Genomic DNA, 57,671 nt, shown 5'->3' with positions numbered 1-57,671 from the left:
TGCAGCTATCAGTATCCTGTCGGGTACGACCCTGACCGATGTGGACAGCTCCACGCTTGCCTCCGTGGTTGTCAAGGTCGATGGCTACATCGGTTCGCAAGATGTCCTTGACTATTTGACGGCTGGCACCAGTGTGAATGCCAGTGTTTCCGTGAGTGGATCCACTTGGGAGATCACCCTGACCAATGGGGCGGATATCAACGAATACCAGTCCGTTCTGAACTCTCTGACCTACGCGAATACGTCGGACAACCCGAGCGCGTCTACACGGGCCATCACCGTCACTGCTTACGATGAAACCTATAACAACCTGTTTAGCAGTGACTCTGGCAACCTCAGCGTTCTGCCTGTCAATGACGCACCGAATGTATTTGATAACAACGGCTTCTATGTTGCCGATTCATTGGACAACGGCCTAAATATCACCATACCGACCGATCCTGATACGGATGACGCTGACCTGATCATCACAGTCACCGGTGTACCCGCAACTCTGGGGACGGTCACCCTCGCCGACGGGACACTGGTCGCTATCGGCGACACCCTTACGCAGACCGAACTGGCTGCGCTGCAATTCGATGCGGACAGCACCGATGGCAAGGAATCATTTACCTACTCTGTCTTCGACGGTGTTCTGACCACAACTGGTAGCACAGTGATCAGTGTGGGTTCGACCGATCCAGATTCCGGCACCGTATACGAAAGCGCTCTGGCTGATGGGACCGGTACAGACAATGGATTGGCAACTGTCAGCGGTAATCTATTTGCCAATGATGCAGCGGCCGGTAATGCCATCGACAGTGTGGATTTCAATGCCGCAAATTACACCTCGATTGGTGGTGTAATTACTATCGATACTGAGGTCGGTACCCTGACGGTCTATGCTGATGACTCTGCCTCTGGGTATAGCGCTGGTGATTATGTGTATGAACTTACTTCAGCGGATGATACAGGTTCAGATGTAACTGAAAGTTTCACTTATCATTTTACTAATAGTGGAACGGCACTCTCCGATACATTATCTATAACTATTGAAGATGACGAACCTGTAGCAAATGACCTAGTTGAGTCAGTTCCTGAATCGGAAGAGCAGATTTTTAATGTGGTTCTTACTCTTGATGACTCAGGTAGTATGAACAGAGGGTCAGAATCCGGTTCTTATACCCTTGTTGATGATGAATTGACACGGATGGAGGTGGCAAAGCAAGCGCTAGAAGCTCTTGCTGGAGAATATTTTGATCAGTCATCGCAGGCAACGGTGACACTCGTTACCTTCAACTCAGCAGCTACATTTGTTGGCACGTACGATACTTATGAAGGTTTTGAAACTGCAATGTTGGATGTCGGTGCAGGTGGCGGAACGAATTACGTTAACGCAACAGATGAGATAATGATTCAATTAGCAGCCGGTTTGGCATCTCAAGATCCTGATGATGATGTGCAGAATATCTCATATTTCATTTCTGATGGTGAGCCGAATGATGGAACATCTTCGATAGGTAGTGGATATATCGAATATATGAGCAGCAATGGAATTGATTCCTATGCCGTGGGCATAGGATCAACTTTGCCAGATGACCGTTCTGATCTCAATTATATTCACAATATCGATTCTATGGGAGCAGGGTATGGAACTGTAGATGATGCTTTAATTGTTGAAGATGTATCTCAATTAAAATCAGTTTTACTCAGCACTGTTCCAACCGCCTATGGTGGCAATATTACAGTAGATGTAAACAGTAGCATCTCCAATGTTCTTTTTGGTGCAGATGGAGGGTTTGTCGAATCTATTAGCCTCCAACTTGATCCTGAAGGCGATGGAACCTCAAGTGAATATCAAATTACCTATGATGGTACTTCAGTAACGTTACCTGCGGATCTATCGTCTGTAGACACCGACGGCTCAGCCATTACACTGGGGGCTGGTGATGGATTTGATTATGGAACGTTCAGTCTTGATTTTTCTGATGGAAGTTACACCTTCAGCGCACCGAATGGTACGGCACCAGGAACTTTTGAATTTGATTTCACCGTAGTTGATGGAGATGGAGATGCCGATACCGCCACAGCAACCATCAATATTGTTGACGATTCACCAGAGGCCCGGGACGACCTCGATTCAATATCCGCTGGCGATGTAGCAGAAGGAAATGTCATTACCGCAATAGGAACGGACGGCGGAAGTGAATTTGGTGAGAAGTATACTTCCTTTGCCCGTCAGGGTGGAGGTGTCGATAAAATTGTAGATGATGCTGTTGTTACAGACTTTACCTATAAGGGAGAAACCATCTCTTTGGCTGATTCTCATACGGTAACGACAATAACGTCACCGGACCCAACAGGTATTTCTGAAAATATTGCGATCAACAGCAGCACTGATTGGTCTTCCTCCAATGTATCTTTAAGCAGCAATGCAGGGTTCAATACAAATGGAGCTGGCGTAACTGGTGGAGGCAGCGACGCAATGATGGATGAAGATGACGGTGGGAAAGCACTTACTGTCTCTTTTGATATGACCGAGCTGCCAAATGGGGTGGAGAATTTGACTCTGACCCTCGGTGATTTCGAGAGCGGTTATAACGATTCAGTATCAATTACTTTGTATGATTCAGATGGGGTAGAGATCGTAACGAGAGATTATGCGGCAACTAACTCGAATTTTACTGAAGAAATTGATTTGTCAGCATATTCAGGAATCGCTTCTCTGGATATTTCTCGAGACAGTGGTTATGAAATGCAGCTGTCAGACATCTCTTTTGATCCTACTCCAAGTGAATCCTATGATGTTATCTCCTTAGACGCCTCTGGCGGCGACAACGGCAGCAATCTGACCTGGATCTACAGCTACGATACCGATCTGGATGGCAATCTCGTCTTTGATGTAACTGTGACTGATTCGGACGATGGTTCAACATTTGTGATGAGGAGTAATGGTTACTACAATTATGATTCAAATTCTACGACAGGGTCAGAAACTGTTGATTTGACATCTGAAACTAATGTCGCTGACTCTAATTTGAGTGTGTCGATTCGAACTGGCGGCGAAGATTTAGAGTATAACTCTGATGGTGTTGGGGTTGTTGGCGGCGATGGGCAATTGTTGAGTTCTGACGAAGCCATAGTTCTCTCATTTGATTTAACCGAACTGCCTAATGGAGTAGGGGATATCAGCTTAACTTTGAATGATTTTCAATATTATCATAATGATAAAGCAACCATTATTATAACCCATGATTCCGATGGCGACGGAGTGCTGACGACTGTCACCAAGGAATTTGAAGCGAGTGGCTATACTGAGGTGTTAGATCTTTCAGCGTATAGCGGTGTTACTCAGCTGGATATTGAATATACAGGAGTCGGGTATGACTTAGGTGTTCGAAGCATAAGTTATGTTCCTACGAACCGTTCGTCTACGATGCCTGTGTTGGTTGATTACACTCTGACAGATTCTGATGGCCAGGCGGATACCGCTCAACTTGCTATTTACACAACAGAAAATGAAATCACCGGGACAGTCGACGCTGACAGCATTACCGGCGGGGCAATGAATGACGCCATCACCGGTGATGACGATGACGATATCCTGGCCGGCGGCGATGGGCATGATTCTATCTCCGGTGGTACCGGCGCCGATACTCTTTCTGGAGATGCCGGCAACGACTACCTTAGCGGCGGGGCGGATGCCGATACTCTCTTTGGTGGATCCGGTCAGGATCACCTCTCCGGCGATGCTGGTGATGATATCGTGGATGGCGGTACTGGCGACGACATTGTTCAGGGGGGTACCGGTGACGACAAGATTTTCGGTGGTGCCGGGGATGACTTGCTTGAAGGCGAAGATGGTGCTGATATCCTTTCCGGTGGCTCCGGTGATGACACCCTTTTGGGCGGAGCAGGCGCTGACATCCTTTTGGGCGGAGCAGGTGATGACCAACTTGCCGGAGGTCTTGGTTCCGATGTGTTTAAGTGGGAATTGAACGATGGTGGTGATAGTGCCTCTCCTGCTCACGATACGGTTACCGATTTTGGTCAAGCCGGTGCTGATACGTTAGATTTGAGTGATCTTCTTGTTGGTGAAAGTAAAGATGCTGCTGCAGGTGATTCTCATAATCTTGATAACTATCTCCACTTTGATACTAATAATGATGGTGATACGGTTGTTCATGTGAGTAGTACTGGTGACCTAGCGAACGCGGAGGATCAAACGGTCACTCTTACTGATGTGAGTTTAGAGAGTCTTGCTGATTCGTCACTCGATGGTCTTGACAGCGATGCGATTGATGCAAGGATTATCGCCGACATGATCGCAAACGGTAAGTTGATTACAGACTAGGCGGGTGACAGTATGGTTTATGTGAAAAGAGATGAGACCAAGGCAATTGTTGCGGTAAGTACTGAGCTCAGTTCAGAATGTCAGGAGGAGATTGATTCCTCTTCGGTGGAACTGCTGCAATTTTCTCGCACGCTGACGGGCCAAGATGATCCTCTCGTCAATTCTGATTTACCGATGGTTCGAGTGTTGGATGATTTGATTGATATTCTTGTTGCCAGTGGATCGATCCGCTTTACTGATTTTCCTGAACAGGCGCAACAGAAGTTGTTTGAACGACGCACATTACGTCAACAAGGCGATTGCCTGACGTTGTTTGCTGAGGAACAAGATCAAGATTTTTGATGTTAAATAGGTTGCGTTGAAAAAGAATAGGGCCGTAGCAGTAATCTGCTACGGCCCTTTTTTGTGTGGAAGTTGAAGGGGCGGTTAGGCCTCTTTGTTGTCTAATGTGATGCCAGGACCGGTCATGCCATCTAAACCGATCTGAGCTAGGCATTGTTGTTCTTCACTGCTTTCAACCCCTTCGGCAATCACAATTAAACCGATGGTGTGCGCGATGGTACACAGGTTACGCAATAGCGTTTGGTTGGCTTGATTGTTGTCTATATCGCGAATTAAGGCTGCATTAACTTTGAGGTAATCTAAACCAAGGTCGTGTAATTTACTCAGACGTGAAAACTGGGTGCCAACATGTTCAAGGCCGATCTTGCAGCCGAAGGGTTTTAGTTCATGGCAAAACTGTTTAAATTCATCAAAGTTGCGATACGCGCCATACTCTGAAATTTCGAGCCAAAGTTTATTCGCAGCCTGGGGGGATTGTTTAAGTTGCTGAATGAGTGCTTGGCGAAAGTTTGAGTCGCACATGGCTTGATGGGAAAGGTTGATCCCTTGTGGCGCACCGTTTTTGTTGTTATCGCTGATGTTCGCTAATGCTTTGGTGATAATGAATTGATCAAACTGTGGCAATAGTCCGCTGCTAGCCGCAAACGGGATAACAATGCCAGCATGGCACCAGTTGTTGTCGATAAGAACCCGTGATGGCGCTTCCATATGGAGCAGATTCCCGGTCATATTTATTACTGGGTACTGGCCCAGAGTGATTGTGTCAAGTTTGATGGCAGTTTCAAGGGCTTCACGCCAGGCAATGTGGCTAGTAAGCGTTACACTATAACCCTCGGCACGAATCACCTCAACGGTTGACGCTCCTTTTTGTTCGGCCGCAGCGAGTGCGTTATCGGTACGGGATAAAATTGCTGACAGAGAATCTCCCTGTTCAAATACTGTTGCGCCAACGGGGAGCATTAGCTCCGATTTGTGATCAACGGTAGTTAGCAGTTGTTGTAAGTGATCAGCAACTTGTTGGGCAATATCATGGACATCGTTTTGGCCGCTGGCGAGTAGTGATAGGTCGGTACCGTTGAGTCGCCCCGCAATCCAATCGGGTTGTTGTTGGCTCAACTCATCGAGCTTTTGTCCCATTTTTCCAAGAAGTTGATCTACTTGCTGGCGGCCAAGCGCTGAATTGAGCTGTTCCAATTCACTAAATCTGGCGATGATGAGGGTTCCAGATCCACTTGTGTTCTCTCGGTTGCTAACGGTTTTGAGTTGATTAACAAACTGCTGACGATTAAGTAGTCCCGTTACGCTGTCGTAGTGCGCCTGTTGACGGAGTTGTTCTAGCCGTTGTTCCTCTTCGGCGAGTGTCTGCTCAACTTGGCTAGACAGTTGGTTCATAGCACTCACGACGGCGCGAAACTCTAGTGTTTTCGGTTCATCAATACGGATAAATTTTCGTTGGCCAATGGCTTGAGCCTGAGCAATGACTTCGTTTAATGGCCGGGTGATTCGTTTTAAAATTAAGCTTCCAAGCCATCCGCTTAACAGTAAACCGCCTATAAACCACACCGATAATTGTTGTGTTTGTTGCCACATCGATTGATAGGCAAAGCGGCTATGGCTTTGCAACTCAAGGGTGCCGAAAATTGACCATCCATTTTGAATGGGTGCCGTACCTTGTTCAATTTTGATTGGAACGAGATGTTGAAACCACTGTGGTACATCGATTGGTAACGGGGGATTGACCCGTTCAATAATCAACATGCCGTTGGGGTCGTTAATGCGAATATACTGATAGTGCCCGCTATCAAACTGCGCACTGATAAGCAGTTCAAGGCTACCTAGATCTTTATCAAATTGTGAAATAGATAAGGCGAGGGCGTTAACATTGTCTTGATTTTTAAGATGCAGTTGTTGGCGCAGGTAATCTCGTGCTGTAAAGGTACTAATGGTAAAGGTGATGGTGAGGGCCACAACAAGCATCACCACCAGCGATATCCATAACTGTTTATTTAATGACATATACTAAAACCTTCCATTTCAAGGTTGATGGCGTCGCAAAAAGTCCGCCCACCTGCGTTGCAGCGTTTGTTCAAGACTTTCACATACAACCTGTATGCCTTCACCCTTGAACAACCACTACGCCTTGGGGAACGAAATTTTTGCTTAACCATCTTATTTGTTTTTGCGAGACCATCAAGGTTGAGAGTCCTGAAGCTGAATCCCTTCAACTTTCATGCGTGTTAACACATCGCGCCAGTTGGATAAACGTGACGAAGAATCACCGGCGGGTCCTTTTTTACCGTTGATCCATAATTGTTTAGTGTTGAAACTGAAAACGGGTTGAAGATCTGGACGCTTTGCTGCGGGTAATACCTCTTGGCGCAAATTATCGAGTATGAGCGGTTGACTCCCAGGCGTTGGGTAGTAGCTAAGAACCATGTGCGCCTGATTTTTGAACCCGGTGGTTGTTAATACTCTTGCTTTTACATAGGTGAGGCGAAGTTTTTCAATGGGGATACCCAAGAGGTTAAGGGTGATATATTTAGCGAAGGAAAAATCTTCACAGTCCCCCTGGCCCATGCCGAGCGTTTCAAGTGGTGTTGCCCAGTAATCTTCTTTCTTCCACGTTAAACGATCATCGACATAGAGAATGCGTTGATTGAAGAATTGGTTCACTTTGTTGAGTTGTTCATGGATAGAGAGGGGGGCACATTCTGTTTGGATTTGTTGCCAGGCAATAATCGATTGTCGGCCAGTTTTTCCATAGCGTTGTTCGGCGAGGTCTTGTAGTTGGTGTAAATTAAGCGTGATGGCTAGCGAGAAAATGACCGCACAGCTCATGATTAAAATAGACAATACGACTATTTTAATCAGAGAAAATGGGTATTTTATGCTGAACTTATTCGCCACAAGTTGTTCCTTAATGGGGTTTTTATGTTTGGATATTGTTAACTGTTCATTATATACCTTCTTGCGTTGAAGGTGTTCAAAATATAGCAAAACATGACTGGTATTGTTCTATTTTTTAGCTATACAAAAGAATTTATTCACGTTATAAATGCAAAGTTTGCCGTCATTTATTAAAGGTATTTTTTTTGTTTGTGAGGTTTTCTAATGAAGCTCCTAAGCTTGTCTGTTCTTCTATTGTCTCTGCTTTCAATCCCTATTGTTTGTTTGTCTAGTGACGAGTTGACAATGGCGGAATTGTTCCAACCACAACAAGTCAGTGAAATGAATACACTGCGCGCTGTTGTTGTCCAGTCGATTGCTACCAATCCTGAAGTGTTGGCTAGTTGGGAGATCTTCCAATCTGTTGAGTATGAGCAGGATGCTGCTTGGGGTGGTTACCTCCCGAGTGTTGATGTGACTGGGCGAGCGGGCTATGAAGGCTATCGTTCAAATAGTCAAACCAGTGATTATCAAACCGCTGAGGTTTCTTTTGCTTTTACGCAAATGCTTTATGATGGTTTTTTGACGCGCGATGAGGTGGAGAGACTCAGTGCTGAAAAGCTGGTGCGCTTATGTGAACTGTTAGAGATGAGCGAAAATACCGCGTTAACAGTTGTTACTGCTTATGTGGATGTGGTGCGTTACCGTAATCTTCTAGCCTATGCTGAAGAAAATTTGGCGCAGCACCAAGAGGTGTTTGATCAAGTTAAAGAGCGGGTTGATGCTGGCATTAGTCGTGGTGTTGATCTGGATCAGGCAACGGGTCGTTTGGCGCTAGCTCGCTCGAACTGGATGACCGAATCGAATAATCTCCATGATGTTAGTGCTCGTTTTCTGCGGCTTGTCGGTGAACTCCCTGCTGCAACATTACAACCACCGGCTGAGTTGACGCAGATTGAATTGCCCGAAAAAATTGAAGCGGCTCTGCTCAATGCATTTCAACAAAATCCGACAATTAATGCGGCCTTTAATCGTGTTTCCGCAGCGCGTAAGGCAAAGGATGCACGTGAGTCAGCCTTTCATCCGCGTATTGAACTACGTGCTCATCACGATATGGGGGCAGAGAGAGATCTGATTAAAGGGAATAGCAACGAAACTGTTGTTGAGGTTGTTGCAACGGTAAATCTCTACCGTGGAGGTAGTGATTACGCGACGGTGAAACAGTTTACAAGCTACATTAATCAGGTTGTTGACCTGCGTAATAGGGCCTGTCGCGATGTTCGCCAAATACTGACAATTGCCTATAATTCTATTGGTCATTTAGAACGTCAACTTGACCACTTGAAGGCTCATTTACAATCGAGTGAAAAAGCGCGCCAAGCCTATCGAGATCAGTTTGATATTGGCCAACGAACCTTGCTTGACTTGCTTGATACTGAAAATGAATATTTCCAAGCACGACGAGCGTATACCATCGCTTCTTATGATTACGTGTTAGCTCATGCACGTTCTGCTCAAGGGATGGGAACATTACTTAGTTCTCTTGGTGTTCGTAATAACAATGTTCCACTGTTGAATCGCCTGATAAGTGAGCGTGATGAACTTGGTGCTATCTCGTTTTGTACTGAACAGGCCGTTCCTGATCACCTAGTTGAAAAAGGCTCGATCTCCGCTCAGCCGTGGTTAAAGTAGGACATCAATTATTGATCCGTTAACAATTTGTTTTAACTTAACACATGCCGAAGGTTAATCATTTAGATTGACCTTCGGTTTCCCGTTTTAAGATTAATGAAAATTAAGTGGTTATTGTGTTGCGCTCCATTTTAATATGCCCGGATGAGAAGATATTTGCATGGAGAATAACATTCATATCATTGTTGCCGCTGGCGATGGACGATCACGCTCGCTGGTGGTTAAAAAGCGCGTTGCTAAAGCATTAGCTGTGGCAGCAAGTGTTGTTAGCGTAATACTCGTTGTTTCTCTCTATCTATCGTACAACTCTTTAGCGCAACAGCGTGTCTTAATGCAGTTAGAAAGTGAAGTTCAGCGCCTTTCTTCGCAAAATACCCAATTGTTATCCCAAGTGTGCCAACAGGAATCTGAAAAACAAGAACTGTTGAGCAACGCGGTTAATAACTTAAATGAACGTAGTTCACAAATTGAATCGATTCTAACCAAGGTTGGTATTGAAATTCCAGTAAGCGAGGGTGACCAGAATAGTGGTGGGCCTTTTATTGCCGATGTGTCCGATATGGGTAAAGTTAGTGAAGAGGCTCTTTTTGTCTCACAGCAGTTGATTGGCATTGTTGATAGGTTGCCCCTTGGCATTCCCTGCGAAGGCTATTTGTCGTCTAGTTTTGGTGCGCGGCGTGATCCTTTTAATGGCAGAAGAGCGTTCCACAGTGGTATTGATATTGCCCATTACGTTGGTACTAAGGTGTATGCTACTGCCAGTGGTACTGTTACGAGTCGCGGTGCTGTTTCGGGCTACGGTAATATGGTAAAGGTCGCTAATGGTGATCGGTTTATGACTGTTTTTGGTCATCTTGATAAGATTTTAGTTAAAAGAGGACAGCAGATTGCTCGTGGCGATGTGATTGGAACTATGGGGAATACTGGGCGTTCAACAGGGCCACATCTTCATTACGAAATTCGTGATCAGGGTAAAGCGATCAACCCTTATTCTCTCACCTATCTAGCTGAATAATTCTTTATTCCTACACTGGAGTTTTTATGTTTTCATCCACAAAAAAAAGTAATCCTGATGCGATTAGCACGATTCTCGGTGAAGGAACTGAAATTACAGGTGATATGAGTTTTAAAGATACCATGCGCGTTGATGGTCAGTTTGATGGCAATTTAAGTGGTGATCATCTCATTGTTAGCGCAACGGGAAAAATTCTCGGTGATGTCGTTGCTATTAGTTGTGTTTGTTACGGTCAGATTATTGGTAACCTTACCGTTGAAAAATTACAGGTTAAAGCAACGGGTCGAATTGATGGAACTCTGAGTACTGATGACCTTGAAGTGGAGTCAGGATCAATTCTTAGTGGTGAGATTAGCCCGAAGAAAAAAGAGCTTCGTCTTGTTCATGAGGAACCGGAAGATAAGGCTTTGTTGACCAGTTAATTTTTGATTTTATAACTACAAAGAAGCCAGACTAAGTATTTTAGTCTGGCTTCTTTGTTTTTACGAGTACCTGTATCAGCGAGTCAACCGACGACAAACAGCCCAAATCATTGAATAAGGTAGTAGCGAACTTATTGATCTGTGGCAGCTAGGGCGTTATCTGCAGCAACCATTAATTGGTACATTACTGGTGAAGCTGTCAACAGTGGGTGAGTGGCATACTGCATCACAGATAAGTCGTGTGCTGTTTGCTTGGCCTGAATCGCAACCGAAATTGCATTGGCAAGTTCGGCAGACGAATCACCACCACATACATGACCACCAACAATTTGTTGATTGTCTTTACGGAATAACAGTTTCACTTTCATGTCGGCAATCGCATTAGGTAATGAACCGGGGTGCATATTGGAGGCAACGGCCTCACCAACAATCACGTCGACATTTTCCTGTTTTGCGGCTTGCGTTGTTAGTCCTGCTGCGGCAATGCTGCGGTTGCCAACTTTGGTTGCAAAAGCACCAAGAGCGCCGAGAGTCTTGCGTGGTTTCGGGCTATAAAGATTACCAGCGGCAATAGTACCCTCGGTGGCAGCAATAGAAGCCAGTCGTATTCCACTGGGTTGACCCGATAAAAAGGAAAACTTGCTCGCGCAATCGCCCGCAGAATAGATGTCGGGATCATTGGTTCTTAGGTAGGCATCAACTGCTACGCCGTTTCGTGGGTCGGCTGTAAGACCCGCATCGACAGCAAGGTCAATGTTTGGCGCTGCACCAATGCCAATTACAACGACATCAGCATTTATCATCTCACCGGTAGCTAGTTCTATCCCTGTAACCTGTGTATCGCCATGAATCGCTTTCACCTGACTGTTGGTCATCACCTTAATGCCTAGTTCGCGCAACTCATTTTCAGCAACATCACAGTACTCTTCTTCACATGCCAGCATCAGGCATCGAGGCATCATCTCGATTAATCGGATGTTTTTAACCGTAGTATGTCCAGCCATCTTAGCAATCTGTTCCGCCATTTCTACACCGATAAAACCGCCACCAATGACGACGATATTCGTTGCTGGATCGAGAGCTTTATAAATGTTTTGCAAATAAGTAGGATCTTTTTGAATGCAAAAAACATTCTTGAGCGTTGCTCCTGGAATAGGGGGAACAAAAGGTTTTGATCCCGTGCTCAAAATCATTTTTTCGTAACTTAGGGTTTCACCATCGTCAAAGGTAATTGTCTTCGCTTTACGATCAATCTTGTTGACATGTTTTTTGATAATGTTTACGCCCGCTTGTTCCATCATGGTGTCGGGTACAATGTTTTTTGTCACAGTTTTAAGTGTGCCGTAAACATAGGGGATGCCACATGGAACAACCGTTTGGCTGACATTACGAATCATGGTGATTTTTTTATGTGGGTGACGGCGTAATAGTGCTGCAACGGAGGACAAGCCTGCTGCTGAACCACCAATAATGACAATATCTGTACTGTTCATTGTTCAATTACTCCTTAAATATGATGAGTCATAACACTCTGCACAAGCAGATGAAAATAAATACTCTAACAACTGGTTAGCCCTTTTTTCTGACAGTCTGGGCATAGGGCGAAAATTCGTAAACTGTGTGCTTCTAGTTTGTAACCGTGTTCGGCTGTAACGCTTTGACATGTTTTACACACCTCTTGCTTGTCAAAGTCAGTCACTTTGCCACAACCTGTGCAAATTAAGTGATCGTAGGCGCGTAATTTTGAGCACACACTGTAACGAGGACTGCGTGCCTCAGAAAGGGAGAGACTGATGTTGCGGATTAATCCCGCTTCCATCAGAAGTTGTAACGTCCGATAAATGGTAGCCTTTGAGGTTTTAAGTCCTCGGTTTTTCAACCGGAAGAGTAAACTGTCGACATCAAAGTGATTATCGAATTTTAAAATTTCATGATAAAGTTCCTGTCGTTCTCGCGTCATTTTAAGGCCGCGCTTTGACAAAAAGTTTTTAAATTCATCCGAATTCATAGGCTAGACCTTGTGTGCTTAAGGAGAATGAGTCTCAATTGCAGCGACATTAATACTCCCGTGGTGCCGTACTGTCAATAGAAATTTTCTCCAATATTGTAATCGTTTAACCGCTGATCCAATATCAGGTTTGATTGCTTCCCTTTATTAATTGAAAATTTGCTGTTACTTGTACTAGTATTTGGTCAATATTATCAAACTATTGAACCCAAACAAGGAGTAATGAAATGATTCGTAGATTTGTAGGGCTATGTTGCTTTATCTTGATTGCTGGCACATTGCAAGGTTGCGTAATGACTAGCGTGCCGTTTCAGGTGCAACAAGTAAATTCTGGTGAAGCTCTCGTTTATCTGTACCGTCCAGAAAGCTTTATTAGTCGTGGAACCCATTTTAGCGCAATTATTAACGATGATAAAATAGTCAGTCCATTGATTAACAACAGTCACATTCCACTTCATGTGAAGCCTGGTACTCTTAAGGTCGTCTTACAAAAGAACTCATTTCCAAAGTCTACCTACGATACTGTCGTGTACGATAATATTGTTGCTGGAAAGACCTATTACCTTAAAGCAAAGCCTGCAATGTTAGGTGCCTATACTCTTGTTAAAATGGACCCTACCGTTGGGCATAATGAGGTGAGTTTGACATCGTTTTATTTGCCTCAATAAAATTCGTTAGTGTAAATGTTACATGAATATATAAAGCGAGCCTTTTCTTAAAGGCTCGCTTTTTTATGGTTAGTTTTAAGGATATGATGGCAGGGGTATTTACTATTGCACATAGATCTGAATGGATCGCCAAAATATTGCCTTTTGCCTTTCCTTACTAACTATGTTAATCAATTTGAATGGTTATTGAGATTCTTAACATAGTTTTCCCTGTTTTTATCGTTATCGCGTTAGGTTGGGGTGTGCGTCGCATCAACCTTGTTGATGATACCTTTTTGCAACAAACTAACGCTCTCGTTTATTATGTCTGCTTACCACTGCTTTTGTTTTATAAAATTTCCACTGCCGACTTTAGTGCTAATTTTAATTTTGAACTGGTAGCTGGTGCAACTCTGGCAATCATTCTCAGTTGTATTATCAGCTATGGTTATGGCGTGTCTCGCAATTATTCACCGAAAAGGTTGGGTGCGTTTTCGCAGGGATCGTTTCGCGGCAATCTCGCCTATATTGGGTTAGCGATTGTGTTTAATGCCTACGGTGATGATGGTCTTATTCGCGCCAGTGTGTTGATGGGTTTTTTGGTGCCGGTACTTAATTTTTTAGCTGTGCTTGCACTATTGGGACCGCAGCAAGGGAATCGTGAGGAGAGCCGTATTAAGCGGCTGTTTCCGATGGCGGGAAAAGTGTTGGCGAATCCGCTTATTATTGCTTCATTTGCTGGGTTGGTGTGGAGTTACCTTCAATTGCCGGTGCCGGTGGTGTTGGAGCGCAGCCTGAAGATTACCACGGGCATGAGTTTGCCGCTGGCGTTGTTTGCCTTAGGCGGTGGGTTTTCACTGGCTCGTTTGCGTGGTGATCTTGTTATGGCAGCTATGGCCACGGGGATTAAATTATTGTGGATGCCTTTGCTCGCTGCGGTGTTATTGAGCTTGTTTGGCGTGACAGGGGTTGATCTTAGGGTTGGGGTTTTGATGTCAGCCTCTCCGGCGGCAACAGCCACCTATATTATGGCCCAACAGATGTCTAGCGATGCTGAACTCGCTGGTTCTATTGTGGTGATGTCGACGGCGCTTTCGATTGTCAGTTATATCCTTATCCTTTCGTTATTTCATTATTTATAGTGTTTTCGCGTGGCTGTTGTTCGTTCTCTAAAGTTGTTATTTAGTTGTGCTGTGTTATTTTTATTAGATGTTGTTTGTTTTCAACCAAACCGTCACAAATAAAAGGGGAACACTATGCAGAAAAAAATGATACTTGGATTTTTATTCGTATTTGTGTTGATGGGCTGTACTCTGCTGACCGCTTCCGATGAGATGCCTGAGCCCGATGGCGATTCGCTTTGGGGTTATATTACTCAAGTTTCACCGTATCAAGGGTGGGGATTTTGGAATGATCACCAAGGGATGCAAGACGGTCGCGCTCCTCATGGTCCGCAACATAAGGTGTTTGTTAATCAGATTGGCCTGTTGTCGGTGAATGCACCCGCACAGTATGGCACGATTGAGGTCAAAGAAAATTACGGTAACGACAATGTCCTCAAGGCTATTACGGTCATGTACAAAGTGCGTGGATATAATCCTGCCGATGGTGATTGGTTCTGGGCTAAATATAGTCCTACAGGCACCACACTTAAGCAAGGGAAGCTCGATGGTTGCATTGGTTGCCATGGTACACGCGCAGCGAACGACTTTATTTTGGTGCATGAGCTGTAGCATGTGTTGAGCACAATAGCTTTTTAGCTGGAAATTCATAAGGTAAAATGTTTTATTGCCCAAGTAGAATCGCCCGATGGTTGACATCGTCGCGTGAATACATGGGTATTTTTTTGCCGTATCACAGGTTGTGACTCGCATAGTATTGATGGCGTTGCGAAAAGTCCGCCCACCTGCGTTGCAGCGTTTGTTCAAGACTTTGACATACAACATGTATGCCTTCACCCTTGAACAATCACTGCGCCTTGGGGTGCGAAATTTTTGCTTAGCCATCTTATTTGTTTTTGCGAGACCATCAGTATTGAAAGGTTTACGTATGACTGAGTTAGACAGAGCATTTGAACTGTATGTTGAGGATGAGAAAAATCAGGCTGCTTATTATGATTTGGTTTTGAATTCCGATTTTTATATCCCTGTTCAAGCTGAAGAGGGTGAGAAGGGCGAACAAGAGATTACCAATCATGAGAGCATTGTGCCGTTGGTGTTAAGTTCGGATGACGAAGATTATTTGATGTTGTTTGAAAATAAAGAGCGATTGCTATCTTGGGCCGATGAGTCGGTGAGTTATGTGATTGTCGCCGGTGACGCCATTGCGCAAATGACACCGCCGAAATTGAACTGGGCGCTCAACGTTGGCACGGAGTTTCAAAAAGAGTTTGTCCCTGATGAGATTGCTTGGTTGCAAGAGATCATCAAAAAAGTGGCTGAATTGACTCCTGAAGGTAGTGATGAAGAGATCGGTGAGGATGCAGACTTGTGTTCTGGTGGACTTGGTGAATCATAATCGTTTGTTGACGGATTTTTATACCGTTGGTTGAAAATAAAAAGGGACAGACCGCAAGGTCTGTCCCTTTTTTATTTTATGTTCAAATTAGTATTTAATTTGATTTACTTTTTTCGGTCTTCTTGCGGTCATTGGCATTAAGAACTTTCTTTCTTAGACGAATTGACTCAGGAGTAACCTCAACTAACTCATCAGCAGAAATATATTCAAGAGCTTGCTCAAGAGTTAAAATGTGAGGTGGTGTCAGGCGAATCGCTTCGTCAGTACCTGATGAACGGACGTTGGAGAGCTTTTTACCCTTACGCACGTTAACCATCATATCGCTCTCTTTAGCGTTCTGACCGATAATCATCCCCTCGTACACTTTAGTACCAGGATTAACAAACAGCATGCCACGATCTTGCAAGTTGAACAGTGAATAGGCTACAGTTTCACCAGCATCAATGGAGATCAGTACGCCATTCTTACGGCCCTCGATCTCACCTTTGTATGGTCCATACTCAAGGAAACTATGTGACAGCACGCCCGTACCACGGGTATCTGTCATAAATTCAGTACGGAAACCAATAAGGCCACGTGCTGGAATATTAAACTCAAGGCGGTTGGTGCCCTCCATTGGCTTCATGGAGATCATCTCTGCTTTACGCTGACCAAGCTTCTCGATAACTGTTCCTTGAAACTCCTCGGGTACGTCGATACATAAGTACTCGAATGGCTCCATTTTTTGGCCGTTTTCCTCTTTGAGGATAACTTCTGGCTTTGATACCGCAAGCTCGAAGCCTTCACGACGCATGGTTTCAATCAAAATTGAGAGGTGAAGCTCACCACGACCAGAAACTTTAAAAGTATCGGTGTTGTCAGTTTCTTCAACTCGTAGAGAAACGTTGGTACGTAATTCTTTTTGCAAACGCTCATAGATATTACGTGAGGTAACCAACTTACCCTCAGTGCCTGCAAAGGGTGAACTGTTGACGATAAAGTTCATCGCCAGAGTTGGCTCATCAATATTTACATAAGGAAGTGGCTGTGGGTCTACCGTCGAGGTGAGTGACTCACTGATTTTAATCTCTTCAAAACCGGCGATGGTGACAATGTCCCCAGCAAACGCTTCATCAATTGTGATTTGTTGCATCCCTTGATAGGCGATTAGTTTGGAGATTCGACCACGGGTGATGTTGCCGTCTTTATCAATACGAGCAATGGTGTCGCCAGATTTAACGCTGCCGTTAAAAATTTTACCTGTAGCGATACGACCAATGTAGTTGTTGTAGTCAATACTGGTAACCAAGAATTGAAATGGTGCGTTGACGTCAACCTTAGGGGACGGAACCTTGGCTTTAATCACGTCAAACAGTACCTTGAGGTCCATGTTGTCATCGGTTGCCTCATAGCGAGCGTAACCGTTTTTTGCACTGGCATAGACAATTGGGAAATCCATTTGATCTTCTGTCGCTTCAAGCTCACAGAAAAGATCAAAAACCATGTCAACCACTTCTTCAGGGCGGGAGCCAGGACGGTCAATCTTATTAATAACGACGATTGGCTTAAGGCCAAGGTCAAGAGATTTTTTAAGCACGAAACGGGTTTGAGGCATAGGGCCGTCAAACGCATCAACAAGAAGCAGAACGGAATCAACCATCTTCAAAACACGCTCAACTTCACCGCCAAAGTCAGCGTGACCAGGTGTGTCAACGATGTTGATTTTAACATCATCATATTCGATAGAGAGGTTTTTCGATAGTATGGTGATACCGCGCTCTTTTTCCAGATCGTTGCTGTCCATGATCCGTTCGGTAATGACCTGATTGGAGCGAAATACTCCCGACTGTTGTAGCATAACGTCAACAAGGGTCGTTTTTCCGTGGTCAACGTGGGCAATGATAGCAATGTTTCTGATCTGGTCGCTCATTTCGGGTAAATCTCCTTAAAACATATGTAAGTAGGCAAAACCGCGCAAGAATACACTAACCGTGTAGGCTTTGCTATTAAAAAATAGCCGGCAGCGAAGGATTGTTGTTGCTGTTGGATTTATTACGTTAAAACAGCGAGGAATCGAATAGTTAGCGATTGTTGGTTTAGCGCTAGCTTTAGTTGTGAATCTAAGCGTTTAACAGATGAAGACCTTTGCCTTGGCTGAAGTGTGAACTTTACCGTCCACTTCGATGGTCGAGTTAACGAGAAAGTAACGTTTGTTTGTTTCAACAATTTTGGCGCTTAATACTAGTGGTGTATTTACCATGACTGGCTTTCTGTAGCGTACAGAAAGTTCGGCAGTGACCACGTTGCAGGTGATGCTACGGCACGCATAGATGCTCACTTCATCGAGTAGAGTGGCTAAAACACCACCGTGAGCAATGTTCTTCCATCCCTGGAATTGTTGCGGAATGGTGTAATGACAGGTTGCTCTTTGGTTTTCTTTATCAACTTCGAATATGGCGTGCAGGCCGTGAGTGTTTTTATCACCACAAACAAAGCACCCTTTATCGTCTTCAACTTGCATGATTTTGAACTCCTGTATAGTTAATAGAATATAGACAGAGTCACGGCTGCATTGTAAAGTGCCGTATCGTTGTTAACTTACACTTGTTGTTTGAAAATAAAAGGATTTATGCGAATTTTATTCATATTGATATTACTGTTGTTTGTTGGGGGGTGTGCGGCACCTCAGCAGCAGACGTATAAAACAACTGCTTATTGTAATTGTTCATCGTGCTGTTCATGGTCACGTGATTTTCCCGATTTTTGGAATCGTCACTTTGTTGCCGGACCAAATAGGGGCGATGTTTATACTGGTCGCACCGCTTTGGGCACCGAACCTCGCCAACCTTACTCAGGGTTGTTGTCAGGCAATACCTTAACGCATCCGTGGACGTTACCGCATCGATTGTTGTTGCCGTGGATGTGGTTTGCGCATGATGGCACCATCGCTGCGGATTGGAATCACATTGGCCCGCATACCCGAATTTTTATTACTGGTTATGGTTGGGGAAGGGTTGAAGATAAGGGGTCGGCGATCAAGGGAAAGAATCGTTTAGATCTCTATTTTGATTCCCATCAAGAAGCGTTACGCTGGGGACGGAAAAATGTTATCGGTCATCAACAATAGTTAGCAGTCTATCTCTCGCTACGGCCCGTCAAGCCCGACAGCCTGCTAGGTGTTTTTATCTTTGATAGGAGTTTAACGGTTCTATGCTCGATTGGTCACAGTTTACCGCTCAAGATGAGAGTATTGTTTGGCAGGCTCGACCTGCTCCGCGCTGTTTCACCTTTCGTCGCTGGCAACATGCTTTATTTGGTGTGTTGGTCACGGCAATGAGCGTTTGGTGGCTGGTTACTGGTTGGGGACTGGTTGGGCAGGGTGAGCATACATTGTGGGCCGTAGTGCCGATTCCGTTTTTATTGATCGGCGTATATTTAAGTATTGGTCAGTTGCTCATGGCGCGGTTGGAGTGGGAGCGAGTATTTTATGCCCTGACTGAGCGTCAACTTCTTGTTCAATGTGGTCTACTTCGCACGCGAATAATCGCTTTTGATTTAAATACGTTGAGTTATCAATGTCTGTATCCTCTTGGTGAGCAGTTGGGGTCATTTTATCTTGAAGCGGGAACTCGGCGCATCACCTTGAGCTGTATCGAATATCCTCATGAACTGTATCGGCGATTAGAGCCGTTGATTACTGACAATAACGCCAACAGTTCAGAGTGAAATTTTTAACGTAAAGCCCGTGGATTACCGTTGATTTTTTTCGATGTATCTGGTTATATCGGACAATTTTACTGGTCACGATTCGTGTTGAAATTTAACCTGTTTAACCCTGATGGTACCCCTATCCATGACAAAATTATTTTACCTCGAAACTTTTGGCTGCCAAATGAATGTGGTGGACTCGGAGTGGATTGCTAGCTTACTCGACGAGAGTGGTTACGTTCCAGTTGATGATCCGAAATTGGCAGATCTGATTATTCTCAATACCTGCTCAGTGCGAGACAAGGCAGAACGAAAAGTTTACGGCCACTTAGGGCGTTATAAACCGTTGAAAGAGAAAAAGAAAAGCTTGATTATTGCTGTTGCTGGTTGCGTGGCTCAGCAAGAGGGGCAGCAGCTCCTTGACCGCTTACCGTTTGTTAATATTGTGATGGGAACTCACAATGTGTGCAAATTGCCTGAGTTGGTGGCTCAAGTTGAGGAAACAAAAGGGCGAGGTCAATTTTGTGCAACGACCCATTATGAAGGGGTGGAACGGCTCGGCCAATTTCCGCAACGCGGTAAAGAGAGTTCTGTTGCACGCTTTGTTACCGTGATGCAGGGCTGTGATAACTTTTGCTCCTATTGTGTTGTTCCGTATGTACGTGGACGTGAGGTGAGCCGAACCAGTGCCGATATTGTTAATGAAGTGCGCACATTGGTGGATCAAGGGGTTCGCGAAGTCACCTTGTTAGGCCAAAATGTCAATTCGTATGGTCAAAAAGGCAGTGGCGATGTCAGTTTCCCTGAGTTGCTTGAGCGCGTGCATGAAATTAACGGGTTGTCGCGGCTGCGTTTTACTTCGTCCCATCCTAAAGACCTTTCCGATGATTTGATCCAATGTTTTTCATCGTTAGATAAATTATGCAAGCAGATGCATCTGGCTGTACAAAGTGGTTCCAATCATATTTTAAAGCAGATGAATCGTGGTTATAGTCGTGAACAATATTTAGATCGGGTGCAAAGTCTTAAGCAGCACTGTCCTGAAATTCGCATCACAACTGATTTGATTGTCGGCTTTCCCGGTGAAACAGAAGACGACTTTATGCAAACCATCGACTTGATGGAGCAGGTTCGTTTTGCTGATGCCTATTCGTTCATCTACTCTTCACGTCCACAAACGGCAGCGCGTAATTTTGCTGACCCGGTAAGTGACGAAGAGAAAAGCCGCTGGTTTAAACTTCTCCTAACCACTCAAGAGCGTATTGGCAATGAAGTGTGGTTAGCAGATCAAGATCAATTGCAGCAGGTTTTGGTCGAAGGTGTCAGTCGCCGTGGCGAGGGGCAGCTTAACGGCCGCAACCAGTGGAGTCGTATTGTTAATTTTAACGGCAGTGCCGATCTGGTTGGTCAAATAGTGACGGTACGGGTTGATCAAGTATTACGCAACTCGCATAGAGCGACGTTGGTTTAATTCGAGCCGTTTCAGGGCAAGATGGTGGCGCACGCCTACTTAATAGATATTTATCAGGGAGATTCAATCGATGGAACAACAGTATTACGACATGCTCAAAGAACTCTCTCAAGCGCCAAGTCCATCAGGATTTGAACAACCCGTGCAGCGCATTATCCGCCGAGAACTTGCCGATGTTGCAACCGAGGTTAAAACCGATGTCATGGGCAATGTGATTGCCCGCCTTGATGGGTGTGGTGAACGCCGACCACGGGTGATGCTCGCTGGCCACTGCGATGAGATCGGCTTTATGGTCAAGTACATTGATGATAAAGGCTTTATCTATTTTGCCCCCATCGGTGGTGTCGATCCCCACCTTGTTCCTGGTCAGCGGGTCAACATCCACGCAGATTCTGGGACCATTCTCGGTGTGGTGGGTAAAAAACCGATCCATCTTATGGAAGCAAAAGATCGCGAAAAGGTTGTGCCCTTTAAAGACCAGTATATTGATATTGGTTGTGCTGATCGCGACGAAGTGTTGTCGCTGTTAAACATTGGTGATCCCATCACCTTTGTGCCGAGCCTTGAACGGCTTCAGGGTGATCTGGTTACCTCACGCGCCTTTGATGATAAAATGGGCGCGTTTGTCATTACCCGAGTTCTGCAACAGGTGAGTCAACGTGGTAATGCACCCGTTGACCTCTACAGTGTGACAACAGTGCAAGAGGAAGTTGGCTTGCGTGGTGCTTCGGCAAGTGTTTACGGTGTGAATCCCGATGTTGGCATTGCTGTCGACGTTGGATTTTCGAGTGACTTCCCCGGTGTGAATCAGAAAGAGGTTGGCGACTTAGGAGTGGGCAGGGGGCCGATCATTGCTCGTGGAGCTAACATCAACCCTGTTTTGTTTAATCTGCTTTGTGAAACGGCTAACGAGCTTGATATCCCTTATCAAGTAGTCGGTATGCCACGGGCCACTGGAACCGATGCCAATGTGATGCAACTGAGCCGTGGTGGTGTGGCTGCAGCACTGGTGAGTGTTCCACTGCGCTATATGCACTCGCCCGTTGAGGTGTTGTCGTTGGCTGACTTAGAATACACCATCGCGTTGTTGAGTGCGGTGATCTACAAAATTGACAACTGCGAGATGTTTATTCCTTCGTAAATAGCCCCTGAATTTTAGTGATGCTGCCTTGACGGTAGCGGCGTTGAGGGATAGTATGTTCAGTTAAATAAAATTTGCGTAATAACTCATATATTAACACTGTAAATTCTCTGCAAAGGAGACCAAAATGTTGGATCCCGAATTACGAGAAGGACTCACCTTTGATGATGTTCTTCTTGTCCCTGCTCATTCGCTGGTGCTGCCCAAAGAGGTAGATCTTTCAACTAATTTAACCGCATCAATCATGCTGAATATTCCATTGATGTCGGCAGCGATGGATACCGTAACTGATGCGCGCACCGCTATTTGTATGGCACGTGAAGGTGGGATCGGTGTTGTCCATAAGAATATGTCGCCGCAAGAGCAGGCACTTGAAGTCGATCAGGTTAAAAAATCGGAAAGCGGCATGATTGTCGATCCGATTACAATGGAGCCAGAACAAAAGATCTATGAGGCTCTTGAGGTGATGAAAAAATATCGTATTTCAGGTGTTCCAGTGACTAAAAATGGTCGTCTGGTAGGGATTCTTACCAATCGTGACCTGCGTTTCGAAACAAAGCTTGATCAGCCTATCGAAAATGTGATGACCAAAGAAAATTTGGTGACCGTTCCTCCGGGAACCACTTTGGAGGAAGCTAAATTTCATCTCCATAAACATCGGATCGAAAAGTTGTTGGTGGTTGATGATGATTATGTCCTGCAAGGATTGATCACCATTAAAGATATCGAAAAGGTACGTAAGTATCCTTCAGCTTGTAAGGATGAGTTTGGTCGTTTACGTGCTGCTGCTGCGGTTGGTGTTGGTGGTGATAGTGAATCACGGATTGAACTACTGGTTCGTGCTGGTGTCGATGCGGTTGTTGTTGATACCGCTCATGGCCATTCGCAAGGTGTCATTGATGCTCTTACCGAGACCAAGCGCAACTATCCTGACTTACAGATTATTGCTGGTAATATTGCCACAGCAGGAGCTGCCGAAGCGTTGATCAAAGCGGGTGTAGATGCTGTTAAAGTAGGTATTGGCCCCGGTTCAATCTGCACCACACGTATTGTTGCTGGTGTTGGTGTTCCGCAAATTACTGCTATTGCTGATGTGGCTCGTGTGACCCAACGGGCGGGTATCCCTCTCATTGCCGATGGTGGTATCAAGTATTCTGGTGAGTTGCCAAAGGCGATTACTGCCGGTGCTGACGTCATCATGATCGGTTCCTTGTTTGCTGGAACTGAAGAATCTCCCGGTGAAACGATCCTGTATCAAGGCCGTACTTATAAGTCTTACCGTGGTATGGGCAGTTTAGGCGCGATGAAAAAAGGGAGTAAAGATCGCTACTTCCAAGGTGACGTTGATAACGATATTAAGCTGGTTCCTGAGGGGATTGAGGGGCGTGTTCCTTTCCGTGGCACATTGTCTGAAAATATTCATCAACTTCTCGGTGGTTTACGTGCTGGCATGGGTTATACCGGCTGTCACAACCTCAAAGAGTTGCAACAGAAAGCACAGTTTATTCGTATTACCAATGCGGGTTTACGTGAATCGCATGTTCACGATGTGAATATCACTCACGAAGCACCAAACTATCGCATTGAGCGGCCTTCCTAGGCGGCTTTAACACGATCTCATAATGCAACGAAAGCCCGTTACGTACCTACGGGCTTTCGTTCGTTTAAGGCTGAAGCGATTCAGCAGCTTATCCATACCAAGGAGCGACACCATGTCTGATCTACATAGCGAAAGAATTCTGATTCTCGATTTTGGTTCTCAATATACGCAACTCATCGCACGGCGAGTGCGTGAGGCGCATGTGTATTGTGAACTCCATCCATATGATATGGATCTGCAAGCCATTCGTGACTTCGCTCCTAACGGCATTATTCTTTCAGGTGGGCCAAAGTCGGTCTACGATGAGGGCGCTCCTGTTGTTGATGAAGAGCTGTTTGAATTAGGCGTTCCCGTTTTTGCTATTTGTTACGGTATGCAATTGCTTAATCGCCACTTTGGTGGTTTGGTCGTTCCTGCTGGTAAACGTGAATTTGGTCATGCGGAACTACTGAGTCAAGGGACACCGGGGCCACTGTTTGATGGCTTTTTTGTCGAAGGAAAAACCCCCGTATGGATGAGCCACGGCGACCATGTTCAGCGCGTTGCCGAAGGTTTTGAAGTGATTGCTGCTACTCTTAATGCTCCTGTGTGTGGAATTCAAAATGTTGAACGTAATCTTTACGGTGTTCAATTTCACCCAGAGGTCAATCACACTCCTCATGGTGAAGTACTGATTGATACCTTCGTTCGTAAAATCTGTGGTTGCACAGGTCAGTGGACTCCCGGTCAAATCGTTGATGATGCGGTAAAGCGGATTAAAGAGCAGGTTGGTGATGATCACGTTATTCTCGGTCTTTCGGGGGGCGTTGATTCCTCCGTTGCTGCGGCACTGATCCATCGCGCTATTGGCGACCAGCTCACCTGTGTGTTTGTCGATAACGGCTTACTGCGCCTCAATGAAGGCGATCAAGTGATGAGCACTTTTGCTTCGAATCTTGGCGTTAAAGTGATTCGTGTTGACGCTGAACAGCGTTTTCTCGATGGCCTCGCTGGTGTTTCTGATCCAGAGAAAAAACGTAAAATTATCGGTGGACTGTTTGTCGATATCTTCGAAGAGGAATCTAACAAGATAGCTGACGCCAAGTGGTTAGCACAAGGAACGATCTACCCTGACGTTATCGAGTCTGCTGGCGGTAAAACGGGTAAAGCGCACAATATAAAGAGTCACCATAATGTTGGTGGTCTCCCTGATTATATGAAGCTCGAACTGCTTGAGCCGCTGCGTGAACTATTTAAAGATGAAGTTCGTGCTATCGGCGAAGAGATGGGCTTGCCGCACCAAATGGTCTGGCGTCACCCCTTCCCCGGACCCGGTCTCGGTGTGCGGATTCTCGGCGAAGTAAAAAAAGAGTACGCAGATATCCTCCGTTTGGCTGATGCTATCTACATGGAAGAGTTGTACCGCACAGGGCATTACGAAAAGATTAGCCAAGCCTTTGCCGTGTTCCTCCCTGTTAAAAGCGTTGGCGTCATGGGCGATGGTCGTACCTATGAGTACGTGGTGGCTCTTCGTGCCGTTGAAACCAAAGACTTCATGACAGCAGGTTGGTATCCGATGCCGTATGCTGATTTAGCTCACATCAGTGGCCGGATTATCAACGAGGTTAAGGGGATCAATCGCGTCACCTACGATATCTCAAGCAAGCCACCGGCAACCATTGAGTGGGAATAAATAGTCTGCTGATTGGGATCATTGTATTTTCGATCCTGTGTGAATATAAAAAGCCCTTTACCTTCAGGTAGAGGGCTTTTTTAATAACCTTTGTTTTTGGTTGTGCAGTGGTTACGTCTGACTGTCTGTTTATCGCTTTCCTTTTTTCTCACCTCGCAACCATTATTACTAGCGCTCCCCTCTATTTCGCCTCGCCATGTTGTCATCTCACTATCCCTTGGTATAATTCTTCCTAATAGTTAATTATTAAACACGCATCAAGGTACGGGTGCGCGTTTCCACCTGAATCGCAACAAGGGGGTCGTTATGGATAAGGTTTTTCGGATCAACATGTCAAATTTAACAACCTGTATCGAGGAAGTTCCTGAAGAATGGATCGGTCTCGGTGGCCGCGCTCTTACATCAACTATTGTCGCGGCTGAGGTTCCACCACTGTGCCACCCGTTAGGTCCCGACAACATCTTGGTATTTGCCCCCGGCCTGCTATCTGGAACAGCAGCGGCACAATCTGGTCGAATGTCGTGTGGCGCAAAAAGTCCGCTGACTGGCGGTATCAAGGAGAGTAATTCTGGCGGCACCACTGCCCAGCAGTTTGCCCGTATGGGCATCAAGGCGATGATTATTGAAGGGCTGCCTGCTGCCGATACCTTCTACAGCCTGCACGTTACGATGGCTGGTGTGACAATTGAGCAGGAGAGCGCCTTGCTCGGTAAAGGAAACTTTGCTGTCATTGAAGATCAAGTTGCCAAAAAGGGTAAAAAGATTGGCGTAATGACTATCGGCCTAGCTGGGGAGCTGAAAATGGCGGCGGCCAATATTTCAGTTAAAGATCCCGATGGTAAGATTCGCAGCCATGGACAAGGCGGTATGGGCGCTGTTATGGGCTCAAAAAAGATTAAATTTATCACCGTTGACTCTGAAGGCTCACCCGCAGTTCCCCTCGTTGATGCCGATAAGTTTAAAGCCTCAGCGCGGGTGTTTGCTAAAACTCTACTTGATCATCCCGTTGCCGGCGAGGGCTTACCCACTTACGGCACTAATGTGCTGGTCAATATTCTCAATGAGGCAGGAGGGTTGCCAACGCATAACTTCCGTTATGGACAATTCGATGGGCACGAAAAAATCAGCGGTGAAACCATGCACGACACTATTGCCGAGCGTGGTGGGAAGGTAAGGCATGGTTGTCATCGTGGTTGTGTCATTCAATGTTCTCAAGTTTATAACGATAAAGATGGCAATTACCTCACCTCTGGTTTTGAATATGAAACCATTTGGGGGTTAGGGGCCAATTGTTGCATTGATAACCTCGACCAAATCGCTGAAGCAGATAGCATCATGGATGATGTTGGGGTCGATTCCATCGAAACGGCTGTTACCATCGGCGTGGCAATGGAGGCGGGTATTATTCCGTTTGGCGATGGTGAAGGGATGTTGCGCTTGTTGCGCGACGAACTGGCTAAAGGAACACCCCTCGGTCGTATCATCGGTAGTGGTGCTGGACTACTCGGTAAAGTCTACGGTGTAACAAGGGTGCCTGTCGTTAAAAACCAGGCGATTCCAGCCTATGACCCACGCAGTGTCAAAGGGATCGGCATCACCTATGCCACCAGCCCAATGGGAGCTGATCATACAGCAGGTTACACCATCGCCTCCAATATCCTCGGTGTTGGTGAATTTGTCGATCCGTTAAGTAAGGTCGGTCAGGTTGAGCTGTCGCGTAACCTGCAAATTGCTACCGCAGCTATTGATTCTACCGGCATGTGTATCTTTATCGCCTTTCCTGCCCTTGATGATGCTGCCTGTTTGCCTGCCTTGATCGATATGATTAATGCGCGCTTTGGCACGGAACTATCCGGTGATGATGTCACCGAGTTGGGTAAAAAAGTGATGAAGATCGAGCATCAGTTCAATCTTGACGCTGGCTTCAATAATAAGCATGACCGTCTGCCCGAATTCTTTAAAACCGATCCGGTACCACCTCACAATGCCGTATGGGATTTTACCGATGATGAGATTGACGAGTTCTGGAACTTTTAGCAACTGTTGGATTTAATGGACCATAATAAGATCATGCTAGTATAAACAAAGCCGGTTCGGAGTGATCTCCGAACCGGCTTTGTTGTTCAGGGTTGCTTGTCGTTCAAGTTGTGACTCTATGAGTAGATTGCGCCAAAAAGATCAAGCTGGGTGAGATACATGCGCATGTCGAACTCCAGTTGGTGGTAGCTGTCGTCCATGTGGCAGCATAGCTTGTAGAATGCCTTATTGTGCTGTTTTTCCTTCAAGTGCGCCAGTTCATGAATCACAATCATGCGTAAAAACTCTTCAGGTGCCGTTTTAAAGACCATACTGACACGAATCTCATGCTTGGCCTTAAGTTTCGATCCCTGAACACGAGAGATGAAGGTATGCAATCCTAAGGCCTGATGAATCACATCAATCTTGTTGTCGAAAACCACTTTGCTGAGTGGGTTTGTTTTACGCAAAAACTGATTCTTAAGATTTATCGTGTATTCGTAAAGCGCTTTATCGGTTTTGATAGCGTGAGCGCGTGGGTATCTTTTAAGCAGAACCGTTGCCAATCGCTGTTCAGCGATTAACTGTTTCACTTGATCCGTCCATTGTTGCGGGTATCCCGCTAGATAGGTTAATTCCTGCATTTTGTGACCTTCTGTTTCTCATGTATTAATGATTCAATTTTTGAACAGTTTTGATACTAGGGAAGTTTATGTTTTGTTGGTTACGTCAAATTTGAACACAAGCAATTTGCTAAGCATTAAGGAGACAGATACTTTAAATGTGAGGCCAGTTCATTCTGGACTGTATTCTTCTTTTTGGAATCATAAAAAATTGAGAAGCAGCTGTATATAAAATACGCTGCTTTCTATGAATATATAAAAATACCGCTCCGAAAATATCTAATGAAATTTGACATTGTAGGGTTGGATATGTTTAGGTACTACAAGATTTGCCACTACATTGTAGTTAAAAGCTACAATTTTAACAGAGTTGCTAAAGGGATAAAGCAACAAGATACATTGAACAGACCCTGTTATTTATGCAAAAACACTACTACACGTTTGTAATCACAAAAATAGCAATTCTATTCTCTTGGTTCATTCCCTGACATTGAATACCATATAGATCCTCACAAATCGCACATAAGGTACGACCTCCCTACTCGTTATAAAACAGTATTTATTCTTAACAGAATCAATATCACAATATATTTATACAGCCATAGTAAACACATATACAAAAAACTAAAACCTGACGTTATTGATATTCTTTTGACTCAGCACAGTAAGTTTTTTTAAAAAAACATACAACTTACGCTACTTATCATTGAATACACGTAGAATTCAGGCTTACAGCAAGGAGTCATACTAAATGGACACCGGTCCAGAGATAATAAAACCTAAAATGCAGGTGCGCAATTTATATAAAGTTTTTGGTTCTTCACCAGAGACTGCCTTGAAGATGTTAAATCAAGGTGTAAGTAAAGATGAAATACTAGAAAAAACGAAACAAAGCGTTGGCTTGGCTGATGTTAGCTTTGATGTTTACGACGGTGAAATACTCGTTATCATGGGACTTTCTGGAAGTGGAAAGTCTACTCTTGTCCGCTGCATGAATCGATTGATTGAACCCAGTCATGGGAAAATTATTATAGATGATTGCGATATCACAAAGCTGAACAGCACTGATCTGCGCAATCTGAGGCGGAAAAAGTTTGGCATGATATTTCAACATTTTGCCCTTTTTCCTCATCGAACCGTCCAGGAAAATGCAGAGTTTGGCCTTGAAATACAAGGCGTCGCCAAAGAAGAACGTGTCGAAAAAGCACGTGAGGCACTCGTACAGGTCGGTTTAGAAGGATGGGAAGACAGTTTCCCTGGGCAACTTTCTGGTGGTATGCAGCAGCGGGTTGGTTTGGCCAGAGGGTTAGCGGTGAACCCAGATATCCTGCTGATGGACGAAGCCTTTAGCGCCCTAGATCCCCTCATTCGGCGTGATATGCAACATGAGTTGGTTGAGTTACAAGATCGCTTTAAAAAAACCATTATCTTTATTACCCATGATTTAGATGAAGCGCTAGAAATAGGCGACCGTATCATCCTGATGAAAGATGGCCGGATCGTTCAAATAGGTACCCCTGAGGAGATACTGACTCAACCTGCCAACGATTATGTTTCCCGTTTTGTCGAAAACGTCGATATGACCAAGGTACTCACCGCCAGCTCAGTTATGATGCGGGCTAAAACTGTAGCTTATCCCAAAGATGGACTGCGCACCATGCTGCACAAAATGCGCGACGTGGGGATTAGTTCTATTTTTGTGGTGAATCGCGACAAAACGTTGCGAGGCTTGGTAACGGCTCAGTCCTGTAAAGATGCCCTGGAATCTGGTGAAAAAGTGGCAGAGGACATACTTCTTAGCGATATTCCAACCACAACGCCAGATGAACCGGTTACCAATCTTATCGGCCGCATGGCGGATGCAAATCTCCCCTTACCTGTGGTAAGCGAAACAGGAAAGTTACTGGGTGTCGTGGTGCGAGGTTCCCTATTAGCAGGAATTGCTGAAGGTGGATTAGAGCTGGAACCAGCCCCCGAAACCCTAAGTGAAGGGATGGCTCAATGAATTTCCCCAAGTTTCAGTTAGCTAAATATATTGATACCTTACTGGATTATCTGACCGATCACCTCGCATGGATCACCAAGGGTATAAGTGAAGTAATGAGCACCGGTATGGAAGCTGCTACGGATGCCTTACTCGCTGTGCCGAGTTGGTTGTTTATTTTGGTGGTCGCTGTTGCAGCTTATAAGGCTGTTGGTAAAAGGATGGCATTAGGAACCATGTTGGGCCTCTTTTTTCTAGAAAACCTACAGTTGTGGGAACCGACCATGGAAACCTTGGTTTTGGTCCTCATCGCTACCTTTGTAGCGGTGGCTATTGGTATTCCATTGGGTATTTTAGCTGCAATTTACGATGGCGCGAATCGTGTGATTATGCCTCTATTGGATTTGATGCAAACCATGCCAGCGTTTGTTTATCTGATTCCGGCCATTCCATTTTTCGGTTTGGGGCCTGTTGCCGCAATTTTCTCTACGGTAATTTTTGCCATGCCACCATCGATTCGCCTCACCAGTTTGGGTATTCGTCAGGTTCCAGCTGATCTGGTGGAAGCAGCAGATGCCTATGGCTGTGACCGCCGTCAAAAACTGATGAAATTACAATTACCACTTGCGCTGCCAACTATTATGGCCGGTGTTAATCAAACCATCATGTTGGCGTTATCTATGGTGGTAATCGCGGCTATGATCGGTGCCGGTGGTCTCGGCGGTGAAGTTTGGAAAGCGATTCAACGGCTACAACCCGGTAAAGGCTTTGAAGCCGGAATTGGCATTGTTATTCTTGCCATGATTCTCGACCGCTTTACTAGCAAGTTAGGACGCAACAAATCCGCAGATCAATAATACCAATCCCATTTTTATTGGTAACTATTTAGCAGTACGAATCATATGATTTCGTTCCCATGGATAAGGTGTTCGTATGTCCCTTGGAATGGAAGTAAAGGTATTTAACTGCATAGGTACTGTTTATCTTTTCTGATTAGCACCAGTCTTCCACTATTGCCAAATAGTTCGTCAATCCCGCGAAGGCGGGAATGGCGAACGTATATAAAACCTCTGGGTACCCGCATTAGTGGGTACGACGGGGGCTAAGTGCAAAGTCGATACGGAAGATTGACGTTTATCGGGTTTTTTTATTAGGAGGAGGAGATACATGCAAAAACGATTAGGAATGATCAGTTCAACTGTTTGTTTACTCTTAGCATTACTCGTCGGCGTTTTCGTACAGCCTGCCGAAGCGAGCAAGGGTAAGGTCAAATTGGTATATGTAGAGTGGTCATGTGCCACTGCTTCTGCCAATGTAATGAAGGCTGTGTTGCAAGAAAAATTAGGCTACGAGGTGGATTTAATCTCAGTTTCCGCAGCAGCAATGTGGCAAGCGGTAGCAACAGATTCAGCGGATGGGTTTACTACGGCTTGGCTGCCAACCACCCACGGAACTTACCTAGCGGGCGTTAAGGGGGAAGTTGAAGATCTTGGCCCCAACCTTAGCGGTACGCGTATTGGACTCGTTGTCCCTGAGTATGTAACGATCGACACCATTGCGCAAATGAATGATACCAAGGATAAATTTAGCAGTCGCATTGTCGGTATTGATCCCGGCGCTGGTATCATGGTGAAAACAGAGAAAGCAGTTGCGGACTATCAGCTCAAGGATATTGATTTAATTGAAGGCTCTGGTGCAACAATGACAGCGGCACTCAAAGATGCAATTCGCAATAAAGAATGGATTGCAGTAACGGGTTGGACTCCACACTGGATGTTTGGTCGCTGGCAGTTGAAGTATCTAGAAGATCCGCTCAACATCTATGGCGGCGCTGAAAATATCAACACCGTCGTGCGTAAAGGATTAAAAGCTGAAATGCCTGAGGTTTATGCGGTGCTAGATAATTTTCACTGGTCTTCAGCAGATCTACAGCAAGTCATGGTTATGAATCAACAGGCGGATAGCAATCCTTACGACAACGCCGTCCTCTGGATCAACGAACATCCTGAGACCGTGCAGGCTTGGATGCCGAAATAGCACGACCCGATTGCAGCAAAACTCGATAAAATCATTCGCAGTGGTAATTATTCGAAATCACTTGCCAGTTGAGGCCCCAGAGATCTTTTTGTAAGTTCCTTGGGATGGCCAGTGGAAAAACATTCGCAGAATAGTTACTTGCATTAATAGTAAAATAATGGAGACACAACTAATGAAGAAAGTTTGCTATCAACTTATCCTGCCCACATTGCTAGTGCTGTTAATCAGCGGTGGCGCATTCGCAGCCGACAATGAAATTTTACGTGAACTGCAAGCACTTAAGCAGCGCATGGTCGTGCTCGAACAAAAACTGATCGACCAAGATGCAATGCAACAACCTACAACAGACGTCGCAATCGCTGAGCAGGAGACCGCAAGCGTAAGACAGATCGTTGAAGAAGTTGTCGCGGCCAGTAAACCCGCTATTACAATTGGCGGTGCCGTGCGCGCACAATATAGTGTGAAAGATTGGAGGGACTGGCAAGGACGAGATTCTAGTCAAGATAAGGGCGGTGATTTCTCATTTGACACCTTTCGTTTTGACTTGAATGGTTCAATCGGAGATATGATCCTTTCGGCTCAATATCGTTTTTATCCTGAATATGATTTCCATACCATCCACCACGGCTATATCGGTTATAACTTTACCGATGATCTACAGGGCCAAATTGGTATTCAGCAGGTTCCATTTGGCTTGCAACCCTACGCTTCGCACAACTTTTGGTTCAGTGGTGCTTATTATGTCGGTCTTGAAGATGATTACGACATGGGCATTAAGCTGCTCTACTCACCCGGGCCACTATCTATTGCAGCAGCGTTCTATAAAAATGGTGAGCTTGGCGATGCCAGCAATACTGAACGCTACTCTGTCGATGTAAGTAGTGCCGGCAGTGGCGGCTATGCTGGTTTTCAAGAAGATGTAGGCAATGAAGAGAGCAACCAGGGTAACCTGCGTGTTGCGTACCTTTTTGAACATGGCGAAACTGCAAACACAGAACTTGGTGTTTCAGGCCAATATAGCGGGATTTATAATGACAATACTGGAAAAATGGGTGAACACTGGGCGGGAGCCGTACACCTCAACGGCAATTATGGTCCGTTTAACCTGCAGTTAGAGTATGTCAGCTATCAATACAACGTTGATAACCCCGCAGGTTTCGATGACGAGATCATCACCCTCGGTTGCTATGGTTATAGCTGGGGCGCACCAGCCGATGCCGATATCGGTATCTTCAACCTGTCTTATTCGGTGCCAGTTAGCTGGGGCCCAGTAAGTAATCTTACCTTCTATTCCGACAACACCATTATCAGCCCTGACGAAAGTCGATTTGAAGATATTTGGCAAAATGTTGTTGGCATGATGGTGACCTCAGGGCCTGTCTACACTTATTTTGACATCATCTCCGGCGAGAACATGATCTTCTCCGGTGGTAATATGGTTGATGCTGCAGGGACTAGTGATAATTATAATGAGCGCACCACTCGCTTCAACATAAATATTGGTTACTATTTTTAGTCGATAAGATATTTAGTTGATTAAATATTGGGGGCCACCATCATAGTGATGGTGGCCCCTTTTTTTACGATTTTCCCTGAATCTCTTTGGCCAACTTTTCACCGTACATTTCCGCAGTACGGATTATTTCTGGTCGATCCGCGACTTTTCCTTTTTTAAAAATTCCCAAAACGGGAAACTTCTGATTAACCTCGTAGCCAAGGGCCTCAAGTGGCATTTGCATCGCTTCCAGAGTAAATCCCATATCTTTCTTGTCTAACTGTTCAGCCACGGCCGCTACAACGGCTATTCGGCCTTGGTTTGCCAACTTGCTGCTCCAATGGCCGGGGCGAGGTTCCGTAAAATTATAGAAGCAGTAGAGCCTATCTATAAAGCCTTTCATCCATGCCGTAACGTTGTAATTGTGAACAGGTGAAATCAAGAAAAGTCCACGTGACTCGATGATTTTATTGTAAATAACAACCATGTCGTCATCAAATCGAGAGCATTTACCCGTTTTGCGGCAAAGTTCGCAGCCAACGCAGGGCGTAATGTCACAATCTCTCAGTTGAATTTCCTCAGTTTCGATTCCAGCATTATTCACACCAGCGCAAAAGTGCTTGAGAAGAACATCCGAGTTGCCATCCTTTCGGGGGCTGGCACCAATGGCTAAAACTTTGGTCTTAATCAGGTTTTCTTTAATTTCAAATGTCATGATAGGCTTGAAATTCCTTTATTTGGTTGTGTCTAACGCCTGAGTCAGGCGGAAACAAGTTCGCCTGATTACCCTGAGCACGATATTGTTGGATTCTATCTACTGTGTCAACAATGTCTTGTTTCTTCTGGCTTTCGAAAGTGAATTCACATTTTGGTCTCAAATTAGTCTGGGTAGTGTCTCTTTTTTTTATAATATAGGGGAGTGCAAAATTATCGAAGGTGACCTTATGGAATAAAATAATTTATTCATTGATCTTGTCACTTTAAAATGATATTAAATTTATTTGGTAGAAAAGTTGTCTTGGTTGGGCTATGGTAGGTGGCTTGATTAGGTTTCTGCTCTGTTGTGGTTGTTTTAAAAAAGTGAGCGATCCAGAAGCTCTTTTTTGAATTGTCTATTGAAAACCAGTCACTTCCCTCACAGGTATTCTATTGTATGCGGAAAGAGATCGTGGACACAGCGAAAAGGAGTAAAATGGGGCGATCTAATCCGTTCTTCTTCATACCTGTTATCGCTGTTTTCATTGTGATAGGTATGATTTCCCCCTGCCAAGCTTCTGCTGATAATGTCATAGACCCGCTGGCATCAGCCATGGCTGAATATCTGGAGTGCCATTCCCTCTCTCTCATAAGTTTTAAAAACCAGCAGCCTTCATCGGTCTCCAGCAATTTATGTCTGTTAGATATTTATCAAAAAAATGGACGTTCTTCCCTGTGGGTCTCTTCCCGCGGACCGAGCATAAGCGCTGATAAAATCTTTGAGACATTAAAAAATAGTGTTACCGAAGGATTGATTCCGACTGATTATGGTGTCAATGAAATGATGGCATTATGGGATTCTTTGGCAACTGAAAAACTTGCTCGACTTGATACCCTTATCACCGTCAACCTGATTAAATATGTCAATGATATCAGTCGTGGGCAGATTAAACTTCGGGATATTGAACCTTTATTGTTTGCCGAGGCCGGGGATGCTGATTTTGATCCACTGGCCACGGTTGATAAGGTTCTTGCAGCAAATGATCTTTCTGAATTTTTCGCCGAACTACCGCCAACCCACAGCCATTATGCAGATTTAAAAAAGTCACTTAAAATTTATCATGAGCTGGCTCAACGGGGAGGGTGGGATCAAATACCCCAAGGGGAAAACATCCGGCCAGGAGACCGTGGTGATAGAGTTGCCGCTGTTGTTAAGCGTCTTGACGTGACAGGGGATCTTATGGTGTCGGTAAGGGATGATTCACTGTATAGATACTCCCTTATGCCCTCTATAAAACAATTCCAGACCCGTCACGGACTGAATGCCGATGGGGTTGTCGGCCCTGAAACCCTTGCCGCCATGAACATACCCGTAGACGAGGCTGTCCGCAAAATCATGGTCAATATGGCCCGCTGGAGATGGCAGGCTCACTATCTAGGTGACAAATATATTCTGGTAAACATTGCTAGCTTTAACTTAAGAGGATTTGATCACGGGGAGATGAAACTCAATTTTCCTGTAATTGTTGGGAAATTGCAGAATCAAACTCCGGTTTTCAGTGACCGAGTTCAATATGTCACGTTTAATCCATTTTGGAATATTCCTCCCAGTATTGCCCGGGATGAAGAGCTGCTTGGTCTTCGCAATGATCCTTTTCATTTGGTAAAACGACATATCCGTCTCTTCCCCGGTTGGAAAGAAGATGCTGTAGAGCTGGATTCCACCAGTATGGATTGGGACTCCATATCCGAATCCCAGATATCAGGCTACAGGTTGAGGCAGGACCCGGGCCCTTGGAATGCTTTGGGTGATGTTAAATTTATATTTCCAAATAAGTATGATGTTTATATGCACGCGACAAGCCATCCCCATCTGTTTCAAAGGAAACAAAGGGACTTCAGTCATGGGTGCATTCGGGTCAGTGATCCCCTCGCTCTTGCTGAATTTATCCTCTCTCATGGAGAAAATAGCTGGGGACAGGAAAAAATTGAAGAAATTATTCAACTGGGTGAACGAAAGGTAGTCAACGCTGAAAAGCCAGTACCTGTACATATTACCTATCAAACTACATGGGTGGGGGAAGATGGCTTGATTTATTTCAGCAGTGATATTTATGATCGGGATAAAAAACTGAGACAGGCACTTTTCCCAGATGACGTGATTAACTGATACCGATCTGTAATTAACAAACGGAGAAACCTATTATCATAAAGAATACAAAAATAGATCGACGCCAGTTTCTTAAACGATCTGGCCTCTTGATGGCTGGAATGTGCTTTACCTCCCCCCTTTCTGCCTTTGCAATCAGAGAACCCGTGCAGACATTAACTTTTTTCCATACGCATACCGGAGAGCAACTTCAGATAAATCATATGCCAGGAATTCTATCTGTAGCGAATCAAACAAAAATAAATACATTTTTAAGAGATTTCCGTACCGGTGCAATTCATCCGATTGATTCAGGACTGCTGGACATTATCAGTGCAGTAAAAACACGCACTCAGAATGATGGAATTATCGAGGTCATATCAGGATATCGTTCAGCTGAAACCAACCAAGCGCTGCAAACCCAGAGTAGCGGTGTGGCTAAAAAAAGCCTCCACATGCAAGGTCAGGCCATAGATATCAGGATCAGAAACCTCTCCACTTGCAACCTTAGAGATGTCGCTGCCAATCTACGTTCTGGTGGTGTCGGCTACTATGCAAATTCGGATTTTGTTCATTTGGATACTGGGAGAAGTCGTACCTGGTAAATTAGGGTAACGCTGAATATGACCGACTGTAGACCCTAATCGCTTCCTGTGGAATTGATGTGATGAATTCTCTCTTGTTCGCTCGGTTTAATATGGGGGGAGGGGAGAATTCTTCACCTTCTTTGGAGTATGTCCAATGTGTCAACAGCGTTATATTTGATTCACGGTCAAAGCTAACTTCCCAGAAAGAATGAAGGCCGTTATTTAACAGTCCTCACCGCAAACTGTTTGTCGAAACACTCTCCAGCTGGAGCAATTCCACCATTAACACAGAGAGTTCCGATTTTTTTTCGTGCAACTGTTCACGAGCAGATTCATTGATAGTTGCGCGGCCTACTAGGAAGGTGATATCGCGATTCGCTCTGCCGATCTCGGTTTCGACTTCTCGGAGTTGCGACTGGCTTTTATTCTCGTCCTCAGAAGTCCGTTGTTTCTCTTCAGACTTCTTCTCCGCTTTCTGCAACGAGGAAGGCTCCTGCTCAACGCCGACTCTGCCTTTTTCCGTGCCCGCTACATTCTCAAGGGAGGCTGTTGTTCCCTCTACGCTGGAAGAGTCCTCGCGAGACACCAGCCGTAGCGCCGAAGTTGACTTTTGCGTGGGATTATCTGTGGAATTTGATCTGGAGGACAGTTCTGAAGTCGCGGTTGCCACCGGCGTCATTTGAGTGGACAGAGAACGAGCCTCAGCGGAGATCTGCACCGTATCCCTCGAAGGGAGAACGGACAGATGCGTTTCAGGCCGGCTCGTCTGAGCCGCCTGCGTATCAACCATGGAAGCGGTTGTCTGGGCCATAGTGGCTGCAGTACCGCTACTGAGTGTTGAGATGTCCATAATCAACTCCCGCGAATAGATCTTTGCTAGCTTGATGTTGCATTTCACACAATGCTTTGAGACTTAAATGTTTAGCATGGCCTAAGTAGTGTTTATTAATTATAGTAATAGCATAACATGTCTCAAATGTATGACAATAAGTTGAAAACAATCTTTTTAAACTTCTTTTCTCGAATAAAGTGGGCCAGTGTACTGTTTCATTTCAAGGTCTGATGCCGTTGTCCTCTATCCTCGCGGCGCTGACACGCCAGCACATACCAAAACTGCCGCCACCCCTGTAACGGAGTGGCGGCAGCACGTGTAGCCTTTTTCTATATTCTTCTTAAGCGGTAAATCAGGTTAGAATCAGAAACCAACCGCAAATTGCAGGGTAACCAGGGTTTCATCCTGAACATTGGTATCATCGATCTCTTCATCTTGATTTACGAATGTACCTTCGAGGGTAATTTTGTTTGCCGCCCCTTTGAGGTAGTAGTTCATCCCCACCCCGTAGACCTGAGTGTCGTCACGCCCGCTCTCGTCAGAACTTATGAGCTGATAGTGACCGAAGGGCTGTAGGTTGCCAGGGCCGATCTTGGTGCCTAGGTAGTAGCCGGCCTTTAACGCCATGATGGAACCATCATCGCCGGAGGCCATCTGAGTGAAACTGATGCTGTTAACGGTGTTGCTCACATCAATGTAGGACGCGGTCAGGGTCAAGGCATCGCCACCAGCGAGGGGTTGCTCGTAGAACACATCCGCAGTCCAGGCGAAGTAGTTTTCTTCTTGGCCGTTCAGGATCAGATCGTTCTGGGAATCCATCCCAAGACCAACGGCCAATACCTTTTTAGTACCGCGATATGTTCCAGCGTTAAACCATTTGGTTTCAGGGGTAAACACGCTGTAGCTCAAACGCCCCGCATAACGCATGGTGTCGTCATGATTTTTTGCATCATTTTCTTCACCATCGCCGAGCATGATACGGTACTGAAGTTTGTCGTTCAGCACGTTACCCCACACAGTCAAGGCATCGTCGCGGCCTATATTGCTGGGATAAAAGATCGTGCTGCGATGCCCGCCCTGGCCCCAGTTGAGGTCGGTAGTGAGCAAGGACTTGGTTGAGGTCGTGCCATAGTCACGTGTGAACGGTACGTACATGCGCCCGGCTTGGACAATGAGGTCGTTGCCCAGCACTTTGTAACTCACCCAGGCATCGCGCAGGGCGAGGCCAGAGCCGAGGCCTTTGCCGGAATCATCTTTGATCTCATCCATCCCCAGTTTATCCCCAGCGTAGTGCATAAAGAAGCTGAGCTCCGGGGTAACCGTACCGCTGAGGTAAAAATAGGAGCGCCGAATGAGGATGTCGTTGAGGCTATCGTCAAACTTAGTACCATTGTCAGTATTCATATCCGATACCGACTGTCCCCATACCTGGCCCCACCAACCAGCGTTGAGGGAAAGATCATCCTTCTTGTAGATCTCCAGCGCAAATACGTTACTCGCTCCCAGCAGCACCAGCAGTGCGACTAATACAATCTTTCTTGTCATGTTTCTTCTCCTTCTTCCTGTTTTAGTTAAGTATTTAAAGTTAATGAACACCTCAAATACACACCAAGCCGTGAGCGAATATTCATTCTGGCAGTGTCGCGCTTCAGCTTGGTAAGCTGTGCCGCTTATACCATAGTATTACCATATGGTATACATGGAATTTTTATGAGTTTTCGTGCGTGTGTTAGAGTCTCAGGCGGTTGGCTTTACCGGTGATCTAAGATTCACTAGCCCCCTTAAAAAGAATAACTCAGTCCTGCACTCAGTAAATGGGCTTTATTTTGATTGTCGGCAAACGTGTATTGATAATCAAGAGTGCCGTGTAGTTTATCGCTGACGAGTACCGTTAAGCCAACAGCTAATTCTAAAGAATCTTTGCTCGCATCACGACCCTCTACACGAAACGTTTCACCGCTTTGTAACGTGGCGATGGTGTTTTCTCCCTGTGCGGAGAAATTATGAAACCAATCCGCTCGAAAGCTAGGTATTAATAACCCATTGCCCAGTTCACAGGTGTGACTAATTTCAAAGCCAAGTGAACTGACCAATGATTCAGCACCTTTTGAGTGGATTGTAAGGGAAGCGGATTGTGCGCCATGTTCTGTAAAGCGATCTTCATCGAGGTTGATATACTCAAACCCTGCCCGTGGCTCTAGGGTCCAAGTATCAAACTGCTGTTGATAACCACCGCCAATAAAGGCTGAGTAATAGATTGAATCATGATCGCTGGTGGCTGTTCTGCCTAAAAATGGGATAGTGCGATCGCTTTCAGAATCAGCAATTCCGATGCCTAAAATTGATTGCAGGTAGAACGCCCCGTTTGACTGTGGTGACCATGTACCGTAGAGGTGGCCATCGTAAACAGAGGTCGTTGCGTCGCTGGTCGTTGCTTTTTCGTTTACATCAAAATCGGTGTAAGAGGTTGCGATTCCGAGCTGTAATCCTGATTCAAATTGTTTATCGAAGCCCAGCATAATACCGGCATATTGTGCTTTAAAATCGCCGCTAGTCCTCTCCTTGTTGTAATGGGTATTGCCGCCGAAACCGGAGACCCACAAGGGAGATTGACGCTCTGCATCATCTCGTTTTATTTTGTTTTGTAAGAATGTTGATCTGGTTTTGATGTTCTCTAGCAGTGCTGTGGTAACAGAGTTGTGGAAATAGGGTGAAAAATCGTCGACTGCCTGTCTGATCTCGGCACGATCCATCACGTCCATGAGGTTGAGAGTCTCTGCCATATCTCCACTTGCCGTCGGTCGAGTTCGATCAAATGCACTGGCGATGCTCTGTTGTGGGCTTTCACTTATCGATAGGTAACTATTGCGCGCTAGGGTAAAGCTGCTGGGATTTAGACTCGATGCCGAGGTTTGCAGAATACTGCTTGAAAAGTTATTCAACGTTGCAAAGTTACCCGTAAATCCGTCCGCATCGATGAATTGATAGGTTCCCGGGGTAAGATAACCGATGGGGATGAGTGAAAGTGAGCCGTCGAGATGTGCTGCCCCGCTCACCACCAGTTGATCGGTGCCACCGTCACCAAATTCTATCTGTAGGTCAGAACTACTGCTTTGGGTGAGATTTCCGCTAATAGTTAGTGTGCCAATCGAATTACCCGGGGCAATAATGCCATAATTGGTGACATCGCCAACAAAGGAACCATTCCCTGCTAGGGTGCCATAATTCTCCATACTGCCTTCGATCATAGCACTTGCCCCTAAGCTTAGCGTGCCTGCCGTAACCGTATGGTTCCAATTGCCAAGTATTTCATCATTGTAGGTAAAATAGAAATCGGGGTCAGGTCTATAGCTACCATCACTGGCATAGTTACGACCAAAGGTGATATTGGCCGGATGATCAGGGTCGGTGTTGATAATATTGCCAACGATCTCGGAGCCCGTTTGAATGTGCAGTGATGTATGTAGCCAGTACCCCCGGGTTGCCCATGGATTGTCGACTCGAATGGCTATTGCGCCATCGCTAGCAAGGGTGGTTCCAGAGTGGAAAATGGAGTTGTAATAACCAAAAAGTAAAATACCAACAGAACCATCCCCCTTAGCGCTCAGAGTTGCTTCACTCTCTATAAATATCTGGTTAGATATACCAAACGAGTAGAGTGCGTGGGAGTAGTTGGCTTCGGCTGACAGTGTGCCATTCACCCTGATTTTGTTTTCCTCGCCCCATACTTGAAGTGTGTTGGATTGCTCTTTTGTGGTTTTTAACTCACCATTTTGCTCAATGAAATTATTGTTACCATTGACGTACATACCGTAGGTGTAGCTGTGGCTTGTTTCGAAGTTATCTGTGTTGGTGATACTTCGATCGTTGCTGTAATATGTGGGGCCTAAACTATCGTAGTACTCATCGTTTATCTCCCAGCCCATATCACGGTACATATCAAGCAGTAGTTTGTTCGGAGTTCTAGGGAAACCTAAGGAATAACCCCTCCATGACATTAAATCTCCAGAAGTACCTGGATGGGCAAGTGTACTACCTGCTTTGTATTCATCTACAAATGTTTGTATCGGGACAGGGCCGCCATAGGTCGCGTTGGCAGCAGCTCCTGTCCAAAAAACTGTGCCTAGTTCACCTGTGGTGGCAATCGTAGCGGAATCTGCGTCAACATCATTCAATAATGAATCCCACTTTGTGATTCCATCTGGGTAATTACCATCACTGTTGTTGACATTCATAATACCCATGGCGTGGAGGATCTCATGGGTTACCGTTGCTTGGAAGTCGTACTGTTTGTGGCCCGGAGCCTCAGGGCCGAAGTGTAGAGGAACGGATGTGAACATGATGATCACATCGTCGACACTACCGAGAATACTGTTTGTCGGAATATTATCACGCAGGAGAAACTCTCCTGTTGAGACTATGTTTTTACCCGCTTGATCGGTAATTAAGGTGCCGAGTGACATCCCGAGATAGGCCCCTTTTTCTAAACTAAACGCAATTTGCATTTTTCTGCTTGGGCTGTTTGAGTCAAAGGTCTGTTCCAGTGTTTGTAGGCTTCTGGTGATGGCATCTTTGTGATCTTGGGTCCACTCTTCGGTTCCTGTGACTGTTTCACGATAATTCTCAGTGTAACCACTATCACTCTCTGTTGCTCCGACAACGTAAGCGCTTTCACCCGGGGCGAGAAGTTGAGCTTCAAAGTTTCCGACAGTAATTGTTTCATAACAGAGGGCTGGGGTGGCCAGAATTAAGCTGGCAAGAACGAGGTATAATATGACTTTGCGCATTGGGATCCTCTATGGATTTAGTTTTGATAGTGATACTGAATGGCATCATTTGGCACAATCTGCCCGGCAAAAACCTCTAACCATTCATTTCTCTTTAATAAGTTTGTATTGGTCGATTCATGTCTGTCATGGCACGTGTTTTAGGTTGTAAAATTAAGTCGTTTTTTGGCTGTGAGTTATTTGTCAATATTGACCATATCTAGGAATTTTGTCAAATAATACGCGATTAGCAGGAGTTGAATAGCAACGACTGAATGTGCATCCACTGTTAACACCTGCCGGTTCGTTAGTTCTTTATCAATTCTGTTGACCACGAAGTCTCTCTCAAAAAAACTGCCCCGCCAAAGCGTCCCAATAGTATCCCATGTGACAAACGCCTTTATCGCGTTATAATGCACTGGTGACATATTTAAACTTCATACAGCGCCACAGGGAGGTCAGCATGGGCAAAATAAAAAAAATCAGCGCCATTATCGGCTTTATTTTGATCGTTGGAATCGTAGGTGGTGCAATATTAGTCAAAGTACTTATCACCCCCGAGCGGGTAAGGGCTACCGTCATCCCTCTGGCAGAACAACAACTAGGTCGCAGTGTTGCCCTTGATTCCATCGATATCAGCCTGTTTTCCGGCATCGTACTGGAAGGATTGCGCATAAAAGAGCAGGACAGCCAACAGGATTTTATCAGTGCGGAGCGTGCGCTGCTACGCTATCGTTTGTGGCCGCTGTTGCGTCTGCAGATTGAGGTGGATGAAATCACCCTGCAACAGCCGCAGATAAGCATCGTGCGGCACCGCGATGGCACCTTTAACTTTTCGGACCTGCTTGCAATTACCGATCAGCCGACCACTTCACCAGTTCCCGCACCTGCACCGACAACGGAACCCTCTGCGGCGCAAACCGGTGCCGCTGTGGCAGCTATTAACCTGAGCATTGCGGATCTTTCCCTTAAAGATGGACAGCTGCGCTTTATCGATAACGCTGTTGCCGCGCCGCTCTCGCATGAATACGAGATAAACCAACTCCAGATCAACGCACGCGCCCTAGCATTACGCCAACCATTCCCGGTTAAACTTTCATGCAACATCAATGGTGCGCCTCTCGCTCTGAGTGGGGAGCTCGATCTCATGCAGAAGTCCGTGAATGCCGACCTCTCCCTGAACAATCTCGATATCGCGGCTTTTTCACCCTACTTTGCGACCGCGCTTCCCGGCGTGCTGCGCAGTCTTGCTCTCAGCACCAAACTACAGCTAAACGCTGCTCCGACCCATATCACCTCCAGCGGTAATCTGTCCTTGGAGAATATTTCCCTTACCCTAGACGCGCTGGCCGATGCCCCTATAGCGGATGCCAAATTCAAACTTGACTATGCGGCACAATTCAAGCCCGACACCGCGCAGTTGCACTTGAGCAAGGGGGATATGGACTATAATGGGGTCAAGATGAAGCTCAGTGGGGCAATCCGAGCACTGGATACGGACCCCACTGTGGAGCTTGAGCTTGTGGCGCAGAATATGTCTATGGCTGCTGCCCTTGCGGCGCTTCCCCCCGCACTGACTGCGGGCGTTGCACAAAGTAAACCCAGTGGCGCAGTGAGTCTCCATGCCTCTCTTAATGGACTGCTCTCCGAAGGTGCCGCCGTTTTGCGCCGCGCACAGCTGAAACTTGACGACCTGCAGGCCGATGCAGCAGGTTTTCGCCCACACCTAAACGGTCAGTTTATCCTCGAAAAAGATCGCCTGTACAGCGAGGATCTAACCCTGAAAATCGGTGACGATGTGGCCCAGATGGAGATTACGGCGCTCAACCTGTTTGCTATCCCGATTGTGATGACACACACACTGCGCGCGGAACACTTTGATCTCGACGCCATCTTAGCTGCCGCGGCGACCCCTGCCGTGGCTACTGCAAAGGCAACACAACCGCAGCAGGAGAAATCCCCGCGTGCAGCCGTCCCTGAAGAGCTCGGCCCTTTTGCTATCCCCCTGACTCTTGATGGCAGCATTAACGTTGGTACGGCCCTGTATCAGGGGATTCCCGTAACAGATTTGAGTATGCTGTATCGCTTACAGGACAACGTCCTCGACATCTCCTCTTTAAGCGGCGTCATCAGTGAGGGAACCTTCTCGCAGAGCGCGCGCGTTGATCTGCGTCAGAAGGGTTTGAGCTACACCGGCAAAACGAGCCTGAAGGGAGTACAGCTCGATCCACTGGTTACTGCCCTGGATCCCACTTCTGCCCAAACTCTGTTCGGTGCGTTGACTCTTGATCTGAACTTCAATGGCCGCGGTACCCTGCCGGATAAGCTCAAGCAGAACCTCAACTCCACGGGGAATATGGAGGTGACAAAAGCACGCATCAGCGGAACCCAACTAACGCAGAAGCTGGCCGAGTTTCTGAGCCTTGCCCAGTTGCGCGATCTCCGCTTCGATCTCTGTACCGCTGCTTTCGATCTCCGAAAGGGTAAAGCACAGGTGGAGGGCAATTTTTCCGGAACCAACCTGCGCGCACTGCCCAAGGGCGCTATTGGCTTGGATGAGAGTCTGAATTTGGCTCTGAATGCACGTCTGTCGCCAAAGCTGGCCCAAGAGCTGGATCGTAAAGGGAGCATCGCCGGATACCTTACCGATGCCGATGGCTGGGCCCTTTTGCCTCTGAAAGTCAAAGGAACTTTTTCCGCACCGCGCATCAGCCTAGACGAAGCCGCCTTGCAGCAACAGGTGACGCAAGAGGCGGTAGATAATCTGAAACAGCGACTGCTGGATAAAATCGCCCCGGTGCAGAAACCTGCAGAGGGAAGTACCACAGAACAGAACGACCAACCCGCACAGAACGACCCCACACGCCAATTGATTGATGATGCGTTCAGAGGTATTTTTGGAAAATAGCCCAGCTAGGAGCCTGTCGGACTTTTTGTAGTAAATTCCTAGAAAGTCCGACAGACCCCTAGGGACAGTCCCGATTTTGCTACAGGTCTGGTGTCACAGTTGACTTTGTGAGTCATCTGAGGTTCACTAACACCCCTATGAGCACACAAAGTCTACCTATCGATTCAATCATCCCCGAACTGTGCAACCAACTCGCTGCGCACAGCTGCCTTGTTTTGCAAGCTGAACCTGGCGCAGGTAAAACTACCCGCGTACCGCTGGCACTGCTTGATCAACCTTGGTTGGCAGGGAAAAAAATCCTGCTACTAGAGCCGCGTCGCCTTGCAGCGATGAATGCGGCTCGTTTTATGAGCCAATCACTCGGTGAAACGGTGGGGAAGACGGTTGGCTATACCATTCGCCATGAACGGTGTGTGAGTGCCAACACCCGTATTGAGGTGATCACCGAGGGGGTGTTGACGCGCCGCTTGCAGTCTGATCCGACGTTGGAGGGGGTGGGGCTGGTCATTTTTGATGAGTTTCATGAGCGAAATTTACACAGTGATTTGGGCTTGGCGTTAACGTTTGATGCCCAACAGGGGTTACGTGATGATCTAAAACTGCTGGTGATGTCGGCGACCTTGGATTGTGACGCGATTGCTGGTTTATTGTTGGATTGCCCCGTGCTCCATTGTGAAGGGCGCAGTTACCCCGTTGAAACGGTTTACCTTGGCGATGACACCACCCCGCTGGCGCGTAAGGTGCTGAAGGCGGTTGTGCAAGCCGTGGCTGAGGCGCAGGGGGATCTGTTGGTGTTCCTCCCCGGGGCGCGAGAGATCCGCAATTGCCAACGGTTGTTGCAAGAGCGCTATCGTGATGATGAATTGCTGGTGACACCTCTTTATGGTGCGCTGCCGTTTCAACAACAACAGAATGCCTTACAGCCAAACAAGATACGCAAAGTGGTGTTGGCGACCAATATCGCTGAAACGAGTTTGACCATTGCTGGTATCGGTGTGGTGATCGATTCAGGGCTGGAGCGGCGCTTGCTTTTTGATCCTGCCAGTGGCATGGATGGCTTGGTGACCAGAAATATCTCCGCTGCCAGTGCGATTCAGCGTGCTGGTCGTGCGGGGCGTGTTAAAGCGGGACACTGTTATCGACTGTGGAGTGAAGCAACGCACAGCGGCTTGCTCCCTTATGCGCCTGCTGAGATCAGTTGTTGTGACCTAACAGGGCTGGTGCTGGAACTGGCATTGTGGGGCCTGACCGATGTGGAACAGTTGGTGTGGTTAGATCGACCACCACAGGCACACTTGTCGGCGGCAACACGATTACTCACCTTACTCGGGGCGTTGGATTCACAAGGGCGGATCACCTCGCGCGGTAAGCAGATGACGGCGTTGCCTCTTCATCCGCGCTTGGCAGCGATGGTGGTGTGTGCACGGACACTGGACGAGAAAATGCTCGCCTGCGAGATCGCTATTCTCCTTGAGGAACCTGATTTTCTACCTGCTGGAGGGCAACAAAACAGTACTGATAGTGACGTGGTGGATCGGCTTGAATATTGGCACCACGCACGACGGGCTAAGCGTTCTGAACGCAGTATCGCTCAGTGTGAACGCAGCTTGACGACATTGTTGCGGCGTTTAAAGATTAAGCCACAGCATGAGTTTGATTGTGATGTCGAAACCGTTGGTGAGTTACTGTTGGCGGCATTTCCTGATCGTGTCGCCCAACGGCGCGGTGATAGCCTTAATCAGTATCAGTTGCGTAGTGGCGCGGGCGCGCAGTTGTCATTTCGCAGTCAGCTTGCCCCGGCACCGTGGTTGGTGGTGGCTCGAATTCAAGTGCAAACGGATGGTGAGGCAGTGATTCACCTCGGTTCGGCCTTGACGCGTGATCAAATTATAAATCACTTTGCCGATCAAGTTGATTGGCAAGATGAGGTGTTTTGGCACGATGGTGAGCAACGGGTTGTCGGGCGTCAGTGTCGCCGCTTGGGGGCGTTGATTCTCGTTCAACGACCACAGCGGTTGGATAAGGCGATGGCGCTGCCGATTGTGATCCATCAAATTAAACGGATCGGTTTAGATCGCCTACGCTGGAGTGAGGCCAGTCGTCAATGGTTGCAGCGGGTTCGGTTTGTTGCCAACCATGCCGGGGTAAGTGATTGGCCCTCATTTGACGATCAACACTTGCTCGATTCTGTTGGGGAATGGTTGGCACCGTGGTTGAGTGGTATCACCACCTTGGCGGCGATCCGTAAGGTGGATCTATTTGAAGCATTACGCAGCCGCTTAAATTGGAGTCAGCAACAACAGTTGGATCACCTTGCGCCGTTACGCACCAAGGTGCCGAGTGGTTCCAATGTGAGTATTGATTACACCGACTGTGATCAACCGGTGTTAGCCGTTAAACTACAAGAGCTGTTCGGTTTACAACGCAGTCCGACCATTGCTGGCGGGCGGGTCGCATTAACGGTGCACCTGTTGTCGCCAGCGCGACGGCCCCTGCAGGTGACACGGGATCTGGCCAGTTTCTGGATCAATACCTATCCTGAGGTGAAAAAAGAACTGAAAGGGCGCTACCCGAAACATCCGTGGCCTGATGATCCTTTGGTTGCTGTGGCCCAGCGTGGCTTGAAAAAGCGGCCAATGTGATGTTGGCAATGCGCTGACGAAAGTCATGGTGACGAAAAAAATCTTGGAACTTTGGTGGGTTTGGTTATACACTGCTGGCGTTTATTCGTTTAAATAATCTATTCATAACAATAAGGAGTCTATGATGGCAACAGCAGAAGCACGGCACATTCTCGTAGCAAGTGAAGAAAAATGCGAAGAGTTGAAATCACAAATTGAAGCAGGAGCAACTGATTTTGTTAGTTGCGCTAAAAAGTTTTCTCAATGCCCATCAGGTAAGCAAGGTGGTGATTTAGGTTCTTTTGGCCCCGGTCAAATGGTTAAAGAGTTTGATGAAGTGGTTTTTAGTGGTGAAATAGGTAAGGTGCTTGGTCCTGTTAAAACTCAGTTCGGTTACCACTTAATTGAGGTAACAAAGCGTTCATAATCATTTTCGATGTTTGTTGAAATAAATAGCGGCTTAGGAGTTCAAACTCCTAAGCCGCTTTTTTATTGTTCTATGTTGCTGTTGGTAAACGAATTACTTTTTACCGTTACTCCAGATTTTACCCAACCATGATGTTTGAACCCATGTTTTTTTCAACCCTTGTTTGAGTAAGAATGGGGAATACTTTTTATCTTCAACCATAATGTGGTTGGTGATCCATTTACGCAAGAAAAACAGCAATTCAGGTGTCACCAGGCGCTCGCCAGTTTGAACTTTAAGGTTGATCTCGAAAACCTGGTTACGCAATTCCTCATGGTGAACACAGTGTGCATCGTATTCAGGGTACTCAAAAATCCGAAATAGGCACTCCTCAACAGCAAAATGAACCACGGTATATTGAAACAGTTCGGCCATGATCTCTTGTGAAGCTTTGAATTGATCTTCACCGCCTGTCATCGCATCATAAAGTCGATTGATGAGAGTAACGAGTTGTTTGTGCTGCTCATCAATCTCCTGAATTCCAACACTGATTTTATCTGACCATTCGATAAAGTTCATCATGTTTTTCTCCTGCAGAAAAGGAAAATTAGTATTTGTATTTGTAAATTAAGGTGGTTGCGAGGCTATCATCTCAGATAGTTGCCGTCAAGTGTTAGGCGTAATTAAGGTGGGGGGATGTAAAAAAGCTACGTGCGAACACGTAGCTTTTAAATAGTTCAACTTGAAGTTTTAGCCGTGCGATGTGTGCTTATTGAGTTTGCTTTGAATGTTGTTCGACAAATGTTCGGATTTTATCCTCAGAGAGTAATATTCCAGATAAAATATCGTCACCTATCTTGAGTGCTGGAAACATACGGATGCCAGCGCTCCACGTTTTTTTTATGTGCGTGGTGACTTCAATGGTTTCCAGGGTGATTTCGGGGTGGTCATTTAAGACATTCTGCACCTTACTCACGGCAAGGATACAGCGCGGTCATACGGCTGATTTGTAGAATTCGATGGTCATGATATCCCCCTTGTTACTGTTGCTGTATGACGATTTGGCTGAACTCCTCAATAATTGGAAGTTGCTCCTCAATGGCGAAAATAGCTTTATCTACGAAAGGTTGGTGAATGAGTTCACTTGGCGCACGGTAGTTGCGTAACGCAAAGGTATCTTTTTCATAGAAGATGGTAGCAAGTTCAGCACTAAGTCGTATTAAGTGGGCCACTTGAGAGTTACTACCAGTATAATGGACATTCCTCAATTGTGCGAGAGGGGCACTGATGTTTTTTGGCAGTTTCCAACTTTTTACCAGCAGAGCACCAGCTTGATAGTGATCGATGCGAAAAACATACTGTGTTTTTTTTGCCAAGGGGATGTTGTTTTCTTTGAGTAATTCATTCATCTGTTTTGGGAATGTTTGTACCAGTGCTAACAGGCCGATATTATGGAGTAGGCCAGTGGTGTAGAGGGGGGACAACTCAACCTTTTGCCGTAAATTTGGCCCCATCTCCTGAGCAAGTTTAGCGGTGACAATGGCACTAAACCAATGACGATGAGGATCAAAATTTGGTACGATTTTGGTGTTTAAACGATCAGTAAGAAAAAAAGCGAGAGTTAAACTGCGTGTGAGCGAAAGGCCTAATACACGAATGACGGCTTCACGGACATTATCAATGGGGCGGCGCTGGCCAAAAAATGCGGAATTGGCGACTTGGAGTAAGCGAACTGCGACTGTTGGGCTGTATTCAATAAGATCAACCAGCAACATCAGGTTGGCTTGGTCGTCGCCAATGATCTGAAGTATCTCACCAAATTGCTCTGGTGGTGCAGGAATTTTTCGAATGTCGCGAATGCTGGTGGCGATAACAGAACTCATAGATCCTCTACCGTGTTCCGCAGGATTAAATACATAGCTCGACTCATTAATGCGTATGTGACAGTGTGCATACTGCCTTGCTAATGTAAATAATTTTATCATTAGCGTGGAGACTATACTAACATATGTTGGCAACATCGTAGAGTCTTTTTGTTGTTTATCCGTGTTATTACATGATTGCTGAGCAAGTGACGAGAATGTTTCGCTGTTGCGTAGTTATTGTGTTGATGATGGTTTGTGCTCTGAACCATTGTCAGGTAAGGTGTGGATATGTTTCTTATTTGCGCAGGAGTTCTCTATGCGATGCAACCTCATTGTGAATGCCGATGATCTCGGTTGGGCAACCGGCCGCGACCGAGGGATTTTTGAAAGTATTGAACACGGGATTGTCACCAGCGTTTCGTTGTTAGCCAATGGTGCAACGTTTGATGAGGTTGTGTTTGAGTTGGCTCGTCATCAGGTTGGCGTTGGCGTCCATCTTAATTTAGCGGATGGCTGTGCATTGACAGGGCCGATCCGTGGTCTGACCGATGAACTGGGAAATTTTCAGGGTAAAGAGCGTTCACGGCAAGTGTTTGCTGCACAATGTTTTGACCTCGATGCGGTATATCTTGAACTAGTTGCTCAAGTAGAAAAGATTATTGATGCTGGCGTTGAGATTGATCATATCGATTCACATCAGCACATGTTTCTTTTCCCAGCCCTAACTCCCTTAATGGTGAAGTTGTGCCAGCAGTTTCGAATTCAAGCCGTACGCTTGTCCGTTCCACTTGAATGTGAGGAAAATGATTCTGACTGCGCTGTGGGCAGCGAGTTGAAATTATATCGTAAATTGAGCCATGGATTTGAACAGTGTGTTCGCCGCGCTAAATTATTCAGTCCCGACGGTTTGTGGGGGATGGCACTGGTAAATCGTTTGAAAGAATCATCATTATTGACATTAATAGATGAGATGCCAACAGGCTGTTATGAATTGATGGTTCACCCTGGTTATAAAGATGCTGGTCTCCCTTTTTGTGGTATTGAGAGAACGTATGAACTGGATGCGCTTACCTCTATTGCTGTACGTCAACGGATCGAACAGCGCGAGATTAAATTGACAACATTTGGAGTAGCACAGTGCGTATCTTAATCTGTTCACCAGAACACAATAAGGCCACGGGTAATTGGGTTACCGCAAGTCGTTATTGCCATGGGCTTGAATCTTACGGTCATCTGGTGAGCCTGTGTCATGTTTCCCCTAGTGGGCTATCTTCTGCGGATGAGTCTTTAGCGGCACTGGTTGATAGTGTTAAGCCTGATCTGTTGGTGTTGCTCCATGCCTACCGCCTTGGCAAACTATGGTTACGACAGCGGAAACAGATTAACTGCCCTGTTGTTGTTATGCTCAGTGGTACTGATATCAACGAAGGCTTGCAGCAACCTGAGCAAGCCACTGTCATTGAAGAGGTGTTACATCAAGCGGATGGTTTGATGGCCCATAATGCGTTGATGATTGAAGCACTGCGTCGTCAATATCCTGAAGTTGCCGCCTGTCTCCATTATTTACCTGCGGCCATCCAATTAGGTACGGAGGGGTATCCGTTACGACAGCGGATTGATTGTTCGGATGATACCGTGTTGTTCTTGTGCCCAGCAAGCATTCGGCCCGTGAAGGGTGTGCTTCATCTGATTGAGTTGTTTGATTGCTTGGCGCGCGAGCTGCAAAATTGGCAGCTGGTTTTTTGTGGCCCCGAACTCGATGATAGTTATGGTCAACACTTTCATCGCGCTGTCGATGAACGTTCTTGGGTTCATTATCTTGGTGTGATCCCGCCTGATTCAATGGCTGCTGCGATGGAGGAAGCTGATGTTGTTGTCAATAATTCAAAATCTGAAGGGTTGCCCAATGCACTGATTGAAGCCTCGGTATTGGGTAAACCGATTTTGGCGAGTGATATCGTCGGCAATCGTCCCATCGTTGATCAAGGTGTGAATGGGTTTTTGTATCGCGATCAGCAACAGTTTTGTCAGTTTTGTACTGAATTGATTCTCAATCAACCATTACGCGACTCATTGAGTCAATCACGTGCGGATCGTTACCATCTCGACCACGAGAGCCGTGAATTGGATCGAATTTGTCGTGAAGTGTATGACAGTGCTTACTGACGGTAATTATTAAAAGTGTATCCGTGAGTGGCGATGATTAGCTATAATCACGTGTTGAGTTAAACGCACTACTTTAAATTGCGAAAAAAGGAGATGTTGTGGCCGTTATCGATTGGACTCGACCTGAGCTTATTTGGTTCTTAATTGGCTTGGTATTATTACTAGTAGAATTTTCAGCACCAGGATTGGTTGTTTTTTTCTTTGGTCTCGGTGCGTGGTTTGTTGCCGCAACCTGTGCTTTTGTCCCATTAGAGCTTAATGGTCAGTTGGGATTATTTTTATTGGTCTCTGTTCTTTTGTTGTTGTTCTTACGCAAGCGTTTACAGCAGATTTTTGGTGGACGTCGTGACGCTGTTATTGAGGAGGACGTGAGCCAATTTAATGGACAGCATGGTCGATTAACTGAAGCGGTACGTGATGGTGAACGTGGCCGGATGGAGATCAATGGCACCAGTTGGCAGGTTGAATCAGAGACGCCAATTGCTGCGGGGACCTTAGTTGAAGTGGTGGGTAAAAACAGTATTACCCTTAAAGTACGCTTAATAGAAGATGGAGAATCATAATGGATTTTGGAACAATAATTTTAATTGGTGGTATTTTCTTTGTGTTAGCCGTATTTTCGCGTTCCTTGCTTGTTGTGCCTCAGCGTTCAGCGTCTATTGTTGAGCGACTGGGTAAATATGCGGGGACTCTTGAGGCTGGGTTTCATATCCTTATCCCTTTCCTTGACCGGGTGGCATACAAACATTCGCTGAAAGAGTTGGCGATTGATGTCCCTTCGCAAACCTGTATTACCAAGGATAATATTTCAGTAGAGGTGGATGGTATTCTTTATTTGCAGGTTGTTGATGCGAAGAAGGCCTCTTACGGGATTACTAACTACCAGTTTGCTTCGATTCAACTCGCGCAAACCACCATGCGTAGTGTTATCGGTAAAATGGAGCTTGACAAGACTTTCGAGGAGCGTGACTCGATGAACGGCGCAATTGTCAGTGCCGTCGATACCGCCTCTGATCCTTGGGGTGTAAAAGTGACCCGTTACGAAGTTAAGAATATTGTTCCGCCGCAGTCGATTAAAGAATCGATGGAGAAGCAGATGAAGGCCGAGCGGGAAAAAAGAGCCGTTATTGCTGAATCTGAAGGTGAAAAACAGGCTAAGATCAATAGTGCTCAGGGTGACCGACAGCAGATGATCGAGCGCTCTGAAGGTGAGAAGCAAAAGCGGATCAATGAAGCCGAAGGCCTCGCGACAGAGATTGTCAAGATTGCCGATGCAACAGGTGCGGGTATCCGGACAATTGCGGATGCCATCAACCAGCAAGGTGGTTCCGATGCGGTTAATTTACGTATCGCTGAACAGTATATTCAACAGTTTGGTAATTTAGCCAAAGAGGGCAATACTCTGATCATTCCAAGTAACTTGACAGATATTGCTGGGGTGGTTGGTGCCGCTAAAACAGCCCTCGATAAGCTGAGTAGCCCGAAATAAGTTTGACTGCTGCGTTGTTCATGACCGTGGTTAGTTTAAAGCGCGCATCCTTAATTGGCTGCGCGTTTTTTTTTACTTGCCATTGTGTCCTCCATTCAGTAAGTATACATTTACTTATTAAGTGGAGGGCACAATGGGCCGACCGAATTTAAAGAAAAAAGTGATTGAAGAGGCAGCAATTGAGTTGTTTGCCACCAAGGGGCTGGCACGTACCGTCATTCGCGATATTGCCCAAGCCGCCAAAGTTACTGAGGGGGCGCTGTATCGTCATTACAAAAGCAAGGATGACCTCGCATGGAGCCTATTTCAAAGAGAGATCAATCGCTTTACTGTTCCGTTTAGTGAGTTGCTCCTTCAACCCGGCTCTGCGAGTCGGCGGCTTGAAGCAGCAGTTCAATTTATTTATGATTACTATCAACAACAGCCGATCCATTTCACCTTTATTCTTCTCACTCAGCATGGTTTTCCTGAAGCAAGCTTGCGCCAACAAACAAATCCAAACGATATAGTTATACGCTTTATCTCTGGGCTGCTGGGTGGGTCGAATGAGCAGGATGCTGTACTGATGGCGGCACTCGTTATGGGCTTGGTGATGCAACCTGTGGTGATGCACCACAACGGACGTTTAATTGAGCATCCTGTTGAGTGTGTGGCTGAAGTCTCTGCGGCAGTGTGTCGTGTCCTCCAAATTTCAGATTCATTGCAAGTTGAAGGAGGTAACGCATGTTAGGAAACCGCACCAAAGGGCAATCCTCGACGTGGATGTTAGTGTTCTGGCTAATTTTCCCAGCTCTGGCAACATGGAGTTCTTTTACCCTGCAATGGTGGCCACAGGTTCTTTATCCGCTGTCGAAAGTTGTATTGGTTGTTGCACCGTTAGTGTTTTGGTGTCGCAACGGCTGGTCGCTCTCATCCCTTTTTAAGCGAGCTGGCGTAGTGCGTACCAATGGTCTCATCGGTGTGGTGAGCGGTGCCGTGTTTGCTGGAATTATTTGGAGTGCTTGGCTCTTTTGTTTTCAGGGACAATTAGATGGTGGTAATATCGCGGTTAAACTTACATCGCTGAATCTGATAGAGCACTATTGGAGCGTGGCGATCTTTATTGTCATGGCAAATAGTTTGCTCGAAGAGTGGTATTGGCGGGGTTTTGTTTATGATCAATTGGTGCAACGCGGTGTTTCGCAGCTGGCGATTGTTGTCCTTGGCGGTGTCGGCTTTGGTCTACATCACTATTTTACATTGATCGCATATTTTACTTTATCTGTCACTCTATTTTTTACCTTTGTAACCATGATTGCTGGTAGCGCATGGACTATGATGCGCCTCAAAGGGGTCTCGTTGATTGATTGCTATGTTAGTCATATTGTTGCTGATTTTGTTTTATTGTTGATTGGTTGGCAGTTACTTGGAGGAACTCATGGACTATGATCAACAGCTTGCCAGCCAGATCAAACAAGGGCGAAGTAATTTTATCGCCATGGCGGTTACTTATTTTTTGGGCGCATTCAACGATAATTTTTTTAAACAGGCTGCTTTACTGTTGGCCGTGAGTGCCGGGCTGAATCAACTTCAAGGCACAGCGACCATTTTGTTTGCGCTACCGTTTATCCTGTTTTCGGCGGGGGCAGGTTGGTTGGCAGATCGTTACAGCAAAAAGCATGTTGTGATTGGTGTCAAACTGCTTGAATTGGTGGCGATGTTAATTGGTGCCTGGGGGATGATTACCCTCAATTGGAATGGTATTTTAGCGATGGTGTTTATTATGGCACTCCAGTCAACGCTATTTGGCCCAGCTATTAACGGTTCAATTCCTGAGTTGTATCCCTATGAATATGTAACAAAAGCCAATGCTCTACTTAAATTAGTGACAACATTGGCTATTTTGATGGGGATCGCTTTTGCTGGTTTTGCTATTGATCAAGGCAATAGTGAAACCCTATACCAAGCAGGACGTACTCTCGTTGCTGGTGTTGTGATAACGGTATCAGCCATTGGTGTGCTGTTTAGTTTTGGGGTAGTGAAACGTCCTGCACAGGGAACAACCGCACCTTTTCCGTGGTTTGGGCCACTTAACTCAGCCAAGGATTTATATCGTCTTCGTCAAGATAAACCGCTGTTTTTAGCCTTGCTCGGTGATGCCTTTTTCTATTTCATGGCCTCGTTGGTTGTTTTAATTATTAATACGTTGGGTATTCAACAACTCCACTACAGTTCCACTGTTACCAGTTTACTGATTGTGGCATTGATGGTGGGCATTTGTGTTGGATCATTTTTAGCGGCAAAATGGACCAATGTTGATCGTTGGACCCATATTTTAGCTCCAGCAAGTTGCGGGTTAGGCTTTGGACTAGTTCTTTGTGGTTTGACTTCGCAACTGCCAGAGGCGTTTCAACTCCCTACACTCATTGTCGCTTTAGTGCTTAGCGGTTGTTGTGGAGGCGTGTTTATTATTCCGCAATCGAGTTTTATTCAGGTTCGCCCCGCTGCGCATGAGCGTGGCAAGGTGATAGCGGTCTCAAATTTTGGCGCATTTACAGGGATATTAATTTCAGGCCAGTTGTTTGCGTGGTTAGATTTAACGACTACACCTGCTGTAGCGATGTGCGTCGGTGGTGTCTTAACTCTTGGCGTGGCATTGGTTTTTAAGGTGATCTTAAAAAAGGAGGCGTGGCGTGTTTAAATCAGCAATTGTTTTCATTGTGAACTGTCTGTTGCGCTTACGATATCGCATCGAAATTAAAGGGCTAGATCGAGTTCATAATTTAGGTGCAGAAGGACTACTGTTTTTACCCAACCATCCTGCTCTCATTGATCCTGTTATCGTAAATTCGGTACTGCAACGATCATTTCAGGTCCGGCCTTTGGTTACTGAAGGGCAAGTAAACCATCCCATCTTACGCTATGTGATGGCGAAGGTTCGGGCCCTCATTATCCCTGATCTAACTCAGGTTGCATACGGCAAAAAGGGTGGACATGATGTTGTTCATGATGCTCTGAATGAGATGTCATGGTGCTTAGAACATGGTGATAATCTGCTCGTTTATCCAGCTGGGCGAATTTACCGTACGGCAGAGGAATCGTTACGGGGCAGTAGTGCTGTGGACCGTTTGGTCAAGACAGCGCCCAATGCGCGAGTGGTGTTAGTGCGAACAACAGGGCTGTGGGGCAGTCAATTTAGCCGCGCACGAGGTAATGCTCCCCATTTCTTTGCTGTGTTGTTGCGTATGCTGCCGTTACTGGTGCTGAATGCACTGTTGTTTATGCCTAAACGTCTGGTGACTGTCGAGTTGGTTGAAGTGCCCGATTTTCCCCGTGAAGGGAGTCGCCAGCAGATTAATCGCTATCTTGAGTTGTTTTACAATGAATCGGTTCAGCCAGCACAGCATATTCCTTATCGGTTTTGGCAGGGGGGGGCGGTTGAGAATCTTCCTGAGCCTGAACTGGTTACTTTCAGTGGCGATGCGAGTCATGTACCCCTCGAAACACGTCGGTTGGTGGAAGATAAGTTGCGGGAGTTAAGTGGAATCACAATGTTGACGGATGAGCTGACCTTAGCGAATGATCTTGGTTTGGACAGTCTGGCGGTGATGGAACTTGT

The 57,671-nt window shown here is 46.0% G+C and carries 46 protein-coding genes (2 of these 46 only partly in view); 33 read left to right on the top strand and 13 right to left on the bottom strand.

Going from position 1 to position 57,671, the window contains the following annotated elements; all coding sequences use genetic code 11:
• Both ACZ5KY_RS13960 and ACZ5KY_RS13955 read left to right on the top strand, forming a co-directional pair.
• Nucleotides 1–4,333 carry the 3' end of a retention module-containing protein gene (locus tag ACZ5KY_RS13960; protein ID WP_464244504.1) on the top strand. It extends 11,888 nt beyond the left edge of the window, so 4,333 of the gene's 16,221 nt are visible here — the last part of the coding sequence; its start codon lies beyond the left edge, outside the window; the stop codon is at nucleotides 4,331–4,333.
• Nucleotides 4,334–4,345: 12 nt separating this feature from the next.
• Entirely contained in the window at nucleotides 4,346–4,675 is a 330-nt protein-coding gene (locus ACZ5KY_RS13955) for a tryptophan synthase subunit beta like protein (protein ID WP_464244503.1), read from the top strand.
• 84 nt (nucleotides 4,676–4,759) lie between these two features.
• Here ACZ5KY_RS13955 and ACZ5KY_RS13950 read toward each other — a convergent pair whose 3' ends face one another.
• Together ACZ5KY_RS13950 and ACZ5KY_RS13945 are read right to left on the bottom strand one after the other, a co-directional pair.
• On the bottom strand, nucleotides 4,760–6,691 hold the full coding sequence (locus tag ACZ5KY_RS13950) for a bifunctional diguanylate cyclase/phosphodiesterase (RefSeq protein ID WP_464244502.1): 1,932 nt from the start codon (nucleotides 6,689–6,691) through the stop codon (nucleotides 4,760–4,762).
• 174 nt (nucleotides 6,692–6,865) lie between these two features.
• Nucleotides 6,866–7,582 carry a transglutaminase-like cysteine peptidase gene (locus tag ACZ5KY_RS13945; RefSeq protein ID WP_464244501.1) on the bottom strand — a complete coding sequence of 239 codons (717 nt, stop codon included), beginning with the start codon at nucleotides 7,580–7,582 and terminating at the stop codon, nucleotides 6,866–6,868.
• A gap of 285 nt (nucleotides 7,583–7,867) precedes the next feature.
• Here ACZ5KY_RS13945 and ACZ5KY_RS13940 point away from each other — a divergent pair, with 285 nt between their 5' ends.
• The 3 genes from ACZ5KY_RS13940 to ACZ5KY_RS13930 all read left to right on the top strand — a co-directional run bounded on the left by ACZ5KY_RS13940 (nucleotide 7,868) and on the right by ACZ5KY_RS13930 (nucleotide 10,690).
• Nucleotides 7,868–9,253: a TolC family outer membrane protein gene (locus tag ACZ5KY_RS13940; RefSeq protein WP_464244500.1), complete on the top strand. Its 1,386-nt coding sequence runs from the start codon at nucleotides 7,868–7,870 to the stop codon at nucleotides 9,251–9,253.
• Nucleotides 9,254–9,413: 160 nt separating this feature from the next.
• The gene (locus ACZ5KY_RS13935) at nucleotides 9,414–10,268 is read left to right on the top strand and encodes a peptidoglycan DD-metalloendopeptidase family protein (protein ID WP_464244499.1); all 855 of its coding nucleotides are present in this window, start codon (nucleotides 9,414–9,416) and stop codon (nucleotides 10,266–10,268) included.
• Between the two features lie 26 nt (nucleotides 10,269–10,294).
• Nucleotides 10,295–10,690 carry a bactofilin family protein gene (locus tag ACZ5KY_RS13930; RefSeq protein WP_464244498.1) on the top strand — a complete coding sequence of 132 codons (396 nt, stop codon included), beginning with the start codon at nucleotides 10,295–10,297 and terminating at the stop codon, nucleotides 10,688–10,690.
• A gap of 131 nt (nucleotides 10,691–10,821) precedes the next feature.
• Here the strand turns inward: ACZ5KY_RS13930 and ACZ5KY_RS13925 are convergent, their stop codons facing one another.
• Both ACZ5KY_RS13925 and ACZ5KY_RS13920 read right to left on the bottom strand, forming a co-directional pair.
• Nucleotides 10,822–12,183, bottom strand: coding sequence for an FAD-dependent oxidoreductase (locus tag ACZ5KY_RS13925; RefSeq protein WP_464244497.1), 1,362 nt, complete (start codon nucleotides 12,181–12,183; stop codon nucleotides 10,822–10,824).
• A gap of 65 nt (nucleotides 12,184–12,248) precedes the next feature.
• Entirely contained in the window at nucleotides 12,249–12,698 is a 450-nt protein-coding gene (locus tag ACZ5KY_RS13920) for a Fur family transcriptional regulator (RefSeq protein WP_464244496.1), read from the bottom strand.
• Between the two features lie 227 nt (nucleotides 12,699–12,925).
• On the opposite strand from ACZ5KY_RS13920, the gene ACZ5KY_RS13915 reads away from it, so the two are divergent.
• From ACZ5KY_RS13915 to ACZ5KY_RS13900, 4 genes are all read left to right on the top strand, one after another.
• Nucleotides 12,926–13,366, top strand: coding sequence for a hypothetical protein (locus ACZ5KY_RS13915; protein ID WP_464244495.1), 441 nt, complete (start codon nucleotides 12,926–12,928; stop codon nucleotides 13,364–13,366).
• Between the two features lie 179 nt (nucleotides 13,367–13,545).
• Nucleotides 13,546–14,487: an AEC family transporter gene (locus ACZ5KY_RS13910; RefSeq protein WP_464244494.1), complete on the top strand. Its 942-nt coding sequence runs from the start codon at nucleotides 13,546–13,548 to the stop codon at nucleotides 14,485–14,487.
• A 114-nt stretch (nucleotides 14,488–14,601) separates the two neighbouring features.
• Nucleotides 14,602–15,078 (top strand): cytochrome P460 family protein, encoded by a 477-nt coding sequence (locus ACZ5KY_RS13905; protein WP_464244493.1) that lies wholly within the window; start codon nucleotides 14,602–14,604, stop codon nucleotides 15,076–15,078.
• A gap of 148 nt (nucleotides 15,079–15,226) precedes the next feature.
• Nucleotides 15,227–15,862: an SseB family protein gene (locus ACZ5KY_RS13900; RefSeq protein WP_464244492.1), complete on the top strand. Its 636-nt coding sequence runs from the start codon at nucleotides 15,227–15,229 to the stop codon at nucleotides 15,860–15,862.
• Between the two features lie 94 nt (nucleotides 15,863–15,956).
• Here the strand turns inward: ACZ5KY_RS13900 and typA are convergent, their stop codons facing one another.
• A complete protein-coding gene (gene typA / locus ACZ5KY_RS13895; protein ID WP_464244491.1) occupies nucleotides 15,957–17,771 on the bottom strand; it encodes a translational GTPase TypA in 1,815 nt (604 codons plus the stop codon).
• Between the two features lie 198 nt (nucleotides 17,772–17,969).
• Complete coding sequence (locus ACZ5KY_RS13890; protein WP_464244490.1) at nucleotides 17,970–18,362, bottom strand: PaaI family thioesterase; 393 nt, start codon at nucleotides 18,360–18,362, stop codon at nucleotides 17,970–17,972.
• A 108-nt stretch (nucleotides 18,363–18,470) separates the two neighbouring features.
• Here ACZ5KY_RS13890 and ACZ5KY_RS13885 point away from each other — a divergent pair, with 108 nt between their 5' ends.
• The 7 genes from ACZ5KY_RS13885 (at nucleotide 18,471) to ACZ5KY_RS13855 (ending at nucleotide 27,470) form a co-directional block, all read left to right on the top strand.
• The gene (locus ACZ5KY_RS13885) at nucleotides 18,471–18,968 is read left to right on the top strand and encodes a 3D domain-containing protein (RefSeq protein ID WP_464244489.1); all 498 of its coding nucleotides are present in this window, start codon (nucleotides 18,471–18,473) and stop codon (nucleotides 18,966–18,968) included.
• Nucleotides 18,969–19,051: 83 nt separating this feature from the next.
• The gene (locus ACZ5KY_RS13880) at nucleotides 19,052–19,567 is read left to right on the top strand and encodes a hypothetical protein (RefSeq protein WP_464244488.1); all 516 of its coding nucleotides are present in this window, start codon (nucleotides 19,052–19,054) and stop codon (nucleotides 19,565–19,567) included.
• Between the two features lie 127 nt (nucleotides 19,568–19,694).
• Entirely contained in the window at nucleotides 19,695–21,020 is a 1,326-nt protein-coding gene (gene miaB / locus ACZ5KY_RS13875) for a tRNA (N6-isopentenyl adenosine(37)-C2)-methylthiotransferase MiaB (RefSeq protein WP_464244487.1), read from the top strand.
• A gap of 70 nt (nucleotides 21,021–21,090) precedes the next feature.
• Nucleotides 21,091–22,161 (top strand): M42 family metallopeptidase, encoded by a 1,071-nt coding sequence (locus ACZ5KY_RS13870; protein WP_464244486.1) that lies wholly within the window; start codon nucleotides 21,091–21,093, stop codon nucleotides 22,159–22,161.
• Between the two features lie 127 nt (nucleotides 22,162–22,288).
• A complete protein-coding gene (gene guaB / locus ACZ5KY_RS13865; RefSeq protein WP_464244485.1) occupies nucleotides 22,289–23,761 on the top strand; it encodes an IMP dehydrogenase in 1,473 nt (490 codons plus the stop codon).
• 112 nt (nucleotides 23,762–23,873) lie between these two features.
• Complete coding sequence (gene guaA / locus ACZ5KY_RS13860) at nucleotides 23,874–25,433, top strand: glutamine-hydrolyzing GMP synthase (RefSeq protein WP_464244484.1); 1,560 nt, start codon at nucleotides 23,874–23,876, stop codon at nucleotides 25,431–25,433.
• Between the two features lie 306 nt (nucleotides 25,434–25,739).
• On the top strand, nucleotides 25,740–27,470 hold the full coding sequence (locus tag ACZ5KY_RS13855; protein WP_464244483.1) for an aldehyde ferredoxin oxidoreductase family protein: 1,731 nt from the start codon (nucleotides 25,740–25,742) through the stop codon (nucleotides 27,468–27,470).
• A 116-nt stretch (nucleotides 27,471–27,586) separates the two neighbouring features.
• Here the strand turns inward: ACZ5KY_RS13855 and ACZ5KY_RS13850 are convergent, their stop codons facing one another.
• On the bottom strand, nucleotides 27,587–28,093 hold the full coding sequence (locus ACZ5KY_RS13850; protein WP_464244482.1) for a M48 metallopeptidase family protein: 507 nt from the start codon (nucleotides 28,091–28,093) through the stop codon (nucleotides 27,587–27,589).
• Nucleotides 28,094–28,823: 730 nt separating this feature from the next.
• Between ACZ5KY_RS13850 and ACZ5KY_RS13845 the strand changes: the two genes are divergently transcribed.
• From ACZ5KY_RS13845 to ACZ5KY_RS13830, 4 genes are all read left to right on the top strand, one after another.
• Nucleotides 28,824–30,077 (top strand): quaternary amine ABC transporter ATP-binding protein, encoded by a 1,254-nt coding sequence (locus ACZ5KY_RS13845; protein ID WP_464244481.1) that lies wholly within the window; start codon nucleotides 28,824–28,826, stop codon nucleotides 30,075–30,077.
• Nucleotides 30,074–30,913: an ABC transporter permease gene (locus tag ACZ5KY_RS13840; RefSeq protein ID WP_464244480.1), complete on the top strand. Its 840-nt coding sequence runs from the start codon at nucleotides 30,074–30,076 to the stop codon at nucleotides 30,911–30,913. The genes ACZ5KY_RS13845 and ACZ5KY_RS13840 overlap by 4 nt, the downstream gene beginning before the upstream one ends.
• A gap of 310 nt (nucleotides 30,914–31,223) precedes the next feature.
• The gene (locus ACZ5KY_RS13835; protein ID WP_464244479.1) at nucleotides 31,224–32,093 is read left to right on the top strand and encodes a glycine betaine ABC transporter substrate-binding protein; all 870 of its coding nucleotides are present in this window, start codon (nucleotides 31,224–31,226) and stop codon (nucleotides 32,091–32,093) included.
• A gap of 172 nt (nucleotides 32,094–32,265) precedes the next feature.
• Entirely contained in the window at nucleotides 32,266–33,609 is a 1,344-nt protein-coding gene (locus ACZ5KY_RS13830) for a porin (protein WP_464244478.1), read from the top strand.
• A 64-nt stretch (nucleotides 33,610–33,673) separates the two neighbouring features.
• Here the strand turns inward: ACZ5KY_RS13830 and ACZ5KY_RS13825 are convergent, their stop codons facing one another.
• On the bottom strand, nucleotides 33,674–34,303 hold the full coding sequence (locus ACZ5KY_RS13825; RefSeq protein WP_464244477.1) for a flavodoxin family protein: 630 nt from the start codon (nucleotides 34,301–34,303) through the stop codon (nucleotides 33,674–33,676).
• A gap of 477 nt (nucleotides 34,304–34,780) precedes the next feature.
• On the opposite strand from ACZ5KY_RS13825, the gene ACZ5KY_RS13820 reads away from it, so the two are divergent.
• Nucleotides 34,781–36,454, top strand: coding sequence for a L,D-transpeptidase family protein (locus tag ACZ5KY_RS13820; RefSeq protein WP_464244476.1), 1,674 nt, complete (start codon nucleotides 34,781–34,783; stop codon nucleotides 36,452–36,454).
• Nucleotides 36,455–36,546: 92 nt separating this feature from the next.
• On the top strand, nucleotides 36,547–37,038 hold the full coding sequence (locus ACZ5KY_RS13815) for a YcbK family protein (RefSeq protein ID WP_464244475.1): 492 nt from the start codon (nucleotides 36,547–36,549) through the stop codon (nucleotides 37,036–37,038).
• 214 nt (nucleotides 37,039–37,252) lie between these two features.
• On the opposite strand, the gene ACZ5KY_RS13810 is transcribed toward ACZ5KY_RS13815, so the two are convergent.
• The 3 genes from ACZ5KY_RS13810 to ACZ5KY_RS13800 form a co-directional block, all read right to left on the bottom strand.
• Nucleotides 37,253–37,870 carry a hypothetical protein gene (locus ACZ5KY_RS13810; RefSeq protein WP_464244474.1) on the bottom strand — a complete coding sequence of 206 codons (618 nt, stop codon included), beginning with the start codon at nucleotides 37,868–37,870 and terminating at the stop codon, nucleotides 37,253–37,255.
• Between the two features lie 345 nt (nucleotides 37,871–38,215).
• On the bottom strand, nucleotides 38,216–39,397 hold the full coding sequence (locus tag ACZ5KY_RS13805; protein WP_464244473.1) for a hypothetical protein: 1,182 nt from the start codon (nucleotides 39,395–39,397) through the stop codon (nucleotides 38,216–38,218).
• Nucleotides 39,398–39,633: 236 nt separating this feature from the next.
• On the bottom strand, nucleotides 39,634–42,639 hold the full coding sequence (locus tag ACZ5KY_RS13800) for an autotransporter outer membrane beta-barrel domain-containing protein (RefSeq protein ID WP_464244472.1): 3,006 nt from the start codon (nucleotides 42,637–42,639) through the stop codon (nucleotides 39,634–39,636).
• Nucleotides 42,640–43,081: 442 nt separating this feature from the next.
• On the opposite strand from ACZ5KY_RS13800, the gene ACZ5KY_RS13795 reads away from it, so the two are divergent.
• The 3 genes from ACZ5KY_RS13795 (at nucleotide 43,082) to ACZ5KY_RS13785 (ending at nucleotide 48,574) form a co-directional block, all read left to right on the top strand.
• Nucleotides 43,082–45,526 carry a DUF748 domain-containing protein gene (locus tag ACZ5KY_RS13795; RefSeq protein ID WP_464244471.1) on the top strand — a complete coding sequence of 815 codons (2,445 nt, stop codon included), beginning with the start codon at nucleotides 43,082–43,084 and terminating at the stop codon, nucleotides 45,524–45,526.
• Between the two features lie 137 nt (nucleotides 45,527–45,663).
• A complete protein-coding gene (gene hrpB, locus ACZ5KY_RS13790; RefSeq protein WP_464244470.1) occupies nucleotides 45,664–48,168 on the top strand; it encodes an ATP-dependent helicase HrpB in 2,505 nt (834 codons plus the stop codon).
• 121 nt (nucleotides 48,169–48,289) lie between these two features.
• Nucleotides 48,290–48,574, top strand: a complete 285-nt coding sequence (locus ACZ5KY_RS13785; protein WP_464244469.1) for a peptidylprolyl isomerase — start codon at nucleotides 48,290–48,292, stop codon at nucleotides 48,572–48,574.
• Nucleotides 48,575–48,667: 93 nt separating this feature from the next.
• Here ACZ5KY_RS13785 and ACZ5KY_RS13780 read toward each other — a convergent pair whose 3' ends face one another.
• A complete protein-coding gene (locus ACZ5KY_RS13780) occupies nucleotides 48,668–49,135 on the bottom strand; it encodes a bacteriohemerythrin (RefSeq protein ID WP_464244468.1) in 468 nt (155 codons plus the stop codon).
• Between the two features lie 458 nt (nucleotides 49,136–49,593).
• Nucleotides 49,594–50,436 carry an HDOD domain-containing protein gene (locus ACZ5KY_RS13775; protein WP_464244467.1) on the bottom strand — a complete coding sequence of 281 codons (843 nt, stop codon included), beginning with the start codon at nucleotides 50,434–50,436 and terminating at the stop codon, nucleotides 49,594–49,596.
• A gap of 298 nt (nucleotides 50,437–50,734) precedes the next feature.
• Here ACZ5KY_RS13775 and ACZ5KY_RS13770 point away from each other — a divergent pair, with 298 nt between their 5' ends.
• The 8 genes from ACZ5KY_RS13770 to ACZ5KY_RS13735 all read left to right on the top strand — a co-directional run.
• Nucleotides 50,735–51,568: a carbohydrate deacetylase gene (locus ACZ5KY_RS13770; RefSeq protein ID WP_464244466.1), complete on the top strand. Its 834-nt coding sequence runs from the start codon at nucleotides 50,735–50,737 to the stop codon at nucleotides 51,566–51,568.
• Complete coding sequence (locus ACZ5KY_RS13765) at nucleotides 51,556–52,584, top strand: glycosyltransferase (protein WP_464244465.1); 1,029 nt, start codon at nucleotides 51,556–51,558, stop codon at nucleotides 52,582–52,584. Before ACZ5KY_RS13770 ends, ACZ5KY_RS13765 begins: the two co-directional genes overlap by 13 nt.
• A 98-nt stretch (nucleotides 52,585–52,682) precedes the next feature.
• A complete protein-coding gene (locus tag ACZ5KY_RS13760) occupies nucleotides 52,683–53,147 on the top strand; it encodes an NfeD family protein (protein WP_464244464.1) in 465 nt (154 codons plus the stop codon).
• On the top strand, nucleotides 53,147–54,073 hold the full coding sequence (locus ACZ5KY_RS13755) for an SPFH domain-containing protein (RefSeq protein ID WP_464244463.1): 927 nt from the start codon (nucleotides 53,147–53,149) through the stop codon (nucleotides 54,071–54,073). Before ACZ5KY_RS13760 ends, ACZ5KY_RS13755 begins: the two co-directional genes overlap by 1 nt.
• Before the next feature lie 133 nt (nucleotides 54,074–54,206).
• Nucleotides 54,207–54,803 carry a TetR/AcrR family transcriptional regulator gene (locus ACZ5KY_RS13750; protein WP_464244462.1) on the top strand — a complete coding sequence of 199 codons (597 nt, stop codon included), beginning with the start codon at nucleotides 54,207–54,209 and terminating at the stop codon, nucleotides 54,801–54,803.
• Nucleotides 54,797–55,501 (top strand): CPBP family intramembrane glutamic endopeptidase, encoded by a 705-nt coding sequence (locus ACZ5KY_RS13745; RefSeq protein WP_464244461.1) that lies wholly within the window; start codon nucleotides 54,797–54,799, stop codon nucleotides 55,499–55,501. The genes ACZ5KY_RS13750 and ACZ5KY_RS13745 overlap by 7 nt, the downstream gene beginning before the upstream one ends.
• The gene (locus ACZ5KY_RS13740) at nucleotides 55,491–56,753 is read left to right on the top strand and encodes an MFS transporter (RefSeq protein WP_464244460.1); all 1,263 of its coding nucleotides are present in this window, start codon (nucleotides 55,491–55,493) and stop codon (nucleotides 56,751–56,753) included. The genes ACZ5KY_RS13745 and ACZ5KY_RS13740 overlap by 11 nt, the downstream gene beginning before the upstream one ends.
• Nucleotides 56,746–57,671, top strand: the beginning of a protein-coding gene (locus ACZ5KY_RS13735; protein ID WP_464244459.1) for an AMP-binding protein. Its footprint extends 1,726 nt past the window's final position; 926 of the gene's 2,652 nt are visible here — the first part of the coding sequence; the start codon lies at nucleotides 56,746–56,748; the stop codon falls past the right edge of the window. Before ACZ5KY_RS13740 ends, ACZ5KY_RS13735 begins: the two co-directional genes overlap by 8 nt.

Source organism: Desulfuromonas svalbardensis (assembly GCF_055389415.1).
This window is presented reverse-complemented; position numbering and strand designations above follow the sequence as displayed.

Excerpts from the sequence above, each read along its gene's own strand:
- ACZ5KY_RS13740 (WP_464244460.1), top strand. The coding sequence starts at position 55,491 with ATGGACTATGATCAACAGCTTGCCAGCCAGATCAAACAAGGGCGAAGT.
- ACZ5KY_RS13830 (WP_464244478.1), top strand. The coding sequence starts at position 32,266 with ATGAAGAAAGTTTGCTATCAACTTATCCTGCCCACATTGCTAGTGCTG.
- ACZ5KY_RS13785 (WP_464244469.1), top strand. The coding sequence starts at position 48,290 with ATGATGGCAACAGCAGAAGCACGGCACATTCTCGTAGCAAGTGAAGAA.
- guaB (WP_464244485.1), top strand. The coding sequence starts at position 22,289 with ATGTTGGATCCCGAATTACGAGAAGGACTCACCTTTGATGATGTTCTT.
- ACZ5KY_RS13755 (WP_464244463.1), top strand. The coding sequence starts at position 53,147 with ATGGATTTTGGAACAATAATTTTAATTGGTGGTATTTTCTTTGTGTTA.
- typA (WP_464244491.1), bottom strand. The coding sequence starts at position 17,771 with ATGAGCGACCAGATCAGAAACATTGCTATCATTGCCCACGTTGACCAC.
- ACZ5KY_RS13930 (WP_464244498.1), top strand. The coding sequence starts at position 10,295 with ATGTTTTCATCCACAAAAAAAAGTAATCCTGATGCGATTAGCACGATT.
- ACZ5KY_RS13935 (WP_464244499.1), top strand. The coding sequence starts at position 9,414 with ATGGAGAATAACATTCATATCATTGTTGCCGCTGGCGATGGACGATCA.
- ACZ5KY_RS13840 (WP_464244480.1), top strand. The coding sequence starts at position 30,074 with ATGAATTTCCCCAAGTTTCAGTTAGCTAAATATATTGATACCTTACTG.
- ACZ5KY_RS13950 (WP_464244502.1), bottom strand. The coding sequence starts at position 6,691 with ATGTCATTAAATAAACAGTTATGGATATCGCTGGTGGTGATGCTTGTT.
- ACZ5KY_RS13915 (WP_464244495.1), top strand. The coding sequence starts at position 12,926 with ATGATTCGTAGATTTGTAGGGCTATGTTGCTTTATCTTGATTGCTGGC.
- hrpB (WP_464244470.1), top strand. The coding sequence starts at position 45,664 with ATGAGCACACAAAGTCTACCTATCGATTCAATCATCCCCGAACTGTGC.
- ACZ5KY_RS13820 (WP_464244476.1), top strand. The coding sequence starts at position 34,781 with ATGGGGCGATCTAATCCGTTCTTCTTCATACCTGTTATCGCTGTTTTC.
- ACZ5KY_RS13815 (WP_464244475.1), top strand. The coding sequence starts at position 36,547 with ATGGCTGGAATGTGCTTTACCTCCCCCCTTTCTGCCTTTGCAATCAGA.
- ACZ5KY_RS13775 (WP_464244467.1), bottom strand. The coding sequence starts at position 50,436 with ATGAGTTCTGTTATCGCCACCAGCATTCGCGACATTCGAAAAATTCCT.
- ACZ5KY_RS13955 (WP_464244503.1), top strand. The coding sequence starts at position 4,346 with ATGGTTTATGTGAAAAGAGATGAGACCAAGGCAATTGTTGCGGTAAGT.
- ACZ5KY_RS13810 (WP_464244474.1), bottom strand. The coding sequence starts at position 37,870 with ATGGACATCTCAACACTCAGTAGCGGTACTGCAGCCACTATGGCCCAG.
- ACZ5KY_RS13850 (WP_464244482.1), bottom strand. The coding sequence starts at position 28,093 with ATGCAGGAATTAACCTATCTAGCGGGATACCCGCAACAATGGACGGAT.
- ACZ5KY_RS13905 (WP_464244493.1), top strand. The coding sequence starts at position 14,602 with ATGCAGAAAAAAATGATACTTGGATTTTTATTCGTATTTGTGTTGATG.
- ACZ5KY_RS13920 (WP_464244496.1), bottom strand. The coding sequence starts at position 12,698 with ATGAATTCGGATGAATTTAAAAACTTTTTGTCAAAGCGCGGCCTTAAA.
- ACZ5KY_RS13845 (WP_464244481.1), top strand. The coding sequence starts at position 28,824 with ATGGACACCGGTCCAGAGATAATAAAACCTAAAATGCAGGTGCGCAAT.
- ACZ5KY_RS13890 (WP_464244490.1), bottom strand. The coding sequence starts at position 18,362 with ATGCAAGTTGAAGACGATAAAGGGTGCTTTGTTTGTGGTGATAAAAAC.
- ACZ5KY_RS13750 (WP_464244462.1), top strand. The coding sequence starts at position 54,207 with ATGGGCCGACCGAATTTAAAGAAAAAAGTGATTGAAGAGGCAGCAATT.
- ACZ5KY_RS13870 (WP_464244486.1), top strand. The coding sequence starts at position 21,091 with ATGGAACAACAGTATTACGACATGCTCAAAGAACTCTCTCAAGCGCCA.
- ACZ5KY_RS13910 (WP_464244494.1), top strand. The coding sequence starts at position 13,546 with ATGGTTATTGAGATTCTTAACATAGTTTTCCCTGTTTTTATCGTTATC.
- guaA (WP_464244484.1), top strand. The coding sequence starts at position 23,874 with ATGTCTGATCTACATAGCGAAAGAATTCTGATTCTCGATTTTGGTTCT.
- ACZ5KY_RS13885 (WP_464244489.1), top strand. The coding sequence starts at position 18,471 with ATGCGAATTTTATTCATATTGATATTACTGTTGTTTGTTGGGGGGTGT.
- ACZ5KY_RS13940 (WP_464244500.1), top strand. The coding sequence starts at position 7,868 with ATGGCGGAATTGTTCCAACCACAACAAGTCAGTGAAATGAATACACTG.
- ACZ5KY_RS13795 (WP_464244471.1), top strand. The coding sequence starts at position 43,082 with ATGGGCAAAATAAAAAAAATCAGCGCCATTATCGGCTTTATTTTGATC.
- ACZ5KY_RS13770 (WP_464244466.1), top strand. The coding sequence starts at position 50,735 with ATGCGATGCAACCTCATTGTGAATGCCGATGATCTCGGTTGGGCAACC.
- ACZ5KY_RS13805 (WP_464244473.1), bottom strand. The coding sequence starts at position 39,397 with ATGACAAGAAAGATTGTATTAGTCGCACTGCTGGTGCTGCTGGGAGCG.
- ACZ5KY_RS13745 (WP_464244461.1), top strand. The coding sequence starts at position 54,797 with ATGTTAGGAAACCGCACCAAAGGGCAATCCTCGACGTGGATGTTAGTG.
- ACZ5KY_RS13835 (WP_464244479.1), top strand. The coding sequence starts at position 31,224 with ATGCAAAAACGATTAGGAATGATCAGTTCAACTGTTTGTTTACTCTTA.
- ACZ5KY_RS13855 (WP_464244483.1), top strand. The coding sequence starts at position 25,740 with ATGGATAAGGTTTTTCGGATCAACATGTCAAATTTAACAACCTGTATC.
- ACZ5KY_RS13800 (WP_464244472.1), bottom strand. The coding sequence starts at position 42,639 with ATGCGCAAAGTCATATTATACCTCGTTCTTGCCAGCTTAATTCTGGCC.
- ACZ5KY_RS13825 (WP_464244477.1), bottom strand. The coding sequence starts at position 34,303 with ATGACATTTGAAATTAAAGAAAACCTGATTAAGACCAAAGTTTTAGCC.
- ACZ5KY_RS13925 (WP_464244497.1), bottom strand. The coding sequence starts at position 12,183 with ATGAACAGTACAGATATTGTCATTATTGGTGGTTCAGCAGCAGGCTTG.
- ACZ5KY_RS13900 (WP_464244492.1), top strand. The coding sequence starts at position 15,227 with ATGGCGTTGCGAAAAGTCCGCCCACCTGCGTTGCAGCGTTTGTTCAAG.
- ACZ5KY_RS13780 (WP_464244468.1), bottom strand. The coding sequence starts at position 49,135 with ATGATGAACTTTATCGAATGGTCAGATAAAATCAGTGTTGGAATTCAG.
- ACZ5KY_RS13880 (WP_464244488.1), top strand. The coding sequence starts at position 19,052 with ATGCTCGATTGGTCACAGTTTACCGCTCAAGATGAGAGTATTGTTTGG.
- miaB (WP_464244487.1), top strand. The coding sequence starts at position 19,695 with ATGACAAAATTATTTTACCTCGAAACTTTTGGCTGCCAAATGAATGTG.